The sequence below is a fragment of the Pseudomonas sp. WJP1 genome (genome assembly GCF_028471945.1).
Classification (GTDB): Bacteria; Pseudomonadota; Gammaproteobacteria; order Pseudomonadales; family Pseudomonadaceae; genus Aquipseudomonas.
The window spans coordinates 2,928,755-2,986,425 of the sequence record NZ_CP110128.1 but is presented as its reverse complement, the minus strand read 5'-3'; the positions used below and the strand labels follow the sequence as shown (position 1 = coordinate 2,986,425).

Below are 57,671 nucleotides of genomic sequence, written 5' to 3'. Positions count from 1 at the left end.
CCCCGCTCACTGCGCACCAGCGCCAACATGCCGGGGATGTCCGCCGGATCGTTCTGGCCGTCGCCGTCGAGGGTGGCCAGCCACTGCCCGCGCGCTTCCCGTGCCGCGTGGTAAAGCGAAGTGCTTTGCCCCAGCGAGCGTTGATGATGGAGGATGCGCAAGGTACCCAGGCCGCTGTTCCTGATCTGCCGCAGTTCGTGCAAGGTGGCATCGGTGCTGCCATCGTCGACCACGATGATTTCATACACTTCGTTTGCCAGCGCCTCGCGCACCTCTTCAAGCAACGGCTTGAGATTGTTCGCTTCGTTCCTGGCCGGAATCAGTACCGATACAAATATGTCTTGGCTCATGGAGTCCCCTCGCCCTTTGGTTTTACCGTTATCAGCGGCGAACGATTCAAATCTGATAAAACTGCCGATACCACTGCACAAAAGCCCCGACCCCGGCTTCCACCGACACCTGCGGGCGAAAGTCGACCCACGCCTGCAATGCCGAGACATCGGCCCAGGTCTTGACCACGTCCCCGTCCTGCATCGGCATGAAGTTACGCCGGGCCACGGTGTCCAATGCCGATTCCAGGCACTCGATGAAATCCAGCAGCGCCATGGGTTCACCGCGACCGATGTTGAACAGCTGATGGGTGCCCTCGCCCGGCGGTCGGGTGCGCAGGCGGGCGATGCTTTCAACGATGTCGTCGATGTAGGTGAAGTCCCGCGCCATCTCGCCCTGGTTGTAGACGTCGATGGGCAGGCCCTTGAGGATGGCCTGTGTGAATTTGAACGGTGCCATGTCGGGCCGGCCCCAAGGCCCGTAGACGGTGAAGAAGCGCAGGCCGCTAGCCTTGAGGCCATACAGGTGGCAGTAACTGTGGGCCAGCAGTTCATTGGCACGCTTGGTGGCCGCGTACAACGAAACCGGATGATCAGCCGCATCTTCAACGCGAAACGGCAGGCTGCGGTTGCTGCCGTAGACCGAACTGCTCGAGGCATAGATCAGGTGCCCGGGGCGATGGTGCCGACAGGCTTCCAGCACATTGAGGAAACCCACCAGGTTCGATTGGGCGTAGATATCCGGATGGTCCAGCGAGTAGCGCACGCCGGCCTGGGCGGCCAGATGCACCACCTCGCTGAACCGATACTCGCGGAACAAATCCAGCAATGCCGGTTTGTCGACGATGTCGATTTTCAGGAAGCGAAAACCCGGCAACGACTCTAGCGCCTTCAGCCGCGCCTGCTTGAGCGCTACGTCGTAATAGTCGTTGAGGTTGTCGATCCCGACCACTTCATGACCGTCCTGGCACAGGCGCCTGGCGGTATGAAAGCCGATAAAACCGGCGGCGCCGGTGACCAGAACCGTCACGAGGCGCTCACCGAAAAGGACGCACCTGGCGGTGCCGAATGACTGCTGAAAAACCACGCCTGCTTCATGTACTGTTTCCGCTCATGACATTTCTAACGCGTTGCTCCGTCATGAAGCTTGTAAAACAGAAATGTTGCAGTTTCGCTGGCCTGGATGAATTTCACGGGTTTTCCAGCTAAAAGCGACTACTTCGCATCCCCGCCAAGGGGTTTGTAAAACCTGAACAAGCCGATGTCGGCCGTATGGGTGTACTCCTTGGCCCAGACCGGCTTCACCGTGCGGTCATGGAAATACAGCGCGCCTTTGGTGCGATCCGGCAATTGTTTGTTCAGCGCCTTGCGCGCGATTTCCTTGGCCATCGCGTAAGGCACCTCCTCCTGCACGGAGTCGGAACGGCCGTCGCACCACCAGGAGAACTGGCAACTCTTGGTCTCCGAGCCTTCCTTGACCACCCCACATACGGTATCGGGGAAACCCTCGTGGCCGAGGCGGTTCATGACCACGTTGGCCACCGCTTCCATGTCGGCCGCGTCCTTGCCTTTGGCTTCCCAGTAGATCGAACGGGCGAGACAGGTAATGGCGTCATCCAGCGGCGCCTTGCCCACCGGGTCCACGGCCTGGACCTCAGGCTGGGTAATGGCTTGAGACTTGGACGCCGCCGCGGGGCCGCTGTTTTGTGCGGCCTTATGCTCCAGCACCTCGGCCTTGTCTTCGGCGACTTTCTGTTTTTGTTCCTGGTCGGTTGCGAATGCCGGGACAGCGAGCAGGGTCAGGGCGAGGCAGGTGGCTATCCAGTCGTGGCGCATGATCGGGGACTACTCTGTAGGCAGTATCGCTAGAGTGTAGTAGTGAAATGATTGCACACAGGATGCGACATCCCGGAAAAAGGCATTGCGCTCAAGGGGGGCATTTCGCGCATCATGGGCACAGTCCGCTCAAGGAGGATTTCCATGCATTTCCTGTCATCCACCCTGCGTCTTGCCGGGTTTTCACTGGGACTTCTGTTTGCCGCCACCGCGCTGGCGAGCGATGAGTCGCAACTGATCGAATCGATCAACGTCTACCGCGCCCAGTTGCAGCGTTGCGCCGGCCAGGTGTCATCGGAGCTGCCGCCGCTGTCGGCGGACCCGCGGCTGGTGCTGTCCGCCGCCAGCGTTGGCAACCTGCAGCAGGCCATGGCCACTGCCGGGTATCCGATGAAGAACGTGCAGGCGATCAGCCTGACCGGGCCGCGTGATGCGCCCTCAGCCATGAAGGCGATCCAGGAAAGCTTTTGCCAGATCGTGCTCGACCCGCAATTCGTCGACGTCGGCGTCAGCCGCCAGGACCACGAGTGGCGCATCGTACTGGCCCGACCACTGTTGAGCGCACGCCTGGGCGACTCGCAGGCCGAAGGGCAAAAACTGCTGGCCGAACTCAATGTCGCGCGCAGCCGCCCCCGCCAATGCGGCGCGCAAGCCTTCAACGCCACCACGCCGCTGACCTGGAACGCCACCCTGGCGAGCGCCGCCGAAACCCAGGCGCGCAGCATGGCCAACAACAACTACTTCGATCACAAGGACCGCGACGGCCGCACCCCGGGCGATCGCGCGGAACTGGCGGGCTACGACTTCCAGCAGATTGGCGAAAACATCGCCGCCGGGCAGGACAGCGTGCGCAAGGTGGTCGACGGCTGGCTGGCCAGCCCCGGCCATTGCGCCAACCTGATGAACCCGCAGTTCCGCGATTTGGGCGCGGCGTATGCGGTTGATCCCAAGAGCGATGCGGGGATTTACTGGACGGTGATGTTCGGGGCGCAGTGAGTGACGATAGCCGCAGCGATGCACCCTCGCTGCGCGCTTGAAAATCCGTCATAGACTCCATCGATCACCCGGTCACTCATAGTGATTGGACGTACTGATTCGTTGCTCCTAGCCTGCGCCGCGTCACGCCCATGACCGGCGGTTCAACGCCAGCTCCATCACTGCTCTTGCTCAGGCGCACAACCATGATCGTAAGACCCAAACCCAACTTGATCGGCATCCTGACTTCGCTCAAAGGCTCGATCGCCAAGCGAATCGCCTGGCGCGCCCTGATGGTGACGCTGCTCGCCTCGGCCATCGTGCTCGTGGAGATGGCGCACCCCAGCTATTTTTCCAAGGTCAGCGCGACGCCCTTCACCCTGCTGGGCCTGTCGCTGTCGATCTTCATGAGCTTTCGCAACAACGCCTGTTATGACCGCTGGTACGAAGCGCGCAAGGCCTGGGGCGATATGCTGGTGGAGATTCGCTCCATGGCGCGGGAAACCCAGGTGATCAAGGATGACATCGAGCGCAACAGCCTGCTGCGCAAACTCTGTGGCTTCGCCCACGCGCTCAACGCCAGGCTGCGCCAGGAAAACGAACTGGTGGCCAGTAGCGCCTGGCTCGACCCGCTACCCAAGGACAACGCAGGCGATCTCTGCGGGAGGATCCTGATGCAGGCCGGCCAACAGTGCTCGGCGCTGGCCGAGTCCGGCGTGATCAACGAGTGGCGCCATATGCTGATGGCCAACCACTTGACCCGCCTGACCCAGGTCCAGGCCATCTGCGAGCGGATCAAGAACACGCCGCTGCCCTTCCCCTACACCTTGTTGCTGCACCGCACCATCTACCTGTTCTGCATTTTGCTGCCATTCGCCATGGCCGAACCGTTGGGCTGGCTGACGCCGATCTTTACCGCCATTGTCAGCTATACGTTCTTCGGCCTGGATGCGATTGCCGATGAACTGGAAGACCCGTTCGGTCGCGATGAGAACCAGCTGCCCATCGACGCCCTGGTACGCACCATCGAGCGCGATGTCCTGGCAGCCATGGGTGAGACGTCATTGCCGCCGCCGCTTCTGCCGGTGGATTACGTATTGAGCTGATGGATGTCGGTGGCTGGCTGTTCAAATCACCTGCTCATGGCTAAAGTCGTGGCCCAGAGTGCCTCTGCAAAAGGAATCGCCGTTTGAGCCCTACCCCTGCCGAAGAACGGCAACCCGCAAAGCCTGCTGCAATCAGCCTGCGAGAAGCGTTCCGCTTCTGGCTCAAGCTCGGCTTCATCAGTTTCGGCGGGCCGGCCGGGCAGATTTCGATGATGCACCAGGAGCTGGTCGAGCGCCGGCGCTGGATCTCCGAGCGGCGCTTCCTGCATGCGCTCAACTATTGCATGTTGCTGCCCGGCCCCGAGGCCCAGCAACTGGCGACCTACATCGGCTGGCTGATGCACCGGACCTGGGGCGGCGTGATGGCCGGCGCGCTGTTCGTGCTGCCGTCGCTGTTCATCCTGATTGCCTTGTCCTGGGTGTACATCGCCTTCGGCGAGGTGCCGGTGGTGGCCGGGTTGTTCTACGGGATCAAGCCGGCGGTGACCGCCATCGTGCTGCAGGCGGCGCACCGGATCGGCTCCCGGGCATTGAAGAACGGCTGGATGTGGTGCATCGCCGCCGTGGCATTCGTGGCCATTTTCGCGCTCAACGTGCCCTTTCCCCTGATCGTTCTGGGGGCGGCAATCATCGGCTACTTTGGCGGGCGCCTGGCCCCCGAAAAATTCCGCACCGGTGGCCACGGCGCAGCGCAAAAATCCTTCGGCGCCGCCGTGATCGACGACGACACACCCACACCCGAACATGCCCGTTTCAGCAGCTGGAAACTGCTGCGCCTGGCTCTGATTGGCGCGGTGTTATGGTCGCTGCCGATGGCCACCCTCACCGCCCTGTTCGGCTGGGAAGGCACGCTGACGCAGATGGGCTGGTTCTTTACCAAGGCGGCGCTGCTGACCTTCGGCGGTGCCTACGCGGTGCTGCCGTATGTGTACCAGGGCGCTGTCGGCCACTATGGATGGCTGACGCCGACGCAGATGATCGATGGCCTGGCGCTCGGCGAAACCACACCCGGGCCACTGATCATGGTGGTCGCCTTCGTCGGTTTCATCGGCGGCTACGTGCATCAGGTGTTCGGTCCCGACCAGGCGTTCGTTGCCGGTGCCGTCGCCGCCATGCTGGTGACCTGGTTCACCTTCCTGCCTTCGTTCCTGTTCATTCTCGCCGGTGGTCCGCTGGTGGAATCGACGCACAACGAACTCAAGTTCACCGCGCCGCTGACAGCGATTACCGCCGCAGTCGTCGGCGTGATTGTCAATCTGGCGTGTTTCTTTGCCTATCACGTGCTGTGGCCTGACGGCTTCGCCGGTCGACTGGACTGGCCTTCACTGCTGATCGCCATCGCGGCGGCCATTGCCCTGCTGCGGTTCAAGCGCGGGGTGATCGAAGTGTTGTGCGGTTGTGGGCTGATCGGGTTGGCCGTGCACCTGCTGCGCTGAAAACAGTCGTTTACAGGCTGCACTTTCACCCCTAGTATCCAGTCACGGCGGATAACCTGTTATCCGCCACCGACGATTTCCCCTGCTGGAAACTTGAGTCATGAGCACCACACCGTCAGAGCACCACTTGCTGGATGTCTCATTCCTGACCCCCTCTGTAGGGGTCGTGGACGGCATTGCCTCATGAAGCGCATCGTCAACCTGCCCATGGCCCTGCGCCGCTCCAAACTGCGTCACTCCGCACGCCCGCCGGATAGCACCCCGCTCGCCTGATCGCGTCCACGACGCGTAGAGCCCCCCTCCCTTTTCGCTATCGCTGCCAGAGCGCCGCGGGTCTTTATCCGTCGTCGCGTTTTGGCCTGAATCCGTGCGTCCGCGGGACGCCAACGTGAGTGATGAACAATGAAATTCGCAGCCCTTGAAGACGCCCAACGCTTTTTGGCGAACAACCCCGATATCGACATGATCGAGCTGTTCATTCTCGATGCCAACGGCGTGCCGCGCGGCAAGCTGCTGCACCGCGAGGAACTGCTGGCGGTTTATGAAAGCGGCCGCCCGCTGCCCAGCACCATCCTCGGCCTGACCTTGCAGGGCGATGACGTCGAGAACTCCGGGTTGGTCTGGGATGTGGGCGACATTGACTGCCGCGCCTATCCGCTCGAAGGCAGCCTGGTGCGTTTGCCGTGGCGGCAGATTCCGACGGCGGCGGTGCAAGTCAGCATGCACCCGCAAGAAGGCCTGCCGGCGAGCATCGCTGACCCACGGCACCTGCTGATCAAGGTCATCGAACGCCTGCAGGCCGAGGGTTACCACCCGGTGATGGCGTGCGAGCTGGAGTTCTATTTGCTGGACGCCAGGCGCGACCACAACGGTCGCCCGCAACCGGCGCTGGACGCTGACGGCGGTCGACCGCGACACACCCAAGTCTATGGCCTGCGTGAGCTGGAGCAGATCGAACCCTTCCTCGCCGACCTCTATGCCGCGTGCAAACTCCATGGCATTCCGGCGCGCACGGCGATTTCCGAATACGCCCCGGGGCAAGTGGAAATCACCCTGGAACACGGCGATGCCTTGCAGGCGATGGATCAGGCCGTGCGTTACAAGCGCCTGGTCAAGGCCGTGGCCCACAAGCACGGAATGCAGGCGACGTTCATGGCCAAACCCTTCGATCATCTGGCCGGCACCGGCATGCACATGCACGTCAGCATCGCCGATGCCGAAGGGCGCAACCTGTTCGCGTCCGAGGATCCGGCCGGCACCCCGCTGCTGCGCACCGCCATCGGCGGCATGCTGGCCTCGCTGCTCGATTCGCTGTTGCTGTTCTGCCCCAATGCCAACTCCTACCGGCGTTTCCAGGCCAACAGCTACGCGCCGCTGGCCCCGACCTGGGGCGTCGACAACCGCACCGTCAGCCTGCGGGTTCCCGGTGGCCCGGCCAACAGTCGCCACATCGAACATCGCATCTGCGGCGCCGACGCCAACCCGTACCTGGCAGCGGCGGCAATCCTGGCCGGCATCCATCGCGGCATCAGCGAGCACCTCGACCCGGGCGAACCGGTGCAAGGCAACGGCTACGCGCAGGCCACGCAACTGCTGCCGACCGACTGGCTGACGTCACTGACGGCGCTGGAAAATTCGGCGTGGGCGCGGGATGCATTGGGACAGGAATTTCTGGGGGTGTACCTGGCGGTCAAACGTGCCGAGTACCGGCAGTTCATGGCTGAAGTGGGTGAGCAGGATTGGCGTTGGTATCTGACTGAGGCGTAACTCGCCCATTCATGCACCGCAAAAACCTGTGGGAGCGGGCTTGCCCGCGAAGAGGCCGTGTCAGTCAGCATCTCTGCTAAATGACACACCGCTTTCGCGGGCAAGCCCGCTCCCACAGGGATCTTCTCTGCCTTCCCTGCCAGGACTTACCCATGACCCAACGCACCAATTCCTACTACACCGCCACCCTCAACCACGAAACCGACTACCCAACCCTGCAAGGCCAGCACCGCGTCGACGTGGTGATCATCGGCGGCGGTTTCACCGGCGTCGCCACCGCGGTCGAACTGACGGAAAAAGGCCTGAAGGTCGCCATCGTCGAAAGCCACAAGATCGGCTGGGGCGCCACCGGGCGCAATGGCGGCCAGGTATTATCCGCCCGAAGAACCTTTTGTTGACTATTTATATATTCTTCAGTGTAAACGGGGAAAATTGGGTTGTCCGGTCAACAAAGTGAGGAAAACCGTGAAGTCAACATGGACTTTATACGTAACATACAACGTGTTGACTACTATATAAATTTAGCCGAAGCACGAATCACCCGTTGATTCATCTAAATTCCTGTGCATAATTGATCCTAATGGCAGCCCCGGCGTAGGTCTGCCTGGTCCATCAGCTAGTTCAACTTGAAACACTAAAGCCCTAAGAAATTTGGCAGTGTGCGAGTGATCAGCGTTGACTTTGATGTTTACTTTATCAAGGAATCGTTGATATGCGCCGGGCACCTGCTATTTGTGAAAACTATCAATCTAACATCCCACCAAATCAGATTGAAGCTACTGCGTCAGTAATCGCTGACGGGTATCTTTTCCTCAAGTTAAAAAATAATTCAAAGACACCAACCGCCCCTTCATTACTTCCTGTGAAGGAGTCGGCATGAAAGTATTTGAATTCAAAAGTTCAAGCGGTAATCCCACAGCACTGATTTTTAACAATGACAAGCCTGTGTTTTGGGCAAACTATTGGCTTATCAATCAACACCCCACAACTCGACCAAAGTCATTAATTACGTATAGTTACGATCTGTGCCTAGTCATACTGTTTTTTTATTATAAAAAAATTGACTATATAAGAAGATTTTCAAACGGAAGCTTTCTCACCAATGGAGAGCTTACAAAATTACGCACTCATCTTACGGAAACAAAATCAACCCTCGAAAACCGAATCGCGGGAATAGGCATTATAAATCCGAAAAAAGTATCCAACTCCACTTATGACAGGAGATGCGGTATAGCAAAAAAATTTCTAGAATATATCGCTGAAGAATTAATACTCGGCACAAACAAGGATAAAAGAAAATCCCTTAGCGACTTCAGAGACAGACTCAAAAATCAACTTAGAAGCTACAACTCCGACAATGAAAATATTGTTCAACCTTGGACAAATGAAGACTATATAAAAATGGATTTAACAATAAAGTCAAACTCAAAAAACAGAGAAAAATTCCTAGTACATAGGGATCTAGTTGTATTTCATCTTCTGCGTGAATCGGGCATCAGGAACAGTGAGTTACTCGGTATAAGAGTGGACGGATTTCAACGAACAAATCGAGGATATGTAACTACAAAAATTGAAGCGAGTACTGACATGAACCTGGACCCTAGAACGTCGCCCGCTACCGTGAAGACATTTAACAGAGAGCTGAAAATTTCGGACTCATTATGGGGACTTATCGAAAGATATATTATCGAAAGAAAAAAAATAAAAGCGAGTATCAAACACCCATTCTTAATCATCGGTATTTCTGGGCAACCGCTATCAAACGATGCTGTAGGTAAGATTTTCAAAACACTGAGCGAGCAAATCGAATTAAAAATCACTCCTCATAGCCTACGACACTCTTGGTCATGCAACTTTATTTTTAACGAATATGAAAAAGCATCTTTTGTGACTGGAAGAGAAAAAGAGAGAATCATCTCCAACGCATTAAGCGTTCTTCGAGTTCAGATGGGATGGAGTTTGAAGTCTTCAATGCCAGAATACTATGCAAAATATGCTTTTCAAAAAATCGGAAATGAACGATTGTTATCAGAAGACCGATCTCTCCACAACAAACTTAGCAAGGACGTTAGTTATGGCGCACAGTCAAACGACTAAAAAAAAATTAAACCAGCCATTTGAAGAAATAACTGTATACCATCAAAAGACAAAACTTGATGTTATTGTAGGATCAAAACTAACAATTAAACATGAGACCTTGAGTGGCCAGTGCGCGATAGATTTCAAGCAGATGCAGAACTATCTAGGCGACGACATCATAGAGTCATTTCGCCATGAACTTTGCTCACGCATAGCAGAATGCTACGCACTATCTTCCATTCAGACATTCTGCAGGAAACTCAAAGAGCTTTGTAAGCTGCTTAGTGAAGCCACCCTCAGCCAAGGACGCACAATACATAAGATAAGTGAAAGTAAAGAGTTATGGTCCTCTTTCATAAACTGGTTAAAGCGCAACCCTAATATGAAAGCCTTTATAGTTGCATGCAACGGAGACAAAGAAGTTCTATGGTGCGATGAGTATAATTTAGCAGTTGATATAATCCGTACATCGTCAAGAAAAAACGGGAGCGCCATAAGCTCGGCCGACCCTGTAAATGGAGCACTGACCGAAACCGAGGTAAGAGATGTAACCTTCGCTATCTGCAAAGGTTACGAAAATGGTCTGCTGGAAATTGAACACTTAGCCGTTTTCTTTTTGGCTCTGGTACTCGGATATAGGCAAAGCCAAATTCTCAATATAAAGCTAAATGACTTAACTTACAGTGAACCCCAGAAAAACTGGACACTAAAAATTGAAATAATCAAGCAGAAAAGAAAAAACAAACCTGTCTACATCAATGTCAGACTTCCACCGCTGGTGAACACCCTGCTCGATTATATGGTACCTATTTGCATTAGCAGGAATAGAACTTATTTAATCCATAATTCCTCTGGGGTAGCTGGGCTTACGATTACCGAAGAGGAAATAAAAAAACTGCCCAATACTCGTTGCAATGCTGTTCCCTAATGACAAGACTTAAGAATGTCATTTATGAAATGGGTGTTAGAAGTAGCAGAGTTACTGGAGGAAGAGTAAATATAAATTTCATTAGATTCAAACACACTTTGCTAACACGCGCAGCCGTAAATGGAGCAAGCGCACATGAACTTATGTACTTAGGTTTGCACAATAATCTTTCCTCGGCAAACTCTTATATCGATTCTATACCTGAAGCACAAGCCAGGATCAAAGAGGAATTAGGACCGGCACTTACCTCCATTGCGAAATTATTTCTAGGTACACCTTATGAAGGTGGATATGAAAAAGCCGTTTTGGAAATGCCCAACTCCATACAACGCCATTATGGAATTGCACAAGCAAAGCCAATTGGCGTTTGCGGGACCATGGCAAACTGTACAGATCATGCACCAATTGCATGCCTGCTTTGCTCGAAATTTGAACCATTTCGAGACGCACCGTTTGGCGAATATAAAGAGTATCTAATCAGCGAATACGAAAACCAACCTGACATTAAAATTAAAAATACGGTATTGGAATATGTAGAGGCATGCGACATGTGGATCTCAAAATTGAGTGTCAACCAAGAGCGCGCCTCATGAGCAAAAACACACCTCAGCTAAACTTCGACTCATTCAAGGAAGTATTTATACCGCTATTCCAAGACCAAATAATGAGCGGAAAAAATATAAATCTAGCATTGAAATACAAACTCCCGAACAACATGATGCTCAAAGGCGACCCATGTGATTTTGCCCATGCGCTACCTCCCACTTATAAAAAAGAAAGTGGCATATTCAAACTCGTCTGCGCAGACGAGGACTGGATTGTCACGCTTAAACTATTTCATCTTATCCGCTCACTGGAAGAAAAAAAGAAATCTCGAGATATTGCCACTGGATTCTATTTTCTTATTGATTCTCTACCTTCATTTAAAAAACCATGGGAAATTACCAACTCAGACTTTCTACGCGCCTCAAATAAAAACAACCTCTCACTGGGAGTAAAGTTTCGCACGGGAGCCGGACTTGCCAACATAGGTAAAACCTATAAGAAATATAATTTATCCCCAGAGAATATAAAATACACTGAGAATCCTCATATTAGGCCACCCCGCTCAACAAAAACACTCTTGCCAGATCTCGAGGCATGCAAAATGCTGACTGAATCATTTAGGCTTCCTCAGAATGGTTTTGAAACAATAGTCTCATCAGCGTTCGCACTATTGAACTATGCGCCGTCTAGATCCTCTGAAATAGTGACGTTGAATCTTGACTGTATTACGTCTCTGGACGGATTTGGTTTATGCTTTCCTATGCCAGCCAAAAACGGTAAGTCCGTCGTAAAGAGGCCACCTTGTGCCGAGTTTGAAGAGGTTATCGGGGAAGCAGTCCAGAAGCTTATCAAATTTGGCCAATCCGCAAGAGACGCAGCAGCCTGGTACAAAGAGAACAACGTCATTTACATCCCGAAAGGCCTCGAGCATTTAAGAGACCGGAAAACATATAATGTTCAAGAGGCATTAGCCTTAATCGGCTATGAGCGAAGCGATGGAGTGTATTCTCAAAAACTATATGCGAACAGAAACAATTCATTACCTGCCGCAATTTTACCTCCTGGACTAGGCAGGTTGTTTCAGTCAGATTCTTCCAACTATTACCGCCACAATGAAAAAATTTTACTGAAGGACGCGGCTTTCATCAGCGCGACTAACCTTTATGGGTGGGTTATCAAAAATCTGTCATCTACCTTCCCTTTCGTAGATGGCGTTTCCAATGTTGAATTCAAGGATTGCTTATTTGTATATCCATACTCCTCTAAAACTCCCAACTTCAAAATTTATTGGCAGTGCCATTACGTACCTTGTTTTTTTTCGACAAACAAGCTCCAATCGTGGTTTGGTAGATTGTTTTTCCGAGGCCGCGAGCGTGAAGACCTCTCCTTAGGCACACATGCTATGCGTCATTTTCTTAATACGTTGGCGCAGAGCAAGCACATAGACCAGCGATTGATTGCAATGTGGTCCGGTAGAAGCTCAGTGGAACAAAATGACGATTATGATCATCGTACTCCTTTGGAAAAAATTGATCTCATTGATGAAAATGCGATTGGGGCAGGATTTGAGTTCGGCGGTTTTTTAGATGATTTATACGAGCAGGAACACAAACAAACTGGGGTATCAACCGAGCAATTTTTCAAAATAATAATTGGTTCGCTTCACGTAACAGAACTTGGCCTATGCCGACACAACTACAATTCAGGTCCGTGTCCCAATGTCTTTCAATGCATTGACTGTTCTGAACATTGCTTTAAAAGAGGGGACGACAAATCATTATTAGCAGCACATAGAATGGTAGAGAAACTACAACCCGTAATAGCTGCCGCTCAAATTGCAGTAGACAAAGGAGAACCCGGCGCGGAAAAATTCCTTAATTCACATAAAAACAAAATATCAAGATACAAAAAGCAAATAGAAATTTGCTCGGACAGTTCGATTCCCGCCAACGCATTATGCGCGCTAGCACCAGACACTCCAACAGACAACATAGTTTCAAAGGCGATTATTTCTCGCACTCTAAACTCAGATCAAGTTAAAAAACAGGCTTACAAGCATGGTAGAATTCTAATTCGCAGCATTGACAACAACATTTTAGAAGAATTTGAATCACTAATGAATTCGTGGACTGTAGATAATGGACTTCCCACCTGGGAGAATGTTTGCAGTAGCTTCAAGGCTAAATATAACACTTTGATTCGACATGAAGCCATCTTGAATAACGATTCCATGCAGCGGGCTTATGAGGGGCTTGGCAATCGAATGCTAAGTACGAATCTAATTAAGAGAGACTCATCCTTGAGATGGTACTGGAACAATGAATACATAGCTTCACAAATATTGGAAACCTGGAACTTTAAACTTTACGGCTGCCCTACACTTCCAAAAGTAGTAACACAAATTAAAACAAATTTTTCATATGCAAAAATAACTCTCGCTGCGCTTGAGAAAAATTCTGAAATTCGCAACAAACTTTTAGAAAAACGGAAACATTTGCACGACATTGGTTTGATATTCATCTCTACTTATGGAGCCTTAGTTTGCGAGAGAAAATCAGCACTACCAGATGGTAACCATCAAAACATTTATGAATGCTTCTCTCAATTCGCTAGAGAATGGAGAACTGAAGATGGGCTTCCTACCGTGGAATCTGTTTTAACAAAATTTGCAAAAAAAACAGGGTTCACATTCAATAAAAGATACATTTTTTCAGACAATACGCTACTAGAAATTTTTAATCATATCAGAGAGAAGAGCGCAAATTCTGGACTAATAAAATTCAACGGTGCAAACAAACCACTTTGGAACATAGACCGACTGATACTATCTTGCTGCACAAATGAAGACGGGGTCGAAATCGATTGCGACACATCTAAAATATACGAGAGTATTTTAACACGGTACCCATTCATAAAAATTTGTTACAGCGCTGTTTTAAAAGCACAGAAAGCTCTCCAAAACAGGAATTGCAAATGAAGCGCAGAAGAATAACAGACGAGGACACTACGGCTTTTATTGAAATCCTCAGAAACTGGGATGTCGAAAAAGAAGGTGATCTGAGCTGGAATAGCTTCATAAAAAAAATTCAAAGCATTACAGGTTATTTATATGAAAGAACATCATTATATAAAACGAAGAACGGAACAATCCATAAGGAATTTGAGATTGCCAAAAATCACATAAAGTCAGGACCTAAAACAAAGGGTGAAACCATGTCAAGGCAAAGCTTACTAGTGGCATACACCAATCTGAGGCAGGAGGCAGATAAACTTCGCGCGCAGAATCTAGGCTTACTTCAGTTGCATACCGAATATCTGAAAATTCTATATGAAAATGATATAATCCCTCACTTCTCTTAAAGCGCAAAATAGACTTAAAGGATCATTTTTCAGACGTCTAATCGTGGATGTGGCACGGAGCTTTCTAGCTATTCTATAAAACACCTGTCACCGATGCTGTAGGGACTTCATTCACGGCAGATAACAATTCTAGTATCTGCCCTAGCCTCCTTGCCCTCTTCTGCCCCGTAACTGTGAACATGGTTTGCGCTTCTCCCGAGACTTTCCAGCGCAACCCGCGCTTAGGTTCTACAAGCTCTCTGGTATCGAAAGATCGCGAGAGAGTCACAATGGCAAACAACGACTTGGTGCGACCAAGCCGCGATGGGGATCAGTTTCACTATTACTAGGCCGCGAGGCAGTGTCTTGCCCTATTGCCTGGATCGGGCGACCCGGCGTCCGTGACCATTGAAGCCCCTCAGCCAGTGAAAGTGATGACGAGGTTGAGCAAGGGAGTCGATCTCATCGAAGTCGGCCTTTACTAAGGCGCAGAAAAGTTGAGGGGGGCTCGGTAGCTTCCCTATATTCAATCGAAGCACTCCACCCTGCAAGTCGTTGATCCGTGGACAGCGAGCGGCTTCCCTCACCGGTTTTTCACGAATCAATGGCTTTTAGGTCTTTCCGTACTTGAGCCAGAAAAGCTTTGAGATCCGTGATGTTTTCCTTTCGCATGTAACACGCCGTCACCAGGCTGACGGGATGAACGCCCAAAACACTGCACAACTCCTCGAGCTTCACCAGTGTCGGGCTGGTGCCCCCTCGCTCGAGCAAACTGACATTGGTGCGGCTGCTCACTAACGAAAAATGCTCCTGCGTCAGGCCTTTCTGAAGGCGTGCCTGTCGGAGCGTCGCCCCAAATGCTTCTTTCAGTTCCATTTTGCTTTCTCACAAAAGGAACGATAAGGCGACATTGCGCAATATATGACTACAACATATATTGTGCATTCGAAAAGTTGAGGTACCAGCGATGAGCAAGGATCATGAAGGGCCGACGATCATTTCCAGCCTTTTCAATGCCGATTTTCTGGGGCGTCCGTTCATGCGGCAGACGGTCATGATCCCTTGGTTTTACCTCGAAGCGCACGTTCGATACGGTAAGGAATTCGTTGGCGAAATGCTCATGGTGTCCTCATTTGAGGCGTTGAAAGACATTCTCAAGGTCCAACATGAGTCTTTTAGAGTGCGCTCCATTCAGTACGTAACTCCAGGTTTTGTAAACGAAACTGGCCAATGGAAAATGGAGCCGCTCCTCGAGGCAAGTGAGGCGATTAATCAACAGGGTGAGCGGGTGCCGCTTTTCAGGGTTCCTGACCGAACCTATTCGCATTTGGGCGTGAACACCGAGGTGGACCTAAAAAGCGTTAGGGTTCTGTTCCCTGCCGTCAAAAGAAAGCGCGACTGACATCGAGCATTTTTTCGGGTTGTGCTGGCGGAGGCGTAATTCGCTTCCCCTACCTAAGGAGTCAATGATGACGATGCCGCATGAACGTACGCGATCGATAATTCAGGCCCGAGACTTTCTGGTTGATCTATCCCAGGATCAAGCGTTGCCCGAGTCCATACGCAACGAGGCTCGGCGGCTCTTGCGTCACTACCCCACTTCAAATGAGGTTTTGCTAGCTGGAAAGGTGGAAGAACAAATGAAGGATGGGCTCACTCTCCCCTTCTTGAGCTCTACGACCGAAGGTAGATATGTCTAAATCCCTGCGACGCCGCCTCGAGAGCTAAGCCTTTGAAAAAAAGCAGGAGCTTGCTTTTTGCTCAAAACTGGTGAGTCGTATGTCTGTTACCGCCAATATCGTCAAACGCATCAAGCACACTCCCAAAGGGCAGCCATTCGGCATCGGTCGATTTGTTGACGCGGGTTCCCGCACAGCTGTGGCCAAAACCTTATCTCGATTGGCTGCATCAGGTAAGTTGGAGCGATTGAGTCGCGGTATTTATATGCGACCCAAGCTCAGTCATTTCGCAGGTTACGTGCGACCAAGTACCCAATCAGTTCTCCGAATAATCGCTAGACGTAATCGCGAGATTATTCAGGTGCATGGAGCAGAAGCGGTCAGGGCTTTCGGTTTGAGTACCCAGATGCAAATCAAACCCGTTTTTTACACAAGCGGTGCGAGTCGCCAAGTAAAAATTGGGGCGAGACATGTACGCTTGCTCCACGTCGCCCCTCGTAAACTGCAGCATGCCGGCACCCACGCTGGATTAGCGCTTTGCGCCCTCTTCTACTTAGGCAAAAAGGGGGTAAATGAGACTGTCATTGCCCGTATCAAAGCCAAGATGACCCCGTCTGAATTCAAGCAGCTCGTAGATAGTGAAATTCCCGCCTGGATGCAGGTCGCGTTCCGCCAAACTACTTAATGTCTATCACCTTATGAATTCCACTTAGCCTCTCTGTCTCTTGGCTGTGGATTCAACAGGTCGACACAACACATTCAGTACTGTGGAAACAGGCTTCGTGTGTAGATTAAGCAGAGACCTTGAACTCACAGCCAAGCGGTTGATGGGAGATGCGGCAGTGGCGATTGGAACTGTCTTAACTTCGAGGAGTGTTGTCCCCCGGCGTCAGACCTCCAGGCATTGAGCAACACTCCACCGATACAGCCAATTCAGTGCAGCATAAAACTCCGGTTGTGTACGCCTCGCCCAAAGCGAATTGCGCACAGTTCGCTCGACACCTTTGGCATGGTAGAGACGGCCCATTTCACGGGTCGACCACACGACTCGCGCAGTGCGTGGTATGCGTACCGACTCATACAGTCTGAAGGCAGCCTGAAGGTTTCCATCGCTGGCCTTAACGGCTTCACCCAGTGTCACGGCATCCTCCAAAGCCATGCACGCGCCTTGAGCCATGTACTGCGTCATTGGATGAGCCGCATCCCCAAGCAAGGTGGCCCTGGCGTTCCCCCCGTGCTCCACCGGTTCGCGATCTGCCGTCGCCCAGCGACGCCAGGATGTCGGTGTGTCCAAGAGTTGTCGCGGGACGGCATGAATGCCTTCGAAATAGGAAAGCACTTCCTCTTTGCTGCCATCGCGGACACCCCACTCCTCCTGCTCGCGACTGTGGAATGTCACCACCAGGTTGTACTGTTCGCCGGCGCGCAGCGGGTAATGGACCAAATGGCAATGAGGACCGGCCCAAAGCATCGGTGCGTTGACGCGCAACTCAGGCCACCACAGCCAAGCTGGTTGCGCTTGCGCGCAACGCGCCATGCCTGGCGCACGCGTAAAAAAGCCCGCGTTGAGCGGGCATCGGAAAACATCCGAGCTGATTCAGGCACCTGATTCAGGATCACTCGCAGGCAAACCGCGAGCGTCCTTATCGTTTTCGTCCTGATCGTCCATCTGTGGGGCGGCGTTTGGGTTATCGACTCGACCGCTCTGTCCAACTTCTGGATGCTCACTCGACACCGAGTTATTTGCATCGACGTCAGTCATGTCTTCGTCGACAGGAGCCTCGTCGTCTGGAGGCAGCGGAACTTCGGACTCGTCCCTCTTGGGGTCGTGGCCGGTTTCGTTGTCCGTTGTGCGCGTTTCGGGCTGCTGTGATTTGTTGCCAGGTGCGTTCTCGTTAATGTCCATGCTGAACCTCGTACTGATGCGCGGGATGTCCGTGCTTGAACATGAGAAACGGCACAGCGTTACAAGTGCATCGCAGTGGACGAACGGAGAAGAAAAACCCGGCTCGCTGGCCGGGCTTTCACTCCTATCTCCTATCGTCTGAAAGCGGCGTCTGCTCATCCGCCTCTGGGGTAGTCCTCTCACCAGGTTCCTTCCAGTCTTCTGGACGATCATCGCTTGGATTTTTCAACGGATCGTATTTGTTCGGATCGTCTGGATCTAACGTAGGCTCATCTGAACCTGGCTCAGGCTTGGATGGAAAAGAATCTTGTGTTTGGTTTTGAAAACTCAAATCGGTAGACATACCCACCTCACCAATGAGGTCCAGCTTTTCTGGGCCGTATTAGTTTGAAGTTGGCGGGTGAAAAGTGTGCGACTGAGCAGATGAGCGGGCAGTAAAACGCCCAAGGGCGGTTGAGATTTTGGAGTTGCACGGATTTGCCCTCCATCAGCATTACAACTGACCAGTCATTTGCAGCCGAATTGACCAGCGCACGTGGGAATAACGACCGGCAGAGAACGGCCAAAAGCGGTCGCTCGCTGTAGGACTTCCGCACCGTTTATGGAAGGATTGTGTAAACCACAATCTCACCTAGCGATTCAGCGTGATTAATGATGTAGAGAATCCTGAGGGGTGAGGAAAATCGCTCAGCCTCACCAAAGAACCCCGCGAATGCGGGGTTTTCTGTCGCTGGTTCCCCGATCAGAATTGTCCTGCACCCAGCAGGAACAACGATTCGCTACCCGCCTTCACAGACGTGCTCAACGAGTGAATGCGCGGCAATAGGCGGGCGAAATAGAAGCGTGCGGTGCCCAGTTTGCTGGCGTAGAAATCGTCTTGCGCTTCTTTGCCCAGAGCAGCCTTGGCCATCAGGGCCCACATGTAGGCGTAAGCGACGTATCCGAAAGTTTGCAGGTATTCGACCGACGCCGCACCGATTTCATTCGGGTTGTTTTTCGCCCGGTCCAGCAGCCATGCGGTCAGTTCGTCAAGGGTCGTCACCGCATCGTTGAGCGGCCTGGTGAACTCCGCCAGGTCAGCGCCGGCGGTGGCGGTGAAGTGACGAATCTCGTCGGCAAACAGGTTGTAGAACGCCCCGCCCGTGCCGACGATCTTGCGCCCGATCAGGTCCAGCGCCTGGATGCCGTTGGTGCCTTCGTAAATCTGGGTGATGCGCACGTCGCGCACCAGTTGCTCCTGGCCCCACTCACGGATGTAGCCGTGGCCGCCAAACACCTGCTGGCCGTGAACCGTGGTTTCCAGGCCCAGATCGGTCAGGAACGCCTTGGCCACCGGGGTCAGCAAGGCCACCAGGTCTTCTGCGCGCTTGCGCGTGGTGGCATCTTCGCTGAACTTGGCGGTGTCCAGTTGCATGGCCACGTAGGTCGAGAACGCGCGGCCGCCTTCGTTCGAGGCTTTCATGGTCAGCAACATGCGACGCACGTCCGGGTGGACGATGATCGGGTCAGCGACTTTGTCCTTGTTCTGCGCGCCGGTCGGTGAACGGCTCTGCAGGCGATCGCGGGCGTACTCGACGGCATTCTGGTAAGAGCGCTCGCCGGTGGCCAGGCCCTGGATGCCGACGCCCAGACGCTCGTAGTTCATCATGGTGAACATCGCCGCCAGGCCCTTGTTCGGCTCGCCGACCAGGTAACCGACAGCTTCGTCGAAGTTCATCACGCAGGTCGCAGAGGCCTGGATGCCCATCTTGTGCTCGATCGAGCCGCAGTTTGCCGGGTTGCGCGCGCCCAGGCTGCCGTCGGCGTTGACCATGAACTTGGGCACCAGGAACAGCGAAATCCCTTTGGGGCCAGCCGGTGCATCCGGCAACTTGGCCAGCACCAGGTGGATGATGTTTTCGGTCAGGTCGTGTTCGCCGCCGGTGATGAAGATCTTGGTGCCGCTGACCTTGTAGGAACCGTCGGCCTGAGGCTCGGCCTTGGTGCGAATGATCCCCAGGTCGGTACCGGCGTGCGGTTCGGTCAGGCACATGGAACCGGCCCAGATACCGGCGTACATGTTCGGCAGGTAGGCGGCCTTCAGTTCTTCACTGGCGTGGGCGTTGATCGACAGGCAGGCACCGGCGGTCAGCATCGGGTACAGGCCGAACGCCAGGCTGGCCGAGTTGACCATTTCTTCGACCTGGGCCGAAACGGCCTTGGGCATGCCCATGCCACCGTAGGCCGGGTCGCCACCAACACCGACCCAACCGCCTTCCGCGTAAGTCTGGTAAGCCTGTGGGAAACCTGCCGGCGTGGTGACGGCACCGTCCGCCCAGTGGCAACCTTCCTCGTCAGCCGCACGGCTCAGGGGCGCGACGCTTTTGCTGGTGACCTTGCCGGCCTCTTCGAGAATGGCTTCGACTGTTTCAGCATCGATGGAATCGGCCAGTGCTGGCAGCTCGGCCCAGAGTTTGGCGACCTCGAATACTTCATTGAGGACGAAGCGCATATCGCGCAGGGGCGCTTTGTAATCAGACATGATTGGAACTACTCACTTTCTGCAACAGGAAATGGGACAGCGCCGGGATCAGCACCAACGCACCAACCATGTTCCAGATGAACATGAAGGTCAGCAGGATGCCCATGTCGGCCTGGAACTTGATTGGCGACCAGGCCCAGGTGATCACGCCGGCAGCCAAAGTAATGCCGACCAGCGCCACCACCTTGCCGGTGAATGCCACGGCATTGCGATAAGCCTCGGTCAACGACAACCCGGCGCGTTGCTGGGCCAATTGCACGCTCAGCAGGTACAACGCGTAGTCCACGCCAATGCCGACACCGAGGGCGATCACCGGTAATGTCGCGACTTTCACGCCCATGCCCAACCAGACCATCAGCGCTTCGCAGAGGATCGACGTCAGCATCAGCGGCACTACCGCGACCACCACCGCCCGCCAGCTGCGGAAGGTGATGAAGCACAGCACGATCACCGCGCCATACACATAAAACAACATGGTGCGGTTGGCCTCGCGCACGACGATGTTGGTTGCCGCTTCAATCCCGGCACTGCCGGCCGCTAACATGAACTGACGCTCGCCATTGCTGTGTTCACGGGCGAAGCTTTCAGCCACTCGCACCACGCGATCCAGGGTTTCGGCCTTGTGGTCCGCCAGATACGCGATGATCGGCATCATCGAGCAATCGTTGTTGAACAGGTCCGGATTGCTGACAGATGCCTGCTGTGCGCCGTAATTGAGCACATCCTGATTACGCGCGATGGTCAGCATCTTCGGGTTGCCTTCATAGGAACCCGCGGTGATCTGCCGTACCGCGTTCACCAGCGACACCGTGGTCTGCACGCCCGGTTGTTGCTGCAACAACCAACCCAGGCGATCGGCTTCTACCAGGCTTTCATATTTCAGACAGCCTTCGCTGGGTGTCTTGAGCATCACCGCGAACTGATCGCTGGACAGCGAATAGTTGGCGGTGATGTAGGCGTTGTCGCGGTTGTAGCGCGAATCGGCACGCAGCTCGGGCGCACCGGGGTCCAGATCACCGACCTTCAACTGGGTGCTGACCATGAAGCCGCCCACCGCCAGCAGCCCCGCCACACTGACGGCGATAGTCGCCCAGCGGCGCTCGGTGAATTTGTCGAGAAAACACCACAGCGCGCCCATACCGCTGCCTCGCAGCTCCTTTTTTTCCGCGCGCAAGCTGCGCTCGGCAGCCTTTCGACTGACACCCCAATACGACAGCAGCACCGGCAGCAGCACCAGGTTGGTGAAAATCAACACGGCAACGCCAATGCTGGCGGTGACTGCCAGGTCCTGGATCACCGGAATGTCGATCAGCATCAATACCGCGAACCCCACGGCGTCGGCCAGCAATGCGGTGAGGCCGGCGAGAAACAGCCGGCGAAAGGTATAACGCGCGGCGATCAACTGATGGGTACCGCGTCCGACGTCCTGCATGATGCCGTTCATCTTTTGCGCGCCATGGGATACGCCAATGGCAAACACCAGGAACGGCACCAGAATCGAAAACGGGTCCAGCGCGAAGCCAAACAGCGCCACCAATCCCAGCTGCCAGATCACTGCGATCACCGAACACAGGATGACCAACGCCGTGCTGCGCACACACCGGGTGAAGTAGAAGATAATCGCCGTGGCTATCAGCGCGGCGGCACCGAAATACAGCATCACTTGCATCAACCCATCGATCAGGTCGCCCACCAGTTTGGCGAAGCCGATCACGCGAATCTTGATCGGGCCCTTGCCCTCCTCGCTCGCCACCCGTACGACCCCATCGAACTCGTACTTTTCACGCAGCTTCTCTTCGATGGTTCTGGAGAATTGGTGATAGTCGATGGCCTGGCCGGTGACCGGGTCTTTCTCCAGCAGCGGCACGAACACCATGCTCGACTTGAAGTTGTTGCCGATCAGGCTGCCGACAATGCCAGAGCGGGCAATGTTCTGGCGCAACTGTTGAACACTTTGCACGGAGCCGTCATAGGAATCAGGCATCACCGGGCCACCCTGGAAGCCCTGTTCGGTGACTTCGGTCCACCGCACTGCCGGCGTCCACAGCGATTTCATCCAGGCGCGGTCGACTCCCGGAGTGACGAAGAGTTCATCGTTGATCTCTTTCAGCGCGTTCAGATAATGCGGGTCGAAGATATCGCCATCAGTGCTCTCCACCACCACCCGCACCGCATTGCCCAACCCCCGTAAGGCCGCGCGATTTTCCAGATAATTCTTGATGAAGGGCTGGCTCTGCGGGAGCATTTTTTCGAAGCTGGCGTTGAGTGTCAGTCGCGTAGTTGCCAGGTAGCTCAGTGCTAACGTCACCATCAGGCAAGCCAGCACCACCCACAGGCGATTGTTGAAGATCAGCCGTTCGAGGCCATTACCAGAGCAGGCATCGAAACCCTTGAGTTCGCGGATGACCGGCATTGTTTCGAGTTCGTAGTGACCCATGATGTTGTTCTCTATGTAATGCCGGGCTCAGTCGAGGGCCAGTCGCCGCAGGCCCTGGGTACCCGCAAGTACCAACGCACCATCGGACGTCACTTGCGCAGCGGCTACCGGAGACGTCACGGTGTTCTGTCGGGGATGAAAACTGGCACCGTCGTCGGTGCTGACCAGCACATGACCGGCCTGGCTGACGAGTACGATCCGGCCGTCGGCGGCCACGGAACTGGCGGTGATACTGAGGGGAAGCGCGAGTTCGACCTTGCTCCAGCTCGCGCCGTCATCGGTGCTGCGAAAGACGTTACCGCGCAAGCCGAAAACCAGCGCCGCTCCCGGCTTGCCGGTAATGCCGAAAAAGCTGCCGTTATAAGGCGTCGGCATGGCATTGAATCGGCCGCTTGCACGGTCCAGCTTCAGCACCAGGCCCTGCTCCCCAGCGATATACAGATCATTGCCTACGGGGCGCAATGCATAGAGATTCAACGCCGAGGGGTTGTCGGTACGCTCCAGCAGTGGCGTCCAGTCAAGGCCCCCATTGTCTGTGCGAAAAATCAGATTGAACGCGCCGACGATGTAGCCAACCCGGGCATTCTCGAACCAGACATCCAGAAAGGCCTTGTCGGCGCCCTCGTCGAGCATTCGCCGCGCATCACTGACACGCTGTTGCAGATCAACATTGTCCGGCTGCTCGGCGAGTCGGGGTTGATAGTGGTCGAGCAGCAGTTGCCCGATCCGACGCCCGTCCAGTTGCCGGCTCCAGGTCTGCCCGGCGTCGCGGCTGTGCAGGACCACACCGTCGTGTCCGACGGCCCAGCCCGACTGCGGCGTGGGAAAGGTGACTGCAACCAGGTCGGAACTGACCGGAACCTGTGCCTGCTTCCAGTGTTCGCCTGCATCATCGGAGTAAAGGATATGACCGCGCTGGCCAACGGCGATCAACCGCTCACCGGCCTGGGTCAGCCCGGTGTAGGTCGAATGCATGGCGTATTCACTTTGCAGCGCGGGGGTGTCGAGCACATCGGCAAACCCGCCGGCAATTACCGGGCGGGTAAACGGCACTGCCAGCGCTGATGCGAGCGCGGCGAGCAGGGTCCATTTGATCATTGTCATTATTGTGATCTCGGGTGCACGTCACAGACCTCTGCAGGCGCGGGCAAGTCGTATCGCCGCCCGCTCCTGCACGATCGTGGGTTTAACGGATGCCGGTGCCGGCCAGGGACTCGGCCGACCACTGCGCCTTGGACAGCGGGTCGATGTATTTGAGGCCGCCGTAAGGCCCGTAGAAACCATTCATGTTGTAGGCACCGGAAACCAGGTCATAGAGCATGTGGTTGATGGTGTCCGGGGCCTGCACGTCGTAGCTGTAGGTCAGGTGCGAGAAGCCGCCACGGTAGAGCTGGCCACGAGCGTCATACGCGTCGGACGCCAGGGCAATCCAGCTGTCCTCGTCGAGGTAGAAGGTACGTTTGCTGTAGATGTGACGCTTGCCGGGCTTGAGCGTGGCTTCGACCACCCACACCCGATGCAGCTCCCAACGCAGCAGGTCCGGGTTGACGTGGTTGGCGGTCGTCACATCGCGCGCGTCCTTGTGATAGCTCAGCTTGTAGGTGTTGTACGGCACGTAGAGTTCTTTCTTGCCCACCAATTTGAAGTCGTAACGGTCCATCGCGCCGTTGAACAAGAACGCATCGTCGTAGGTTGCCGCACCAACTGTGCCCGGGTTTGGCGTGTCGTAGGCCAGGTCCGGCGCCAGTTTCACCCGACGTTGCCCCGGCAGGTACTGCCAGGCGCGACGGGGCTGTTTCAGCGGGTTCACCGAGTCCATGAGCAACAGTGCTTCACCGGCGCGCCGGGCCGGGCCTGTGTAAGTCAGCTTGATCTTGTAGAAGGACTCATCGGCAGCGACAGCCCCCACAGCCCGGGACGGCGCATAGAGCGGGTACTCGATATTGAACACGCCCGTGGAGCTCAAGGACGCGGTGCCAGACGAGTCGACGTTCCACGAATCGTACTTGTTGGTCATGGCCACGCCCTGATAGCGCAGCAAATGGTTCCACATCGCCTCGTTGCCATCCGCCGGAATCGGGAAAGGTACGCCCGGCAGTACGTTTTCCAGCGACAAGCCTCCATCGGTGGTCTTGGCGGTCACGGCATTTTTCGCGGTGTTCTCGAGAACCGTCCTGGGCAGCGCGACGCTACGGTGAGTCGGGTACACGTCGAGGCGATAGCTGGGGTAACGCGTGAGCAATGCCTGGGTTGTCGCGGTGAGTTTGTCTTTTTGTTCGGCGAGGTTCTTGGCAGTGATCACCAGACGCGGTTTTTCATCGCCAAACGGATCAGGACGGAACGAGTCGCCATTTTTGAAATTGGCCGGGACTGTGGTCAGGCCACCGGTGTAGGCCGGAATGCTGCCATCGGCGTTGGCGGCTTTGTCCGCGCCGACGGCGGTCAGCGTGGTGCCCAGTTTCGCGGCCTGGTCGGCGTTGACGGCCGCGTGCGCGGAGCCTGCAACGGCCAGGGTCAGGGCGGGAACCAAGAGTGATTTGAGAAGGTTCATAGAGTGTCTCCTGTTAACGCACAACTCGAATATCAGAGGGTGGTTTTGAAGGTGAAAGTGACCATGCCGCGATCCTTGAGCTGGGCCGGGGTACCCGCAAAGGCTGTGGTCTGGCCGGGAACGCAGTTGTACTGGCCGTTGGCGCCGGGTGCAGCGCCATCGCCCTGTGCCGCGGCGTTGCCGGCAGAGCCGCAGGTGTCGAAGTCGCCGAAGTTATCGACGTATTTGAGGTCGAAGCGGTACTGACTGTGCACGTCCATGCCAACGCCGACCGAATAGCTGCCAGTGCCTTTGTTACCGCCCATTTGCACAGCGGACTGGCCTGAGAGGCCGACGTTGTAACTGACCGGCAGCGATAGATCGACGCCGGGGAATACCTGGTACCAGGTCGGGTTGAAGTTCATGCCAAGGATGAAGTTGTCCTTGGTGACCTTGTCGACGCCGTGGTACCAATCCTCGCCCTTGAACAGTTGCTTGTTCTCGGTCACGTCCAGCCAGCGGCTATAACCGAGTTCAACCAGCAAGGTCGAGGAATCCCATAGCGGGGTGTCGCCAAAGGTGGTCAATCCGTTGAGCACCGCGTGTACGGTGTTGCCACGTGCCACGCCGTTCTGGCCATCGAAGCTTTCAATGAAACCGGGCGCGTTCGCTGCGCCCAAAGCCGGGTTGACGGTGGCCGGAACACTGGACAGCGCCATGTTGTGGCGATAGCTCAAATCGAAACCAACACTCACACCGGCGACGTTTTTAGCAAGGCTCAAGCCATAGACATCGATGTCATCGACGTAGAACTGGTTGTAGCTGCCGGCATTGCCCGAGGCCAACTGCGCCGGGCCGACCGCCACCGGTTGCAGCACCAGGTTGGGCAGGATGTCGGAGGTCTTGCGGTAGTAGAGACCCAGGGTGCCGTCCAGCCACGCCGGACTCCACTTGGCCATAAGACCGAAGTCACCGCGCTTGTCAGGGGTATGGGTGTGGCCATTGGTCAGGCGTAGAAACTCATTGGCCCCCAAGGGCCCTGGCGTGCCGAAACGGGGATTGCGTGCAGCGATCAGCGACAGGTTGTGGCCGCCGTTCTGGATACCGTCGTTGAAGCCCAGGTACGTGCCCGACTCCGGCAGTCGTGCAGCATCCCAATCAAGGAAGTATTGCGCCGCCAGGGTCAACTCCGAGTTGACTGTGAAGCTGGTGGACAATTGATTGCGCGGGATGAACAGCTCTTTGGCTTCAGTCCCTGGCACCGCAAGCGCCTTGGACAAGTCCAGTCCGGACTGGCCATAACTGTTGCCGTGGGCGAAGGCCAGCACGCTTTCACCCCAATACAAGGTGTGCTGGCCCGCCTTGCCGCTCAACAGCGATTCGTCACCGAACTCGGTGCTGCCGAAAACAAAGGCATCAAGGATTTCCGAGGACGGGCCATTGTAATAACGCTCGGCATAGCCACTCAGATGATGGGAGTCTGGCCTGCCATTGTTCAGCTGGTTGGTCGATGGGTTGAAGCTGCCGACGTCGTCATAGGCATGGTCGTACCAGCTGTTGGCACTGACCCGAAACCCCAGCTGTTTTTTGTAGACCACGTCCAGTTCCGACAACACATCGAGGCGCTGCGAAACCGGGCTGCCGGAGGAAAAATTACGGTTGCCGTCGTTGTTGTTCCACGCGTTGGCCAGCTTGCTGTTCGGCGCTTCCACCCGCTGGGCGTAGTTGAACTTGAAGGTGTTGTCGAAACGAACCGAAACGTCCTCATTGCCCGTATCGAACTCGAACGCCTGCACGGGCGTGATCCCCAACCCGGCGAGAACCGCCGATGCCAGCAGCCCGCGCCGCAGATTGGAGTGGCAGATCTTATTGTTATTTTTCATCTAGCGTGCTCGCCTTACTGTGGATTCGCGAAAAGTCATTCAGGAAAAACGCCCGTCAGCCAAACGCCCTGCTCTTATGGAGCGCAGGCCGGATCGGTCGAGAATGTTGTATCGCGAGCAGTGAGGGAGACGCCGGTCAATTGGGCCAAATCATCGGTCAGCACAGCGCGCAGGCGACCAAACCCACGCCGCGCTTTGTATTGACTGATGAATGGGCGCTATTGACCGGTCTGCACGAAACAGGGCCTGTAGAACAAATGTCGAGCGGTCCGCTTGCGCCGACCAGAACCCTTGACCTGAAAAACAGACCTCATGAAAAAGACCCTTTCTGTTCTGCTTTTACCTTCGTTGCTGGCCAGCCTGATCAGCCAATCCGCCGTGGCCGCCGTTGAACCGAAATCGGCCGAGCCCGCCACCGTGACGGCCAATGACGCGACACGCCAGATGCTGAAAAACATGAACAGCCGCAGCGAGGCCGACATTCATCGCGGTTTCATCGCCAGCATCCCGGATGCCGAAACGCTGACGGCGGACGGCAAGGTGATTTATAGCCTCAAGGGTTACGAATTCCTCAAACCGGCAGAAGGGCCGAACACCGTCAATCCCAGCCTGTGGCTACAGGCACGCAAGAACATGGCCAACGGTTTGTACAAGGTCACGGAAGGGTTCTATCAGGTGCGCGGCATCGACTTGACCAACATGACCATCATCGAAGGCAAGACCGGACTCATCATCATCGACCCCTTGATGACCGCCGAAACTGCGCGTACCGCACTCAATCTCTACTATGCGCATCGTCCGAAGAAACCGGTGCTGGCGGTGATCTACAACCACAGCCATGTCGATCATTACGGCGGCGTCAAAGGCATCGTCGATGAAGCCGACGTCAAGGCCGGCAAGGTACAAATCATCGCACCCGCGGGATTCATGGCGCACGCGATTGCCGAAAACGTCATGGCCGGCAACGCCATGAGTCGGCGCACCGAATACCAGTTTGGTACCACCCTGCCCCGTGGCGATCGGGGTCAACTGGATCTGGGCGGCGCAAAGGCGTTGCCCAATGGCACCATCACGCTGATCCCGCCCACCCGGGAAATCACCAAGCCGATCGAGACGCTGGAAATCGATGGCGTGGAAATCATCAACATGCTCACACCTGGCACAGAAGCGCCGGCGGAGATGGTTCACTACTTTCCACAACATAAAGTGCTCGACACCGGTGAGCTGGCCATTCAGGCGCAACACCAGTTGCTCACCCTGCGCGGTGCGGAAATCCGCGACAGCCAGGCTTGGACCAAATACCTCAACGATGCACTTGCGCGCTTTGGCGCCGATACCGACATCCTCGTGGGCCAACACACCTGGCCGGTTTTCGGCAAGGAACAGGTCAACACCTACCTGAGCAAGCAACGTGACCTTTATAAATGGATGCATGACCAGTCACTACGCCTGGTGAACAAGGGCTACAAACCCGTGGAGATCGGCGAGTTCATGCGCCAGAACGTGCCAGCAAGTCTGGCCAGCGAGTGGTTTGCCCGTGGTTATTACGGGTCGGTGCAGCGCAACGCCAAGGCGGTGTATCAGCAATACATGGGCTGGTACGACGCCAACCCGGCCAATCTGGATGCCTTGAGCAATATCGATTACGGGCGCAAGTTCGTCGATTACGCCGGCGGTGCCGACGCCTTGCTGGCCCGAGCCCGCACAGATTTCCAAGCGGGCGAATATCGCTGGGTGTCCCAGGCCATGAACCATCTGGTGAATGCCGAACCCACCAATCAACCCGCCCTGGAGCTGTTTGCCGATGCCCTGGAGCAGCTCGGCTACCAGGCCGAATCGGCGGTAGAGCGCAACAGCTACCTGACCGGCGCTCAGGAGTTGCGCAGCGGCGGGAAAAAAGTGCCGTCACCGTTGCGTACCGCCAGCCCGGACACCATTCGCGCGCTGTCCATCGAAAACATTTTCGACTTGCTCGGGGTTCGTCTCAACGGGCCGAAGGCCGAGGGCAAGCACATCGTCATGAACTGGAATTTCACGGAAAGCGGCAAGCAATACGCGCTCAACCTGGAGAACTCGGCGTTGACCTACTCCGTAGGTCAGGTGGCACCCAATCCGGACGCTACCTTGACGCTCGATCGCGACACCTTGAATGCGATCATGAGCCAGCAACTGACACCGCAGCAGGCCCTGCAAGATGGGCAATTGAAAATCGAAGGTAATGCCCAGGCCTTCGCCACCCTGCTGGGTCTCATGGACACGTTCTCGCCGAATTTCGAAGTTGTGCTGCCCAATCCACCGGCACAATAATCGCCGTCGATAAAACGAAAGCCTCGCCGAACAGCGTTTCGGCGAGGCTTTTTTTGCGATGGGCTCAGCCCTGCTGCCGGTAATCCGTCGGGGACAACCCGGTCCAGCGCTTGAAGGCGCGGGTAAAGTTGCTGGTATCACTGAAGCCCAGCAGGAAGGTGATCTCCGTGACGGGACGCGAGGCCTGGCTCAAGTAGCTGCAGGCCAGCTCCTTGCGTGTGTCATCGAGCAATTGCTGGAAACTCGTCCCGCGCTGGGACAGCTTGAGCTGAAGCTTGGTCGGGCTCATGCACAACGCGCTGGCCACCTTGTCCCGCGTGCAATCGCCATCCGGGAGAAATTCGATGATCTTCTGCGTGACGCCTGTGATGACATCGTTTTTGTCCAGCCGCGCCAGGTAGCTGATGATGATGTTGTCGTTGACTTGTGCCAGTTCCGGGCACGAACCGCTCAATTGGCGCACCATATCGGCTTTGTCGAAAACCAGCAGCCCGTAGTCCTGACTGAAGACCACCGGTGAGCGAAACAGCGTCTCGTAAGGCTCGGCACCTTCGTGCGGCATGGGCCGGCGCATTTCAACGCGCAAGGGGTTGAATACCTGCGTGTCAATCAGGCGCATCGTGCGCACCAGAAAGCCGAAAAATGCGTCTTCGGTCTCACTGCTCAGAGGCACCCGATGCTCGAAGCGCAATGACACCTCATCGGTGCTCTCGCTGACGCTGATAGTAGCTACCTGAGAGGCCAAGCGGAAATAACGCTCCAGACGTCGGCAAAAATCCATCAAGGTGCCACTGGCCGCCAAGGCATAGCCCAATGCATGGAGGTGGGTCAGATGCAGATGCCTGGAGACGATCAGCCCAAAATACGGGTTATTGGTCACATCCACGCAGGCCTGGAACAAGCGGGTCATGGTCGTGGCAGGCAGGCGAATCATCGGGTCGGCGGACAGTCCCTGGGGAATGCCTACAGACGCAAGGATACGTTTGCTGTCCACCCCACTGGCCTCCAGCGCCCGAGCGATGGCGACGGTGTAGCTGCCAATGGTGGTGGGCTGCTGCGCTTCGTCGCCTGTGGCCGGTGCATCGCCGGGCCTTTGTGTCGTCGAACCTGACATGGGATTGCCTGCTGAAAATGCGATTGTCGATACTCGCTCCGGCCTGCTTGCCGGTCAATCTCCGGTCTGTGCCTTGTGCCGGATGTGCCGATGCTTGGCGCGATCGTCACCTGCGCCGTTGACCGTCGAATTCGTTCTATTGACCGGTGGCGAAGCGGTCTTCTCCTGACAATGCAGTGAAGTTGTGCATCGGATAAAGAGAAGAACGCATGAACGAGAACACGGTATTCGATTACATCGTAGTTGGCGCAGGCGCTGCCGGCTGCGTCGTCGCCAGTCGCTTGTCGGAAGATCCGGACATTTGCGTCTGCTTGCTCGAAGCGGGCGGCCCTGATACCCACCCGTTGGTGCACATGCCGGCGGGGATCGCCGCCATGGTGCCGACGTCGATCAATAACTGGCAGTACCAGACCGTGCCCCAGGCCGGCTTGAACGGCCGGGTCGGCTATCAGCCCAGGGGCAAGACGCTGGGGGGAAGTTCATCGATCAATGCCATGGCCTATCACCGTGGCCATCCTGAGGATTTCGATCGTTGGGCGGCATTGGGCAATCCTGGCTGGAGTTATCAAGACGTACTGCCGCTGTTCAAGCGCGCCGAGCACAACGAGCATTTCACCGACCCCTTGCATGGCCAGAATGGACCGCTCAACGTGCGCTTCCATACCTCCCCCAATCCGTTCGGCGAAGTGTTTGTCGAGGCTGGCCTGCAGGCAGGCTATCGCGCCTGCCCTGATCAGAACGGCGCGACCATGGAAGGATTCGGGCGCGTACAGGTGATGCAGAAGGATGGCCAACGTTGCAGCGCAGCAAGGGCCTACCTGACACCCCATAAGGGTCGGCAAAACCTGCGCATCGAAACTCACGCCCACGCAACCCGGATCCTTTTCGAGGGCAAGCGTGCGACGGGCATTGAGTTCCTGCAGAACGGCGTAAAACGTTCGCTGCGTGCCCGCCATGAGGTGATTGTGAGTTCCGGTGCGTTCAACTCTGCGCAGCTGTTGCTGTTGTCTGGAATCGGTCCCAAGGACGATCTGTTGAAACTGGATATCCCGGTGCTCCACGACTTGCCGGGTGTCGGGCAAAACCTCGTAGACCATATCGATTACGTGCATTCCTTCCGTGTCAAATCCCGTCGCCTGATGGGCCTTTCGTTTGCCGGATTGTGGGACATGGCCAAAGCCGCCATCCGCTACTGGCGGCGGCGCAGCGGCCCGCTGACCAGCAACTTTGCCGAGGCGTGCGCCTTCATCAAGACCTCACCGGAACTGCCTCAAGCCGACATCGAGCTGGCGCTAACCATCGCCATGTTCGCCAATCACGGTCGCACCTTGTATAGCGGCCATGGTTTGAGCGTCCATGCGTGCCTGCTGCACCCCAAAAGCATCGGGCGCCTGACGCTCGCCAGCGCCGACCCGTTGGAGCCGCCCCTGATCGACCCGGCATTCCTGACGCATCCCGACGACATCAAGACGCTGGTCAAAGGTTTCCGTGTCATCCAGCAGGTCATGGCCACCCCGGCCTTCCGGGCCTTCAATCCCAGGAGTGTCATTGCAATGCCCATGGACACCGATGAGCAGATCGAACAGGTTCTGCGCATTCGCTCCGACACGCTCTATCACCCGGTGGGCACGTGCAAAATGGGTACAGATGACATGGCCGTGGTGGACCCGCGCTTGAAAGTCTACGGTGTCCAAGGATTGCGTGTAGTGGACGCCTCCATCATGCCGACCATCATCGGCTGCAGCACCACCGCGGCCACGGTGATGATCGGTGAAAAAGCCTCGGACCTGATCGCTGAAGATCGTCGCGGTGGCGCCGCCCTGCGAGCACCGAAAGATCAGGACGCCAATCTGTCTCGTCACCTTGCATAAAAAACGGCAGGCTCGTGCGCGAGCCTGCCTTTCAACTCTTCAGAATCAAGGCCACAGGGCCATCTTCACGCAAGGCGTGGCAGCTGTTGATCAAACCATTGGCGGCTTTATCAAAAGCCTCGGCATCCGCCGTCGTACGTGGCGCCACTGTTGCCCGCGCCATCGGGATGGTTTGAAACGCGGTGGTAGCGATTGGCAACAACAACTCCGTCAAATGCACGCAACCACCGACACCGCCAAACAGGTCCTTGATACGGCGCGAAAATCCCGGACCAATCCGCTCGCCGATCAATGACTGATAAGCCTCCACAGCACCGCGACATTCGCTGGTAGGTACATGGGGCATGGACACCTGCACTTCATGCACGATGAAGTCATCGTCCAGGGTCAGACGGATCAACATGCCATGGTAAGTCTCACCCGCCGACACTACTCGCCCCTGAACCAGCGTCATCGGATGAGACTTGCTGTCATCAAGCCGGCCTTCGATATCCCACAACCCGTCGGCTCGCAAGAATCCTTTGCAGATCACCGTGCGCCGATGGATCAACCGTCGGCCCCACACATCGATATCACCGTTCACAGGCCTGCCTCCGGTTTGCGGACCACTCGATTCAAGGTTTCAACACAGCCTGCATCACCCGTCGAAACAGCCTGCCATAAGGCGGTCGCAGCAAGCCCATGACGTCCACGCAGGGGGGGGTGTAGACGGCGCGCTGCAAGCTGAACGCCTTGAAACCATCACCGCCGCGATAGCGCCCGAACCCTGAGTTTCCGCAGCCACCGAAGGGCAGATCGCTCTGAAAAATGTGCTGCATGACCTCATTGATACAGGCCCCGCCCGAGGACGTGCGTTCAAGTACCTTTTTCGACTCGGCACGGTCATTGCCGAAGTAGTACAACGCCAATGGCCTCGGCCGCTCGTTGACGTAGGCGATGGCTTCATCGATGGATCGGTAGACACGGATCGGCAAAAGCGGTCCGAACAACTCCTCCTGCATCACCAGGGTGTCCTCGGACGGTTCCACCAGTATTGTCGGCGCAATCTTGCGTACGTCGGCGAGCGGCTCCTGACCAGGATTGACTTCGATGCAACGCACACACTTGGCCCTGGCATCCGCCAGACAGGCTTGCAGGCGCTGGTACTGGCCGGGTGTGGCGATGGCGGTGTAGTCGGGGTTGTCACGCAGGGTCGGGAACATCTTGCCCAGTTCCACTTGCATGCTGGTCAGCAGCCGCTCGAGGTCCGTTTCATGCACCAGCACGTAATCCGGGGCGATACAGGCCTGTCCGGCATTGATGCCCTTGCCGCCCCAGATACGCCGTGCCGCATCAATTAGGTCCGCGCCACGACCGATGATGGTCGGTGACTTGCCGCCCAGCTCCAGGGTAAGCGGCGTCAGGTTCTGCGCTGCGGCCGCCATTACCAGGCGCCCTACTCTGGGACTGCCAGTGAAAATGATGTGGTCCAGCGGCAAAGCACTGAAGGCTGCGCCAACGTCGGCGCCCCCGACGAATGCCGCCACCTCGGTATCATCGAAGTGTCGAGCCAGCAGGTCAATCAGCAAGGTTGCGGTGGCGGGCGTGAACTCCGACAGCGTGATCATCGCCCGATTGCCCGCCGCAAAGGCTTCGGCCAAAGGCGCGAGCGAAATGGCCAGCGGAAAATTCCATGGCGTCATGATGCCGATGCTGCCCAATGGCTGAAAATGGATTTCGGCCTTGGCGCCCAACCACCCGGCGCCCATTTCCGGGCTGCGCCGCTCAGGCTTCATCCAGCGCCGCACATGCTTGCGCGCATATTTGAGCCCGGCGACCGGCAACAACACGTCACTCATCAATGACTGATCGTGGGATCGCCATGAAAAGTCCGTAGCCAGCGTTGCACAAAATGCCTGTCGGTTGTCCAGTAACAGAGCAATGAGGCGATCGATTCGATCAATGCGCAACGCTGCCGATGGCGGCGCTTCGGCGATGAACGCGGCTTGCTGGCGCGCCAGCACATCCTGCATTCGGGCGATGGTCACATGGGTGTCGAGGTGTTCACTGCTGGCCATGGGATTCCTTGAGTCTGATGGTAATGCGCACCGATGGTGCGCAACGCCTCCGCGCCCTGCCAGTCATCTGAACCCTTTCTCCGGTCTTTGGCGAACGCTGCGCCTTGGCTGCTGTGCTTCAGCGCATTCAACGGACAAGCGCTTTCGTTGCAAGGACCTGCGTCAGTGTCGACGGTATTCCTAGTATCAGCTCATCCGCTACGCCCTCAGCGCGATCAACAATAACGGGGAGCTGTCATGAGTGAAGAAATTTTGCAGTATGAAATCGTCGGCCCGGTGGCGCGCCTGACGCTCAATCGGCCACGGGCCATGAACGCCTTGAACGTGGCGACGCTAAACGAGCTGGAACACTGCCTCGACGACATTGCCCGCAATGACGAGTTGCGGGTAGTGATTCTCACCGGCAACGGCCCTGCCTTCTGCGCCGGAGCCGATTTGAAGGAAGTGCTGGCCGGCGCGAGCCTGGCCGCCGGTGAAGCTGATTTTCTCGACCGTGCCAACCAGGTCTTCAGTCAACTGCGCAATTTCCCCAAGCCAGTGATTGCGGCCCTCAATGGCGTGACCATGGCCGGTGGCCTCGAACTGGCGATGTGCGCTGACATCGTGGTGGCAGCGCAATCGGCCACCCTGGCCGACGCCCATGCCAACTTCGGCGTCTATCCCGGTGCGGGCGGCGCGGCGATCCTGCCACGCCTGATCCCGCTGAACATGGCGATGTACCTGCTGCTGACTGGCAAATCCCTGTCGGCCACTGAAATGAAAGTCTATGGCTTGGTGTGCGAAGTCCACAGCGATACGGAATTAGCCAGCGCCGCACTGACATTGGCCCAGCACATTGCCAAGAAGAGCCCGATCGCACTGCGGCGCATGAAAGAGGTGGCCCGCGCCTCTGCCGACAAGTCTCGCGACGATGCCCTGCAGCACGAACAGGTGATGTTGCGCCAACACTTGCGCACCGCCGATTTCCAGGAAGGTTTGCAAGCCTTTGGCGAAAAACGCGCACCGAACTTCAAGGGCCGCTAGGCCGCCTATTTTCCGACTTCGCAGGAACAGACATGAACGATATTTATGTAGTGGGCGTTGGCATGACCCCCTTCGGTCGCTTGCTCGAACGCAGCGTCCACGACCTGGTTGGCGAAGCTGTCAGCCTGGCCCTGAAGGATGCCGGCGCCGTCACCGCCGACATTGGCTCGGTGTACTACAGCACCATGACCAACGGCATTTTGCAGGGGCAGACCGCGATTCCCGGACCGATTGCCATGCGCCGTCTCGGCATCGAGGGTGTTCCGGTGTTCACGGTGGAAAACGCCTGCGCGTCCGGCTCGTCTGCCTTCAACCTCGCCATCCTGGCGTTGCGCGCCGGTCAGTGCGACATCGCCCTGGCGGTGGGTGCCGAGAAGATGAACATTGCCGATAAAGCGCGGATGTTCGCGGTGTTCGATGGCGGCTGGGACGTCTCCACCGTCGAGCAGAACAAACGTACCTTGCTGGCCATGGGCGAAGGCATCGTGCCGCCGCCGGGCACAGTGTCCGAGCGCCCTTACAGCGTATTCATGGACGTGTACGCGGCGATCTGCCGCAATCACATGATGCGCTACGGCACGACTCAGCGGCAGATTGCCGCGGTGGCGGCAAAGAATCACCAGCACTCGGTGCACAACCCGCTCGCGCAGTTCCAGCAGGCTTTCAGCATTGACGAGGTGCTGGCGTCGCCGCCGATCTGCTACCCGCTCACCACCTTGATGTGTTCGCCGATCAGCGACGGTGCCGCCGCTGTCGTGCTGTGCAATGCCGACGGACTCCAGCGCTTGAAAAATGCCGGCGAGCGCGCCGTGCGTGTTTTGGCCAGTGTGGTGCAAACCGGCACCAGTCGGGGCCTCGACGAGCCGGAAAAAATCGTTGCGCACCTCGCGGCGAAAAAAGCCTACGCCCAGGCCGGCATCGCTCCGACCGATGTCGACGTCGCCGAAGTACACGACGCCTCGGCCATTGGCGAAATCATCAATGCCGAATCGTTGATGCTGGTGCCTTTCGGCGAAGGCGGTCCGGCGGCCGAGCGCGGTGATTTCACTGTCGGGGGTCGCATGCCTATCAATCCCTCCGGCGGCCTCGAATCCAAAGGGCACCCGATTGGCGCCACCGGCCTGGCGCAACTTCATGAGCTGGTCACGCAACTGCGTGGCGAAGCCGGCAAGCGTCAGGTCGAAGGCGCGCGCATTGCCATACAGGAAAACGGCGGCGGTCTGTTCGGCATCGAAGAAGCCGTCGTCGCCATCAACATTCTCGCCAACAAGAACATTTAAGGAGCCCCCATGGGACATGTCATGCGCACCCCGGAGCAATTGGAAGCGGTCGAGAGCTTCCGTCGTTTCCTGGCCGACAAAATGGACCCGGTATTCAACAAGGAGTACCGCGACAAGTTCATCCCCCGGGAGAAAATGGCCGAGATCATGCGCCAGCTCACCGAGTTCGGCATGATTAGCGGCGCGGTCAGCGAGGCCCGCGGCGGTCTGGGCCTGGACTGGCCGACCCTGATCATGCTGTTCGAAGAAGTGGCGGCGTGCTCGGTCGACCTGTCGTCGCCAGTGGTGATCAACTCCTTTGGCGCGCAGATACTGGAAAAATTGGCGCCGGACCATCTGCGTGACCGCTACCTGCCCGGCCTGATCAGCGGTGACCTGTTTGCCAGCATTGCCATTTCGGAGCCTGACGTCGGCTCCAACGTACTGGAAATCAAAACCCGGGCCCGACGTGACGGCGACGCTTTCATCATCAATGGTGAAAAGACCTGGATCAGCAATGGCTCCTACTCCGACTTCCTGATCTGCACCTGCCGTACGAGCGACGATCCACGCAAGGGGCTCACCCACTTCCTGCTGGACCGCAAAGAGCACCCGTATGAAGTGCGCAACATTCACAAGATTGCCTGGAACAGCCAGTCCACTGCACAAATTTTCCTCAACGATGTACGGGTGCCGGCCAGCAACATCATCGGCAACGAAGGCGAAGCGCTGAAAAACACCCTGTCGCTGTTCGAACGCTCCCGGGTGTTCGTCGCGGCGCAAGGCCTGGGTATCGGCCGTCGTGCCCTGGAAGAAGCGGTGCGTTATGCCAAGGAACGCAAGCAGCACGGCAAGCTGATCGCCGGGCATCAATTGATCTCGGCGATGCTCGCAGAAATGGCCACCCGGGTTGATGCAGCCCGACTGTTGACTTACCGCGCCGCCGAGATGATCGGGGCCGGGATTCCAGCCGAAATGGAAGCTGCGATGGCCAAATACTTCGCGTGTGAGGCGGCGGTCACCATTGCCCGACAAGCTGTGCAAATCCATGGCGGTGCCGGTGTCACCACCGATTTCCTCGTCGAAAAACTGGCTCGTGAGGCGATCGTCGTCCCCATCCCCGAAGGCACCACGCAAATCCAGCAACTGATCATCGGCCGCGCCCTGACCGGGATCAACGCGTTCTGATCGGCTCAAGGTTCGACACCCAACAATAACAACCCGGCCTCTTGATGGCCGGGCAACGAACAGGACACTTTCATGCGTATTCAAGACAAAGTCGTGGTCATCACCGGTGGCGCTTCGGGCCTGGGCCTGGCAACCGCTCATTATCTGGTCGAGGAGAAAGCTGCGTTCGTCGCGATTTTCGACCTCAACGTCGAAGCCGGTGAGGCTGCTGTCGCCAGAATTGGCGCGGACCGGGCAATATTCGTCCAGACCGACGTCAGCGACGAAGCCTCGGTTCAACATGCCGTGGATAGGGTCATGGCCCGGTTCGGTGCCATTCACGTGTGCATCAACGGCGCTGCCGTGCCAACCGGTTTCAAAGTACTGGGCAAGGAAGGCAAGGCCGCACCGCTGGCGCGGTTTGCCCAAGCCACCGCGATCAATCTCAATGGCGTGTTCAATGTCATGTCCAAGTGTGTTGAACACATGACCCGCAATGACGCCGAAGCCGGCGAAGAACGCGGCGTGGTGATCAACGTATCGTCAGGCGCCGCGTATGAAGGCCAGGTTGGCCAATGCGCCTACTCCGCGACCAAAGCTGGCGTGATCGGCATGAACATGCCGGCCGCGCGCGAATTGGGTGCCGTCGGGGTGCGTGTCAACGCCATCGCTCCGGGGCTGTTCCTGACCACCATGGTCGCCGGGCTCGAGGAAAAGATCCTCGACTCGCTCAAGGAACAAATGGAAGCACCCAAGCGCCTGGGTGACACCCGCGAGTTTGCTCATTGCTGCGCTTTCCTGATCGAGAACGCCTACATCAATGGCGAAACCATTCGCCTTGATGGCGCAACGCGAATGCGCGCTCGCTAAACCACGCTGCGACCTTCTTGAGCCATCAGAGCAATCACACATGAAAATGAATTTTTGCCGGATCATGCGTTTGCTGGCGTTGCGTTACGGCGATCACGAGGCAATCGTCAACATCGAGCGCAATCGACGCTATAGCTATGCGCAATATCACCTGCTGAGCAATCGCATCGCCGATGTGCTGCGCACCACATTGAAGGTACGCGTGGGTGAGCGTTTCATGCTGATCCTGGAAAACGACAACCTCAGCCTGATGATGTTTCCCAGCACCTTCAAGCAGGAAGGTACGGTGGTCATGACCAACCTGCGCGATGCGCTCGACGAGCATGCGCGCCAGATCGACCTGGTCAAGCCGCGGATCGTGTTTCTCGAGACCCGCCTTCTGGACAGCTATTACGAAATGCTGCGCCATCGCGGATGCGAGGTGGTCGTGATGGACCCGCCCACCGCCGAGCAAGCCGCCCTCCCCGGCGTGCACAGTTTCTGGCCGCTGGTGGAGGCCGCTTGCGATCGCGACAAAGAGGTGAATCTCGATACCGATGAGCATATCTGCATGTTGCGCTTCACCGGCGGCACCACCGGCAAGGGCAAATGCGCCATGTACTCCATCGACAACTGGATGGCGTGTCGCGATGCAGCGTTCATCAATACCGACTTGGGGTTCTCCAGTACGACGCGATTGCTGCACGTCTCGCCTTTATCCCACGGGACGCTGATGAAATTCATCCCGACGGTTTACGCCGGGGGTACCAACATCACCCTCAATCACCTGGACATGGAAAGCTGGCGGCGGACGGTGGAGCATGAGCGTGTCACTCATTCGTTCCTGGTGCCCACCGTGCTCTACCGACTGCTGGAGTTGCAGCGAAGCGATCCAAAGGACTTCTCTTCGCTTACCACACTGATCTACGGCGCAGCACCGATGAGCCCTGACAAACTCGGGGAACTGGTGGCGTGCTTCGGTCAAATCTTTACTCAAGGTTATGCCGCCACCGAATCCCCGATGCTGATAACCACGCTCAACAAGGCCGCCCACCAACCGGATAGCGCTTCTACATTGCAACACTTGTCATCCGCCGGGCGTCCAACGCCCGGGGTCGAGGTTTTTATTACAGACGCGCAGGGAAACCCGTTGCCCAATGGCGAAACCGGTGAAATTCGCATTCGCTGCAAAGCCATTATCAAAGGTTACTATGAGAATCCTGAAGCGACAGTGGCAGAGTTCGAAGAGGGCGCATGGAAGTCCGGGGACTTGGGCTACATTGATGCAGATGGCTACCTGTACATCGTCGACCGCCTCAAGGACATGATCATCAGCGGCGGTTTCAATGTGTACGCGGTAGAGGTCGAAGCGGCACTAGCGGCGCATCCTTCTGTAATGATGGCTGCCGTAGTCGGTATTCCTCACGCAGAATGGGGTGAAGCCGTTCATGCAGAAGTGGTTTTGCGCAAAGGTGAGACCGTCAGCGCCGAGGCATTGATTGCCCATACACGGGCGCGATTGGGTGGCTACAAAGCGCCCAAGTCGTTGGTATTTGTCGATGAACTACCTACTTCAGTAGTAGGCAAAGTACTACGCCGGCAAGTACGCGAAAAATACTGGCAAGGTGCATTGCGCAAAATCGGTTGAAGTTCGGACAGCAGTTATTTGCCCCGATATCAGGTGATTTATACCGAGTATGCTCATGAACCAATTCGACTTGGGCCGTTTCCATGCGCTTACGCGGACCGACGTTGCACCAGGGGCATGCGCTCACGATGCTCAGTGGGCGCAATAGTGTCGCATCAGAGCCAATCTAACTGCGGTGGGCAAGTTTTGGCCGATCGCAGTCTTACGCGAAGGGCAGCTATGGGTCGGTAACTGCCCTTCACGACAGGCAAAAAACGGCCAAAAGCGGCCTGTCACGAAGTTGCTTGAACGGTCAAAAACAACCGTCCCCCTTTTTGCTCTTCAGGGGTATACCTTAGCGCCCTCAAAGTAGGTCGAAACAATCCGGGTTTCGCTGATGTCATCGACGGGAACTTCAAAAAGATTCTGGTTGAGCACAATGATGTCCGCCGACTTACCCACCTCTATTGAACCCGTTATCCCACCAGCACCCAGCGCCTGAGCGCCATTTTTAGTGAAAATACGCAAGGCCTCCTCCAGCTTGATCGCCTGCTTGGGCCACAGCGTGCCCTTATGCTGCCCGCTCGGATCGCGCCGGGTGACCAGTGCTTCAATGGCATTCCAGGGTGTCAGGTCGGGCACTACGGAAGGCCAGTCGGAGCCGGCGACGATAGTCGCCCCGCTGTCGAGCAAATCCCGCGTCGGCCAGGCCTGCTGTGCTCGCGCGCCCACGACTGATTGGATGGAATCACTGATCGGCGACGGGTACCAGATATAGGGTGAAAAATCAGCGGTGGCGTTGAGCTGCGCAAAGCGCGGTAAATCGATCGGGTCGATGAATTCGGCATGGGCCAGTTCAGGCTTCATACCGCTGTTGCCGTTGATCTTGCGCATGGCTTCGATCGCGTCGAGGGCGCTGCGAATAGCCTGGTCACCTGCCGCATGAATTTTCACGGTGAAACCTTGTTTATCCAGTTTCACCAGGGCCGATTTGAGTTCATCGGCGTTGAGCAGCAAGTGACCGCGTTGATTGTCCCCGGGGCTGTGTTCATCCGATTTGTACGGCGAAATCATCGCCGCCGTGCGCGCGGAGGTGGGCACACCGTCCAGGTAGATCTTGGCAAAGTGCGTGTTCACGTGTCGGGAACTGTATTGGTCACGGATACGCATGATCTGCGGCATGTCGAAGATGTTCTTCTTGTGCTCGTCAGAGATCCGGATCGACACACCGACGTGAGCGCTCAGGCCTGCTTTCTGGTCGAGGGTGTAAAAAGCCCTGGCTACACTTTCGTTGGCGTCGGCGTCCTTGATCCCGGTAATGCCGAAGCTGTTGGCCAGGTCAACGGCATACTTCGCGGCTTGAAGGTATTGGGTGTCACTCCAGTCGGGCAGTTTGCTTTTTATGTAGCCGTTGGCTTCAAGCAAAATCCCGGTGAACTCGCCGGTAGCCGGGTTCTTTTCAAAGCTGCTGCCCTTCGGGGCCTGGGTGTCGGCGCTGATGCTCAGCAGCGCCATGGCTTTGCTGTTGGCCCAGACATTGTGGCCCGTGTCATCGGTCAGCAAGATGGCTTTATCACCGGAGATTGCATCCAGCCATTGGCGGGGTGAATCGATGGCATTGCGCTGGAAGAACTCAGCGGTCCACTGTCCACCGCGAATCCACTGTGATTGCGACTGGTCCTTGATGCAGGCGGAAATTCGCTCCTTGATCTGCGGCGGCGAACTGGACGCCGGGAAATTGCATTGAAACAGCTGCTTCAGGCCACCCCAAGTCGGATGCGCGTGGGCATCGTTGATGCCAGGCATCGCCATTTTCCTGTCCAGGTCAACGACGGTGGTATCGCCATTGCGAAAGCCCATCACCTTGTCGGCGGAACCGACAGCAACGATTTTTCCGGCCTTGATCGCGATGGCATCAGCCCACGGCTGCTGGCTGTTGCCGGTGTAGATCCGGCCATTTTTCAGGATCAAGTCTGCGGTGTGACTGTTTTGCTCTACGGTTGTGGCATAGGCATGGAACGAGGTCGCGACGGACAATAACAACACACTAACTTTATTGAGTGACATGAAAACCCCTATTTTAACGATGCGAGAGATGACTGCCCTGTCGGCAAACTAAAAGTTGTAGACGTAGTTCATATAAAACCGATTGGCATGATGAGTGATGATCCCGGCCGGTCCGTAAGAAGTAGAAAAACGGGTGATATGATCGGGTGTGCCCTCAGTGTTGAACTCATTATGTAGCCACGCCAGCCCCAGCCCTTTGAGCACGCCGGTAAAGTTGTATTGAATGACCGTTTGAAATTCCCGCCTGGAAAAACCGTTATAACCCGCTGCATGATCGGAAAACGCATAATGGCTATCGAGGCGCAATTGAGGAACGCCGACAAAATCAAAATCCGTCCCGGCAAATATCCGGTACATTTCCTCGTTCTTTAAACCGAAGTAATAGAAAAGCTTGGCACTGCTGTTCCAGGTGCCATGATCGGCGCTGAAGAACAACCGATCAAAGTCATCGCCGCTGACTTTATTGTAATTGAGACCGGCGTATACATGACCGATGCGATATTTTGCCGACAGGTCGATATAGCGGGCGTCGTGTGAAGTTTCAGCCTCGTAGAACCCGGGCACGCCCTTGTAGTCGAATAATTTGCCGGCATCCTGCTGCATGCCATGGGTGGCATAGAGGTCCAGGAATTGATGGGCCGCCAGTTGAAAACTGCGCTCGACCTTGATCGAGTTCTCCTTCAAGTCATCCTCTGATTCAGCATATTCCGTCAGGATTCGCGTGCCGTCGCCAAAGGCATAACTCAACCCGTAAAGTCGCAGGGCGTTGATTTTTAGCCCCGAGAAGTTGGTCATGTCGTCGGCCCAGCCAGACTCGTTTCGTGCACTGAAACCGTTGACGTAGCTGTACCTGGCATTTAAGCCACCAACGCGGTAGTCGATATCGGCGCCCAGTGTGGAGGGCGGCAGAATGCGCGAAACCGGATCATCGAAGTACAGCCCATAGCGGCGACTTTTCTTGCCAACGCCGACATTGACCTCTCCCGCGTCCCCCACCAAATGCCCTCGCAGATAGGCTTCGACGGGCTTGGCGATCCCATGGGGCGATTGCACGGTGTGCCCGGCCTCAAGGTTACTGATACTGGTGGCTCTATCGCCCACATCCAGTGCATCGGCCAGGCCATAGCTGTAATCCAGTCCCAGCAGATTTTCGTACCACCCGGAGTTGAAACTGAACAATGCCGCTTGAACCCACTCATCACGCGTAGGTCCGACCCCATGACCATGATCCTCGTCCCAGTAGAACTGGCTATAACGGATGGACGTGCGACTGTCAGATATAAACGAGTCGAGTTCTTGAGCCTGGGCAGAGGCCATCATGGCAAGTGACAAGGCATATAACGTGGACGGATGGATTATCTTCACACTTGACCTTTTTATTATTGAAGATTATCAGAGTGACGCCATCCTACCCATCAATGGATATTCAATCATTGGAATACGTGCCAGAGTTATTTGTTTTCCCTGCCAACTTAATTTCAACTAAACAAATGAAGAGAGGCGCAAATGCGCCTCGATTTACATCGATATTATTTAATAAACAACCAACTAATTCGACGCTGAAAACAGCGCCTTCAGGTTCGATTGAAATTCAACACATGGTCGTTTCCCGGATGGACTCAAGATGTCGACACCGAACTGACTGCCCACTCTCACCCAAGTCCCAATACAGCCCAGCCATGATTTGCAATCCCTCTTTCACGATGGACGCCAGTAAATGTTCGTCGGGGGCATGTTGCGAGCAAGAGGGATAAGAATGGGGTATCCACAGGGTCGGCAACCCCAAGACATCGGCAAAAATATCGTTGGGCAATGAGCCGCCAAGATTGGGCAACAATGCACAGGGTTTTCCCGTGGTCCGCTCCACTGAGTCGAGCGCCCAATGTACCCAGGCATTATCGGGGTCAAGGCGCGAGGCATGCAGGACTTCGCCCGGGCTTTGCTTAACCTGCACGTGAGTGAACCCCTCTCCGGCCAGATGGATTTCGATTGCCTTAATGAAGGTGCGCCAATCGCAACCGGCGACAAAGCGAACCTGGCAGTGCGCAACTGCACTGGCGGGGATGGCACTAATCGGCGCCTCGGCGTTGCCGGTCTTGAAGGCAAGTAGTTCCAGGGTATTCCAGCCGAAGACACGCTCGACGGGCGTCAACCCCGGTTCACCCCATTGAGGGTCGATCACCGGATCGCTGTCGCTGCTTGGGGTCAGTTCGATGGTGCTCAGGGCGCGACGCACCGATTCGGGGATAGCGCCAGGTTTCAAGCCGGCTACCTGCACCTGACCATCGCTGCCCACCAGGCTTGCGATGGCATTGGCCAATACGATGCCCGGGTTACGCAGTAGACCACCCCAGTTACCGGAATGATGGGCGCCATCACGCAGATCGACCCGCAGTTCGAAGTTGAAAGCGCCCCGGGAGCCTAGGAAAACCGTGGGTCGGGCCGCACTCAGGCGCGGGCCGTCCGATGCGATGAACACGTCGGCCGACAGCGTTTCACGGTACTCCGTACAAAATTGCCGCAACCCCGGAGACCCGGCCTCCTCACCCATTTCCAGCAGTAGCTTGACGTTAAACCCCAGGTGCCCGCCCCGCGTTTCCATGACCTGCTGCAAAGCCGCCAGGTTGATCAAGTGTTGTCCTTTGTTATCCGCGGTGCCACGACCGTACCAACGCTCGCCTTCGACCACGACCTGCCAAGGACTGAGGCCGCTGCGCCATTGCGATTCGTAGCCACGCACAACATCGCCATGGCCATACATCAGCACGGTCGGCAGGTGCTCAGCCTCGATCCGGCTGGCCACCAGCAACGGGCCATGGCCCGCGACGGGGTTGGGATACACGCGACTGACGAAGCCCATCGGCGCGATCAACGGCACGATAAAGTCTTCCAGATAGCTTTGCAGTTGCGGCAAGCGTGCCGGTTCCTGGCTTTCGGTGGGCACGGCAACGCTGCGTTGCAGCAGTGCAAGGAAATCACCACGGTCGAAGTGACGGGTGATGTGATCGATGGCAAGCGAGCGGCTCAAGACTGGTTTCCTTTGCTGTCGGCGCTCGGCGGCGCCCTCTAGGCGTGACACCCAAAGGAATCTAGACTTGGCCGCAAAATGCGACAATCACAATGATTAGCACGATGCATTGCCATAAAGGCAAAGGTAAACCTCAATGCAGTTCAACAGCATGCAATCCATAGCCCTGCGGTACTTTCTCGAGGTGGTACGGAGCGGATCGGTCAACGAAGCTTCCACCAGGCTGAACGTGGCCGCATCCGCGGTCAGCAGGCAAATCGCCAAGCTCGAATACGAACTGGGCACGCCCCTGTTCGAGCGCCGCTCACGGGGCATGCTGCCGACCACGGCCGGCGAGCAGGTCGCCGCCTATGCCCGCAAGGCGCAGATGGAGGCGGTGCAGTTGGTCGAAGAGTTGCGCGAACTGCACGGATTGCGTCGCGGCAATGTTCACGTGGCTTGCTCGCAAGGATTCGCCATCGACTTTCTTCCGGACGCCATCGCCCGTTTTCGCCAGGTCTACGAAGGTATTTTATTTACCTTGGAAGTGGTCTCCCCCGATGACGTGACCAAATGGGTTCGCGAGGGAACGGCCGACCTGGGGCTGACCTACAGCCTCTCGCCCGAGCGGGAAATCAACGTCGAATGTTCGCTGCCGGGCAGCATCATGGCCATGGTGCCCGCACAACATCCCTTGGCGGATCAAGCGATGATCCAGTTGGCGGATATGCAGCCCTATCCCATCGCTTTGCCGGCCAGCGATACCACCGCCCGGCGTTTGTTCGATATCTGCTGCGGCGTACAGGGCCTGACCTTCAATGTGGCGCTGGAGAGCAACTACATGGCGGCCCTCTATCGTTTTGTCGCCAGACAAGGGGGCGTGAGCCTGTCCAATACCATCAGCAACATGGTTTATCTGCACGGCCAGCAAATCGTCGCTATCCCCATCGCCGACGAATCCTTGCAGGCGCGCCGGATCGAATTGCAAAGCATGGCCGGGCGGACTCTGCCCCAAGCCGTCAGTGCCTTTCGTGACTATCTGGTCGCCGCGCTACAGGGGCCGGCCAATGAAATGCCCACACTTGAGTGACCGTCGCTCGTTCTAAAAATGAGCACGCTTTGTTGCCAATAAAATGATTTTAAGCATGCTCATCCCATGCTTAAACTCCGCTTGCCAGTGCACAGCACACGGCACTTGCTTCATTCGTCAGATGCCATAACAACCCATAAAAAGGCGGATACTTATGTACAGCAGAATTGAGCCTGCAGCTCCCGCGTGTGCCATTTCCAGCGAACCCGTGCCCCTATGGAAAGCCGCTAGCGCCGCCTTGGTGGGTAATACGCTTGAATGGTACGACATGGCGTTGTACGCCTACTTCGCCTTCATCATCTCCAAGTTGTTTTTCCCCACCGACAGCGAAAGCCTGTCGTTGCTCATTACCTTCGGCACCTTCGGCGTATCCTTCCTGGTGCGGCCCCTTGGCGCGCTCGTTCTGGGTGCCTATGCCGACCGTGCGGGCCGCAAGAAGTCATTGACCCTGTCCATCAGTCTGATGCTCATCGGCACCCTGATCATCGCGCTCATCCCCACCTACGACGCCATCGGTATTCTGGCGCCCATCGGTATCTTCGTTGCGCGCTTGCTGCAGGGCTTTTCCGCCGGTGGCGAATTCGGCAGTTCCACCGCTTACCTGATCGAGCATGCTGCCCCGCAGCGACGCGGCTTCGTCGCCAGCCTGCAGTTTGCCAGCCAAGGCCTGGGAACCGTGCTGGCGTCGTTATTCGGCTACATACTGACGGCCAACCTGAGCCCTGAAGAAATGCTCAATTGGGGCTGGCGCCTGCCGTTCCTGTTCGGCCTGCTGATCGGCCCGGTGGGCATCTACATCCGCCGAAACTGTGAAGAATCCCCTGCATTCATTAACAGCGAAAACAGCAGCGCACCCGTGCGCAAATTGTTTCAGACCCAAAAGCTGCTGGTGACTATCGCAATGGGTGCCCTAGTGGTCTCGACGGCGTCAAACTTCCTGATCCAGTACATGCCTTCCTACGCCACAAAAGACTTGGGCCTCCCCCAATCCTCCGGCTTCATGGCGACCTTGATCGGCGGCCTGATCCTAACGTTTGTCACCCCGTTGGTGGGCTTGCTGTCAGACCGCATCGGGCGCATCCGCATCATGGTAGTCTCCGCGGCCTTCTACCTGTGCGTAGCCTATCCGGCCTTCGCCTGGCTCAACGCTACGCCCACGCTGCTATCGCTGATGCTGGTGGTCAGCCTGATGGCCCTGATCAAAGCGGTTTACTTCGCGCCACTGCCGGCGTTGATGTCAGAAATTTTTCCGGTGCAAACCCGCGCGACCGGCATGTCGTTGAGCTACAACATCGGTGTAACGTTCTTCGGCGGATTTGCGCCCTTCATCGCCGCTTCGCTCATCAGCCTGACCGGCAGCAACGCCGCACCGAGCTACTATCTGATGTTCGCTGCGGTGGTCAGCCTTTGCGCACTGCTGGGGGCCCGACTGAAGCTGAAACTAGTCTGAGCATTACACGTCGGCAGCTTGGTGGTGTCGACCACAATTCACCGGGGTCAAGGACAAGCTGTTCAAGGGGTGGGTACCGACTTCAGAGGGCTCAGCCTCAAAGTGCACTTGGACGGCTACAACCAGCTGCCTTACCTGACTGGTCAAGCGCCTAAGGGTGTACGCAAAGAATTCTACTACTTCAACGATGACGGCGTGCACTCGTAGGCGACTGGAAGCTTTCGGCCGATTCTGTTGAAAAAGTCGGCTTCAGTTTCCACGGCAGAAAAGTACGCGCCTGAGATTGAAATCTGTGTTTTGCGCAGAAGGTTCAGGACTCGGATTTCACGTAGCGGCGTGCAAAAGAGGTGTTTTCGCCCATCAATATTCGAGCGTTTTGAGTAGACCGACTTTTTCAACAGAATCGGCCAAAAGCTGCCTCTCATATGGCATCTACGATATCGGGACCGATTCATCCTGATCTGCCAGGCCATCGACTCCAATCTGGTGGTTCGTAAAGCTAGACTATGCTCGTGGAATCGTTCAATTAGGAGATATTCGTGGGATATCTTTTGAGAGGCCAGAGAATGTCTTCTATTGGCCGATTCTGCAATTAAGAAAGGCGCTCCGAAGAGCGCCTCGTTTGCTGCTATCAGTTGATTTGTTTCAGATCAGACTTCCCCGAGCCATCAATGTTGATGCGCCGAGGCTTGGCTTCCTCTGGTACAACTCGCAGCAGATCAATGCTCAACAGCCCATTGGACAACGATGCATTTTGAACCTCAATATGGTCCGCTAAACGGAAAGACAGTCGAAATGCACGTTGAGCGATTCCCTGATGAAGGTAAATCGCCTCCTTATCGCTTTCTCGCTTGCCACCGGCGATGGTCAAAACCTCCTTCTCGACTTGAATGTCCAAATCCTCCTCACTCAGACCTGCCGCCGCTATGACGATTCGATAATGATCGTCACCGTGCTTCTCGACGTTATGAGGTGGGTAGGTAGTCGAGGCCGCCTCGCTGCGTAGCGCGGATTCAAAAAGGTCGTTGAAACGATCAAAGCCTACCGACTGACGGAACAGTGGGGCCAACGAAACGGTAGTAGCCATAGCTAAATCTCCTGAGATTTCTCCAAGTGATTTATGGCGCGACCCGGTTTCGGCATCGCGTACAAAAATATATAGCGATGTGAGAAAAACCATTCAAGAGGATCAAAAATAATTTTTTATTCTCAAAAGACGAAGGCATCAACGAGGTCATTTATATTGGCCAAAGGCATCGGCTTGGCACGCCCTTTATAGTTTCGAAAGCTGACTGGTTTGAATCGCCCCTGATTTTGTAGACGCAAATGACTGGCAGCAATGGGTCGGATAGCGACGGACTAGCGTAGGCCGTCGCAGTGGATGGTCAAACTTCTGTCTGCTCTGCCATTTCCAGGGCGTCATCGACCTCGATGCCCAGGTACCTGACGGTGCTTTCAAGCTTCGTATGTCCCAGCAAGATTTGAACTGCTCTCAGATTCTTTGTCCTGCGATAGATCAACGATGCCTTGGTGCGCCGTAGCGTGTGAGTACCGTACATGGTTGGATCAAGACCAATGGCGGTCACCCACGCTTTGACTATTCGAGCGTACTGTCTGGTGGAGAGATGGTCTGAATCGTGCAAACGGCTCGGGAACAAGAAATCCTCGCTGTGGAGGCGAGCTTGATGCATCCAGGCCTCCAGAACCGTTCGGGTTTGCTCAGTGATTTCAAATTGCACTGGGTGATGGGTTTTCTGCTGCATCACGATAGCCCGTGACGACACATGCTCCCCATGTGCTATGTCTCGGACTCGTAACTTGGTTAAGTCACAGGCACGCAATTTGCTGTCGATAGCTAAGTTGAAGAGCGCCAGATCCCTTGTCCTCTCAGCAAGCTGAAGTCTTACACGAATAGCCCAAATATCTCTGACTCGGAGCGGCGCCTTTTGCCCGACGAGCTTTCCCTTGTTCCAAGGCTGATGGCGATGTGTAGCAAATGAGTTCATGGCTTGTCCTCCAGGTTGAGGAAGGACAAGGGTGGTTCAGTCACAGTAGGTTGTGGTCGTTTTTTGCCCCATAACTGCCAGTCATTTGTGTCTACAGAATCAGGGCGATTCATATCTATGACTGGCGTAACCTCATAATGGAATCTGTGATGGCTTGAGCGTTTGTGTCCAAAGTTTCCATGGCCGACATTGCGTTAGCAGCGACACTTCCCACTCCATTTTCTGTGAGCCACTTGGTTACTTCTTCTATCGCTGCGCCTAAGGCATGCTGATTGTGCAGGAGCAATGTCAGAGCGTCCGCCGTGGCGATCTTGCAGTCTGAGTTATCTGACATGGCGCTCGTCCTTGAGGAATGATGTAGGAAGTCTAGGCCATCTCCACCGTAAGCTGAGCTGAAACAGGGCGGGTAATAGAACAGATTGCCCACAAGCGGACGGTCGCTTACGGGCGGTTTCCGTCCAAAACCAGACACTTACCTGGTCCGTTTAAAATTGGCACTCACTTGGGAAACAACAGTGTAAACGCCACCCGGAATCCCCAGCCCTCAGCACCATCTTTCGGACTATCTGCCCAATAACGTGGTCCTGCTTGCAGGGTCATGGGTTGATGGCCGACTTTGAACAACTGGGTAACGAAAAGGTTGATTGGCACTGACCATTCGCGTGTCTGCCAGTCATAGGTGGATTCGGTGTTAATTCCGAAGGTGGTGTAGGTGTGGGTGGTGTAGCTGAAGAAAGGCTGCAGGAAAGTCGCGTTGACCTTGTCCTTGTCATCGGGCGGGCTGTTCTCCACCGACCAGATGTGATTGGCGAGAATGCCACGGGTCCAACCGTCATGTTGCTTGAGCAAGACCACCGTGGGGCCCAACCCCCATTGCTCACTGCTCAAAAGCTCATCGCTACCGGTCGGCACCAGAATGGCCGGTCCTGCGCCCCAAATCCAACCGCTGGAAGTCGGCTGCTTGGGTGAAAAAAAGAAACTCTGGGTCACATCCCCCGTACCGGATTTGTCCGCCTGGCCGCCAGCTACCAGACCATGCTGATCAATGATTGGCAGGATGGTGCGGGAGATCAGGTTCCACTCGTCATTGATGCTGAAGGGCAGCACTGGCTGGATGTTGGTGACACTTTGGTAGCCATCACCGCTGGGTCCGAGTTTCTGGTTCCAGTTGTATTGAATCGGCAAACTGTAAAGCGCGGCGACGGGATTTAGCGTTTGCTTGGCCAGCTCGGCCTGACTATCGGCGGCGAGGCTGACTTCGGGCCATACCACCGCAAAGATAATGAAAGGAACAAGTCGAATGCCATTGTTCATTTCCAACTCCTTTCTCGAAATTGAGAGCTTGGGTTGTCGTGTCGCGGTGACAAAGCAGAGGATGCCCCTGCCGCCAAAGAGTTTAGATCAGGTATCTGAACGATGTTCGACGGTGAAAATATCCATCGATCATCGCCCCCTCTTCATCGGGGCGAAATATTTTCCATAGAAAGGAGTATCACAAAACTTTGTTAGACCAAAACAGAAGATGCTTTCTTCAGAAAACGTCTATTGATACAGCGAGAGCACTCACCACGTACACCTGAAAAACCGCACTAGACTCTATGCTGCGCCTTAACTTGTGTATGGTCATGTAGGAAGTGGGAAATAATTCTGTACGCAGTACTTGGGGCTAATTACTCGGTGGTCAACGCACCAAGTGTCAATGTAGTTGTGCATTCATCATCAGGTTGCTAACACAATGAAACAACGAGGATTGCTGGTATGGACAAGCTATCGGATCGTTTCAAGCTGTCTGTCGTGTTTGCTGCACTATTGTCATTGAACGGACTTGCCCACGCGGCTCAAACGGAAAAGCCCAACATCCTGTTTATCGTATCTGACGATACCGGCTACGGTGACCTGGGTCCCTATGGCGGCGGTGTGGGTCGTGGCATGCCGACGCCGAGAATCGACGAACTGGCGGCGGAAGGCACAACTTTCTTCTCGTTCTATGCCCAACCCAGTTGCACTCCGGGCCGGGCGGCCATGCAAACCGGGCGCATCCCCAACCGCAGCGGCATGACCACGGTGGCGTTCCAGGGCCAGGGCGGTGGCTTGCCGGCGGCTGAGTGGACGCTGGCCTCCGTTCTGAAGACCGGGGGTTACGACACCTACTTCACGGGCAAATGGCACCTGGGCGAAGCTGATTACGCCCTGCCCAACGCCCAGGGCTACGACGTGATGAAGTACGTCGGCCTGTATCACCTCAATGCCTACACCTACGCCGATCCGACCTGGTTCCCGGATATGGATGACGAAACCCGCGCCATGTTCGCCAAGGTGACCCAGGGCGCGCTGTCGGCCAAGGCGGGAGAGAAAGCCGTCGAAGAGTTCAAGATCAACGGCCAGTACGTCGACACCCCGGTGGTGGATGGCAAGCCCGGTGTCGTGGGCATACCGTTCTTCGACAACTACGTGGAAAAGGCGGCATTGGAGTTTCTCGACACCGCCGCTAAATCGAACAAGCCGTTCTTTATCAACGTCAACTTCATGAAGGTGCACCAACCCAACCTGCCGGCGCCGGAGTTCGTCCACAAGTCGATGTCCAAGACCAAGTACGCCGACTCCATCGTGGAACTCGATACCCACATCGGGCGCATCATGGACAAGCTGAAAGCGCTGGGTCTGGATAAGAACACCCTGGTGGTCTACACCACCGACAACGGCGCCTGGCAGGATGTTTATCCCGACGCGGGCTACACGCCGTTCCGTGGCACCAAGGGCACCGTGCGTGAAGGTGGTAACCGGGTACCGGCGATCATGGTTTGGCCCGGCAAGATCAAGGCCGATCAAAAAAACCACGACATCCTCGGCGGCCTGGACCTGATGGCGACGTTCGCTTCCGTGGCCGGGATCAAGCTTCCGGACAAGGATCGCGAAGGCAAGCCCATCATCTTCGACAGCTACGACATGACGCCTGTGCTGCTGGGGACCGGTCCTGACCCTCGCAAGGAATGGTTCTACTTCACCGAGAACGAACTGACCCCCGGTGCCGCTCGCGTGGGCAACTACAAGGCCGTGTTCAACCTTAGGGGCGACAATGGTGCCGTGACCGGTGGTCTGGCCGTGGACACCAACCTGGGCTGGAAAGGTGCTGCAAAATACGTGGCGACGGTACCGCAGGTCTTCGACCTGTATCAGGACCCGCAGGAGCGCTATGACATTTTCATGAGCAACGTCACCGAGCGCACCTGGACCATGGTTCCCATCAGCGCGGCGATTACCAAGTTGATGAAAACCTACGTTCAGTACCCTCCGCGTAAACTGCAAAGCATGGGCTACGACGGCCCGATCGAAATTTCCAAGTACCAGAAATTCCAGTCGGTTCGTGAAGACCTGGAGAAAGAAGGCGTCACCATTCCGATGCCTAATTAGCACTGCGGCGGCAGCCACGTTTGCGGCTGCCGCTTCCCCCACGCCTTATAGACAGAAAATTCAGTCGAACAATTGGCACTTTGCGAGCGTCCGTTAAGGGTCGGATGCAGCCCTTCACGACGGGCAGCATCCGGCCAAAAGCGGACAGTCACGCAGGGTTAGCAGCTCTTTCTTGAAGCTTGAAGGCGTCTACAGAAGCAGGGGCGATTCAGGCTCAACGTTTTGTAGCAGGTGATCGGTCTGCCTCCAGAGGCCGGCATTGCGGGCATTGCGCCTATCTGAGCACTTGTGACAGCATCGCCCGATTAACCTCAAGAGCTTCCTGCTATCGCCATGGGACAATCAATCGCCCATAGGCGCGGGCGAAGGCTTGCCAGTGGCCAGGGGCTGAGATGAGGCGGTAGCCAGGCCACCATTACACAAGGATAGTTTTGGTTATGTCGTACATTAACTTGCCCAGTGATCAGCAAGCTGCAATCAGCGACGTCGACGAGACGGTGCTTCGGGCAGCAGTACACAAGTGCTTAGATGAAGAGCGCGTAGGGCCGATTCATGGCCTTGGTCTCAGTAATTGTGGGCCCTACGTGGCTACCAAACTCCAAAGGTTCCAACAAGCGATCGCTGAGTACAGCAAGGCCAAGGCCCATGCGAAGCTCGAACGCACTCGGCAGGATGCGCTGCATGCCGGCAGAGACCTCATTCACGCCGTGCAGCAAATGAAAGGGCGGCTAGAAACTGAGCGCCAAGAGGGGGAGCTGTTCTTCATTGATGATCAGATCAGGGCGCCTTTCCATCTCAGCAAGCGGCTATCGGTGCGAGTGCCGTTCCGCTGGCGTGCGTCCCAGGCTGCAGATTGGAAGCACGGGGAGCTGACTTTCGTTTACGATTTTTCCCCTCAGCCCAGCTATACCCTCCCGCTGCCCAAGCGTAAACCCAGCGGGGCCCAGGTAGCGAGGGATCTCGAAGATAGTCTGTACCGAGAATGGGAGCGCTTGAAGGCTCAGGCGCTCTTCTCTATGAAGGAGTTCTTCCGCAAGGGTGGCGACGGTGATGCTGTGCCCGAGGTTTTTGCGGTTAGGCCTAGCGCTCATGGCGGAGGCCTGAATAACTTCAGCTGCAATTTTTGGCAGCCCGAATAGCAGACCCCCTAAATTCGAGCAAGTCATCAGCCTCAGGGCCGATGGCTGGTGTAAATGATCGCCCGCTCACCATGTCTGCGCGGACGTTCCCCGGCATCGTGAACTGCACACCATCACGATGACGTCGAGCCCTGCGTTGACCCAGGGCCAAGGCGTTGATCGTAGCCGGGCGATGCCATTGGTCATTTCAGGAGTGGATGATGGACAAGGAACAATCGGCTACCAAGATCACTGGCCCTAAGCCGCAAGACTTCCTGCGAGCGAGACGTCCGGAGCAGTTCTCGGATTCTTTAAAGCTACAAGAATCGACCATAGACCGCTCCATGCTGGAGTATCACTTCGAGACTCTGAACAATCGCAGCCAAGAGCTTGAGTTCGAGATATTCGTACGGAAGCTTTGCGAGCGAGAAATCTGCCCCAATCTGGTTCCCCAGACTGGGCCAACAGCAGGTGGCGACGGTAAAACTGATACCGAGACGTATCCTGTCTCCAGCCAAATCGCTTTTTTCTGGGGGCTAAACGAGGCTCCGGAGTCCGAGCGATGGGCATTCGGTGTCAGCACCCAGAAAGATTGGAAGACAAAATGCACGAAGGATGTCGAGAGCATCATGTCCACCGGGCGTGGGTACGTCCGTATCTTCTGTGTCTCCAGCCGGTTCATCAAGAACAGCCAGAGGGCGCAGCTTCAGGACGATCTTTCGAAAAAGCATGGCGTCAAGGTAACCATCTACGATCGAACGTGGCTGCTTGATAAAACGCTACAGCCCAAGAACCAGCACCTTGCCATCGATCACCTTGGTCTTACAGGCAGTATTGAGAGCAAAATTCAGATCGGCCCATTCGACGCTGACAAGCAGATCCAGTTAGCAGAGATCGAACGCCAGATCGACCAGATTGAAGATCCCGGCCGTTTGACCATCTCCCAGGTCGACCTCTACACCAAGCGTGCCATCATCTACAAAGAGCTTGAGCGGGATGCCGCTGGTGTAAAGCACCAATTCGATATCGCCTTACGGGCAGCGAAAAAATTTGGCACCCCGAGACAGCATTTTGATGCCCTTTATCAGCTGACATGGGCCGCGTACTGGTGGCTGGAAAATGCTGAACTCTTTGAGGAAACCTATGAGAAAGCACTCGGCGAGGCCCAAAAGACCGATAACGTTGAGGTATGGGAGAAAGTCGTAACGTTGTTCAATCTCGTGGTCACCACTCATCGAGACGGCAAGTGCACCCTCGATGTGGATTCACTAGAGGCCACCATTCGAGAGAAGTTGAACTCGATAGCCGACGACGCGGACATGATCAGCGGCGCATTACAAGCCAAGACTTCTTTGGCACTTTTGGACTTGTTGACGGCTGAAAGTGAGGGTCAAGTCAACACTACCTTCAAAACCCTGAGCACTATAGTCGACAGCGCCCATAAGCTGATTGGTTACCCTATGGCTCGCCTCGTCAATTTGCTGGAAGCTCTCGATGTGGCCTTTGGAGATCTCAAGGCCTACGAGGATCTGATGGATAAGCTCATTGATGATGCCGGTGCACGGGAAAACAGCCGGATAAAGGCAGATAAGTACCTGAGGCGCGGAGCACTGAGCAGCGACAAAAAGGATTACTACAGGGCGATCAAGTGCTTCGGGTTGTCCCTCTATGGGCTGTATAGCAGTGAAAGCAAGGGGGAAATGTTTGCTGCCCTTTATATGCTGTCCCATGCGTACGAGAAACAGGGACTGCTCTGGGCAGCGCGAGGAGCCGCGATGATGGCGGCTTACCTGGTCACCGCTGATGCGCTGAAGGAACAAAGAAGCAGTGACAAGCAAGCCGCTATTTACCAACGACTTATGTGGATTGAAGGTCAGCTAGGTCGCTTGGGCCAGTCGCTGACTTGGTATCACCTGGCTCACCTCATCTCTCCAATGCTGGATGAAAACCCTTGGACAGATAGTCAAAAGATCAATTATGAATGTTTGGTTGGTAAGCTATGTCTCAATGCCAATTTTTCAGTTATTGAGAGAATGGCATGGCTGCCGGATAAACTGAATCAAATGGATCTAGGGCTCAGTGCCGACGCGCTATTGGTTTGCCTGGGCCATGAAGATAAAGCGGGGCCTGAGGGTGAGCCCATTGACCTTCAATTTATGAACATGTGGCGCAGCATTGATATGGGAGCCCCGGTGGCTCCGCTCGACCTTTATCTAGACCGCTGGACGACCATAAGCTCCTACATTCTGGGTTGTAAGATATCTGTTTCCTTCCCAGTGAAGTCCCCCTGCATTGAGCTGGCGCAGCAATTGCTGGCTGTACTGGAAAGCTTTTGCGCACCGATGATGTCAGACCATGCAGCGGCTACAGTGCCTGCCGTGAATATTGATATCTCATTGGAAGATGAGGATGACTTCATACTCCAGAACAGATTCGATACCGCTGCGCAGGTGACTTCTGCTGAGATCCGCTGCTCGCCATTCAGTGTCGCGGATTTAACCGATGAGCAAAGGAGTTTGATCCAGCAATTTTATAGTGAATTCTGCCTTCACTTTGTCTCCATTATTTGCCCGCAAATTGGCTGGTCGAAACTGGAGGGAATGCTTCGAGACGATAAAGCCCTAGAGCGCGCAGTTATCTTTAATTGCAACATAGGCTTAGACGGCTATTTCATGGGACATGGTGTTATCCCAGGAATTGCGTCTCATCAGGATGCGTCCCTCGAATTACACAAACCAACTCGGCGCGTGACTTGGTTTGAATATCACAACATTAAACCTATGGATTGGCACCCTAAATCGAATGTGCACGAGGAGCGTCCAAAACATCCGTTTCAGTTTTCAACAATGACACATAGAGAGCTTAAAGTCGTTTCTCTCATTCAAGCGGGTCTGTGGGATCAAGCCGGCTGGAAGGGCTTAGGCTTTCAAACATGCGAAGGGGAAATTCCT

At 55.9% G+C, this 57,671-nt stretch carries 45 protein-coding genes and 3 pseudogenes (2 of these 48 running past the window's edge); 26 read left to right on the top strand and 22 right to left on the bottom strand.

Features of this window, described 5'->3' with window-relative positions; translation table 11 throughout:
- From OH720_RS13620 to OH720_RS13610, 3 genes are all read right to left on the bottom strand, one after another.
- Nucleotides 1–350, bottom strand: the start of a protein-coding gene (locus OH720_RS13620; RefSeq protein ID WP_272606034.1) for a glycosyltransferase family 2 protein. It extends 391 nt beyond the left edge of the window; the window shows 350 of its 741 coding nt (coding positions 1–350); it begins with the start codon at nt 348–350; the stop codon falls past the left edge of the window.
- A gap of 46 nt (nt 351–396) precedes the next feature.
- On the bottom strand, nt 397–1,359 hold the full coding sequence (locus tag OH720_RS13615) for an SDR family NAD(P)-dependent oxidoreductase (RefSeq protein ID WP_272606033.1): 963 nt from the start codon (nt 1,357–1,359) through the stop codon (nt 397–399).
- 185 nt (nt 1,360–1,544) lie between these two features.
- On the bottom strand, nt 1,545–2,165 hold the full coding sequence (locus OH720_RS13610; protein WP_272606032.1) for a cell wall hydrolase: 621 nt from the start codon (nt 2,163–2,165) through the stop codon (nt 1,545–1,547).
- Between the two features lie 144 nt (nt 2,166–2,309).
- Here OH720_RS13610 and OH720_RS13605 point away from each other — a divergent pair, with 144 nt between their 5' ends.
- The 10 genes and pseudogenes from OH720_RS13605 (at nt 2,310) to OH720_RS13555 (ending at nt 14,362) form a co-directional block, all read left to right on the top strand.
- Nucleotides 2,310–3,161, top strand: coding sequence for a CAP domain-containing protein (locus tag OH720_RS13605; RefSeq protein WP_272606031.1), 852 nt, complete (start codon nt 2,310–2,312; stop codon nt 3,159–3,161).
- A 185-nt stretch (nt 3,162–3,346) separates the two neighbouring features.
- Nucleotides 3,347–4,246 carry a bestrophin family protein gene (locus OH720_RS13600; protein WP_272606030.1) on the top strand — a complete coding sequence of 300 codons (900 nt, stop codon included), beginning with the start codon at nt 3,347–3,349 and terminating at the stop codon, nt 4,244–4,246.
- 83 nt (nt 4,247–4,329) lie between these two features.
- On the top strand, nt 4,330–5,682 hold the full coding sequence (chrA, locus tag OH720_RS13595) for a chromate efflux transporter (protein WP_272606029.1): 1,353 nt from the start codon (nt 4,330–4,332) through the stop codon (nt 5,680–5,682).
- A 402-nt stretch (nt 5,683–6,084) separates the two neighbouring features.
- Nucleotides 6,085–7,449, top strand: coding sequence for a glutamine synthetase family protein (locus OH720_RS13590; RefSeq protein WP_272606028.1), 1,365 nt, complete (start codon nt 6,085–6,087; stop codon nt 7,447–7,449).
- 152 nt (nt 7,450–7,601) lie between these two features.
- Nucleotides 7,602–7,820, top strand: a pseudogene (locus tag OH720_RS13580) (NAD(P)/FAD-dependent oxidoreductase); the annotation flags it as partial.
- A 505-nt stretch (nt 7,821–8,325) separates the two neighbouring features.
- Nucleotides 8,326–9,546: a site-specific integrase gene (locus OH720_RS13575; protein ID WP_272606027.1), complete on the top strand. Its 1,221-nt coding sequence runs from the start codon at nt 8,326–8,328 to the stop codon at nt 9,544–9,546.
- The gene (locus OH720_RS13570) at nt 9,524–10,456 is read left to right on the top strand and encodes a hypothetical protein (protein WP_272606026.1); all 933 of its coding nucleotides are present in this window, start codon (nt 9,524–9,526) and stop codon (nt 10,454–10,456) included. The genes OH720_RS13575 and OH720_RS13570 overlap by 23 nt, the downstream gene beginning before the upstream one ends.
- Entirely contained in the window at nt 10,456–11,049 is a 594-nt protein-coding gene (locus OH720_RS13565) for a hypothetical protein (RefSeq protein WP_272606025.1), read from the top strand. The genes OH720_RS13570 and OH720_RS13565 overlap by 1 nt, the downstream gene beginning before the upstream one ends.
- Nucleotides 11,046–13,979 carry a hypothetical protein gene (locus OH720_RS13560; RefSeq protein WP_272606024.1) on the top strand — a complete coding sequence of 978 codons (2,934 nt, stop codon included), beginning with the start codon at nt 11,046–11,048 and terminating at the stop codon, nt 13,977–13,979. The genes OH720_RS13565 and OH720_RS13560 overlap by 4 nt, the downstream gene beginning before the upstream one ends.
- The gene (locus OH720_RS13555; RefSeq protein WP_272606023.1) at nt 13,976–14,362 is read left to right on the top strand and encodes a hypothetical protein; all 387 of its coding nucleotides are present in this window, start codon (nt 13,976–13,978) and stop codon (nt 14,360–14,362) included. The genes OH720_RS13560 and OH720_RS13555 overlap by 4 nt, the downstream gene beginning before the upstream one ends.
- A gap of 573 nt (nt 14,363–14,935) precedes the next feature.
- On the opposite strand, the gene OH720_RS13550 is transcribed toward OH720_RS13555, so the two are convergent.
- Nucleotides 14,936–15,217, bottom strand: coding sequence for a helix-turn-helix domain-containing protein (locus OH720_RS13550; protein ID WP_272606022.1), 282 nt, complete (start codon nt 15,215–15,217; stop codon nt 14,936–14,938).
- 91 nt (nt 15,218–15,308) lie between these two features.
- On the opposite strand from OH720_RS13550, the gene OH720_RS13545 reads away from it, so the two are divergent.
- From OH720_RS13545 to OH720_RS13535, 3 genes are all read left to right on the top strand, one after another.
- Nucleotides 15,309–15,743: a hypothetical protein gene (locus OH720_RS13545; RefSeq protein WP_095967292.1), complete on the top strand. Its 435-nt coding sequence runs from the start codon at nt 15,309–15,311 to the stop codon at nt 15,741–15,743.
- A 64-nt stretch (nt 15,744–15,807) separates the two neighbouring features.
- Nucleotides 15,808–16,041 carry a BPSL0761 family protein gene (locus tag OH720_RS13540; RefSeq protein WP_336299067.1) on the top strand — a complete coding sequence of 78 codons (234 nt, stop codon included), beginning with the start codon at nt 15,808–15,810 and terminating at the stop codon, nt 16,039–16,041.
- Nucleotides 16,042–16,120: 79 nt separating this feature from the next.
- Entirely contained in the window at nt 16,121–16,705 is a 585-nt protein-coding gene (locus OH720_RS13535) for a DUF6088 family protein (protein ID WP_272606021.1), read from the top strand.
- Nucleotides 16,706–16,909: 204 nt separating this feature from the next.
- On the opposite strand, the gene OH720_RS13530 is transcribed toward OH720_RS13535, so the two are convergent.
- The 8 genes and pseudogenes from OH720_RS13530 to OH720_RS13495 all read right to left on the bottom strand — a co-directional run bounded on the left by OH720_RS13530 (nt 16,910) and on the right by OH720_RS13495 (nt 27,297).
- Complete coding sequence (locus OH720_RS13530; RefSeq protein ID WP_272606020.1) at nt 16,910–17,509, bottom strand: FAD-dependent monooxygenase; 600 nt, start codon at nt 17,507–17,509, stop codon at nt 16,910–16,912.
- A gap of 225 nt (nt 17,510–17,734) precedes the next feature.
- Nucleotides 17,735–17,926 (bottom strand): annotated as a pseudogene (locus OH720_RS31695) (hypothetical protein); the annotation flags it as partial.
- Between the two features lie 124 nt (nt 17,927–18,050).
- The gene (locus OH720_RS13520; RefSeq protein WP_272606018.1) at nt 18,051–18,269 is read right to left on the bottom strand and encodes a hypothetical protein; all 219 of its coding nucleotides are present in this window, start codon (nt 18,267–18,269) and stop codon (nt 18,051–18,053) included.
- Between the two features lie 399 nt (nt 18,270–18,668).
- Nucleotides 18,669–20,447 (bottom strand): acyl-CoA dehydrogenase C-terminal domain-containing protein, encoded by a 1,779-nt coding sequence (locus tag OH720_RS13515; protein ID WP_272606017.1) that lies wholly within the window; start codon nt 20,445–20,447, stop codon nt 18,669–18,671.
- Nucleotides 20,440–22,884: an efflux RND transporter permease subunit gene (locus OH720_RS13510; RefSeq protein ID WP_272606016.1), complete on the bottom strand. Its 2,445-nt coding sequence runs from the start codon at nt 22,882–22,884 to the stop codon at nt 20,440–20,442. The genes OH720_RS13515 and OH720_RS13510 overlap by 8 nt, the downstream gene beginning before the upstream one ends.
- Before the next feature lie 27 nt (nt 22,885–22,911).
- On the bottom strand, nt 22,912–23,988 hold the full coding sequence (locus OH720_RS13505) for a WD40/YVTN/BNR-like repeat-containing protein (RefSeq protein WP_272606015.1): 1,077 nt from the start codon (nt 23,986–23,988) through the stop codon (nt 22,912–22,914).
- A gap of 82 nt (nt 23,989–24,070) precedes the next feature.
- A complete protein-coding gene (locus OH720_RS13500) occupies nt 24,071–25,435 on the bottom strand; it encodes a DUF1329 domain-containing protein (RefSeq protein WP_272606014.1) in 1,365 nt (454 codons plus the stop codon).
- A 32-nt stretch (nt 25,436–25,467) separates the two neighbouring features.
- Nucleotides 25,468–27,297: a DUF1302 domain-containing protein gene (locus OH720_RS13495; RefSeq protein WP_272606013.1), complete on the bottom strand. Its 1,830-nt coding sequence runs from the start codon at nt 27,295–27,297 to the stop codon at nt 25,468–25,470.
- Between the two features lie 312 nt (nt 27,298–27,609).
- On the opposite strand from OH720_RS13495, the gene OH720_RS13490 reads away from it, so the two are divergent.
- Nucleotides 27,610–29,604, top strand: coding sequence for an alkyl/aryl-sulfatase (locus OH720_RS13490; protein WP_272606012.1), 1,995 nt, complete (start codon nt 27,610–27,612; stop codon nt 29,602–29,604).
- 64 nt (nt 29,605–29,668) lie between these two features.
- On the opposite strand, the gene OH720_RS13485 is transcribed toward OH720_RS13490, so the two are convergent.
- Nucleotides 29,669–30,718 (bottom strand): AraC family transcriptional regulator, encoded by a 1,050-nt coding sequence (locus OH720_RS13485; RefSeq protein WP_272606011.1) that lies wholly within the window; start codon nt 30,716–30,718, stop codon nt 29,669–29,671.
- A gap of 209 nt (nt 30,719–30,927) precedes the next feature.
- Here OH720_RS13485 and OH720_RS13480 point away from each other — a divergent pair, with 209 nt between their 5' ends.
- Nucleotides 30,928–32,589, top strand: a complete 1,662-nt coding sequence (locus OH720_RS13480) for a GMC family oxidoreductase (RefSeq protein WP_272606010.1) — start codon at nt 30,928–30,930, stop codon at nt 32,587–32,589.
- A 31-nt stretch (nt 32,590–32,620) separates the two neighbouring features.
- Here the strand turns inward: OH720_RS13480 and OH720_RS13475 are convergent, their stop codons facing one another.
- Together OH720_RS13475 and OH720_RS13470 are read right to left on the bottom strand one after the other, a co-directional pair.
- Nucleotides 32,621–33,172, bottom strand: a complete 552-nt coding sequence (locus tag OH720_RS13475) for a DUF2889 domain-containing protein (RefSeq protein ID WP_272606009.1) — start codon at nt 33,170–33,172, stop codon at nt 32,621–32,623.
- Between the two features lie 31 nt (nt 33,173–33,203).
- A complete protein-coding gene (locus OH720_RS13470; RefSeq protein ID WP_272606008.1) occupies nt 33,204–34,646 on the bottom strand; it encodes a coniferyl aldehyde dehydrogenase in 1,443 nt (480 codons plus the stop codon).
- 237 nt (nt 34,647–34,883) lie between these two features.
- Here OH720_RS13470 and OH720_RS13465 point away from each other — a divergent pair, with 237 nt between their 5' ends.
- The 5 genes from OH720_RS13465 to OH720_RS13445 all read left to right on the top strand — a co-directional run bounded on the left by OH720_RS13465 (nt 34,884) and on the right by OH720_RS13445 (nt 40,592).
- A complete protein-coding gene (locus OH720_RS13465) occupies nt 34,884–35,669 on the top strand; it encodes an enoyl-CoA hydratase/isomerase family protein (RefSeq protein WP_272606007.1) in 786 nt (261 codons plus the stop codon).
- A gap of 32 nt (nt 35,670–35,701) precedes the next feature.
- Nucleotides 35,702–36,949, top strand: coding sequence for a thiolase family protein (locus tag OH720_RS13460; RefSeq protein WP_272606006.1), 1,248 nt, complete (start codon nt 35,702–35,704; stop codon nt 36,947–36,949).
- Between the two features lie 9 nt (nt 36,950–36,958).
- Entirely contained in the window at nt 36,959–38,116 is a 1,158-nt protein-coding gene (locus tag OH720_RS13455) for an acyl-CoA dehydrogenase family protein (protein ID WP_272606005.1), read from the top strand.
- Between the two features lie 72 nt (nt 38,117–38,188).
- The gene (locus tag OH720_RS13450; protein WP_272606004.1) at nt 38,189–38,965 is read left to right on the top strand and encodes an SDR family NAD(P)-dependent oxidoreductase; all 777 of its coding nucleotides are present in this window, start codon (nt 38,189–38,191) and stop codon (nt 38,963–38,965) included.
- Nucleotides 38,937–40,592, top strand: coding sequence for a class I adenylate-forming enzyme family protein (locus OH720_RS13445; RefSeq protein ID WP_272606003.1), 1,656 nt, complete (start codon nt 38,937–38,939; stop codon nt 40,590–40,592). Before OH720_RS13450 ends, OH720_RS13445 begins: the two co-directional genes overlap by 29 nt.
- Nucleotides 40,593–40,913: 321 nt before the next feature.
- On the opposite strand, the gene OH720_RS13440 is transcribed toward OH720_RS13445, so the two are convergent.
- The 3 genes from OH720_RS13440 to OH720_RS13430 all read right to left on the bottom strand — a co-directional run bounded on the left by OH720_RS13440 (nt 40,914) and on the right by OH720_RS13430 (nt 45,666).
- Nucleotides 40,914–42,638, bottom strand: coding sequence for an amidohydrolase (locus OH720_RS13440; RefSeq protein ID WP_272606002.1), 1,725 nt, complete (start codon nt 42,636–42,638; stop codon nt 40,914–40,916).
- 48 nt (nt 42,639–42,686) lie between these two features.
- Nucleotides 42,687–44,003 carry an OprD family outer membrane porin gene (locus tag OH720_RS13435; RefSeq protein ID WP_272606001.1) on the bottom strand — a complete coding sequence of 439 codons (1,317 nt, stop codon included), beginning with the start codon at nt 44,001–44,003 and terminating at the stop codon, nt 42,687–42,689.
- A 226-nt stretch (nt 44,004–44,229) separates the two neighbouring features.
- Nucleotides 44,230–45,666 carry a M20 family metallopeptidase gene (locus OH720_RS13430; protein ID WP_272606000.1) on the bottom strand — a complete coding sequence of 479 codons (1,437 nt, stop codon included), beginning with the start codon at nt 45,664–45,666 and terminating at the stop codon, nt 44,230–44,232.
- A gap of 136 nt (nt 45,667–45,802) precedes the next feature.
- On the opposite strand from OH720_RS13430, the gene OH720_RS13425 reads away from it, so the two are divergent.
- The 3 genes and pseudogenes from OH720_RS13425 to OH720_RS31690 all read left to right on the top strand — a co-directional run.
- Nucleotides 45,803–46,735, top strand: a complete 933-nt coding sequence (locus tag OH720_RS13425) for a LysR family transcriptional regulator (protein WP_272605999.1) — start codon at nt 45,803–45,805, stop codon at nt 46,733–46,735.
- Between the two features lie 154 nt (nt 46,736–46,889).
- Nucleotides 46,890–48,185 (top strand): MFS transporter, encoded by a 1,296-nt coding sequence (locus OH720_RS13420; RefSeq protein WP_272605998.1) that lies wholly within the window; start codon nt 46,890–46,892, stop codon nt 48,183–48,185.
- Between the two features lie 40 nt (nt 48,186–48,225).
- Nucleotides 48,226–48,383, top strand: a pseudogene (locus OH720_RS31690) (arylsulfatase); the annotation flags it as partial.
- Between the two features lie 433 nt (nt 48,384–48,816).
- On the opposite strand, the gene OH720_RS13415 reads toward OH720_RS31690, so the two are convergent.
- The 4 genes from OH720_RS13415 to OH720_RS13400 all read right to left on the bottom strand — a co-directional run bounded on the left by OH720_RS13415 (nt 48,817) and on the right by OH720_RS13400 (nt 51,505).
- The gene (locus OH720_RS13415) at nt 48,817–49,272 is read right to left on the bottom strand and encodes an Hsp20 family protein (RefSeq protein ID WP_272605997.1); all 456 of its coding nucleotides are present in this window, start codon (nt 49,270–49,272) and stop codon (nt 48,817–48,819) included.
- 298 nt (nt 49,273–49,570) lie between these two features.
- Nucleotides 49,571–50,191, bottom strand: coding sequence for a tyrosine-type recombinase/integrase (locus OH720_RS13410; RefSeq protein WP_272605996.1), 621 nt, complete (start codon nt 50,189–50,191; stop codon nt 49,571–49,573).
- A gap of 115 nt (nt 50,192–50,306) precedes the next feature.
- On the bottom strand, nt 50,307–50,525 hold the full coding sequence (locus OH720_RS13405; protein ID WP_272605995.1) for a hypothetical protein: 219 nt from the start codon (nt 50,523–50,525) through the stop codon (nt 50,307–50,309).
- Between the two features lie 164 nt (nt 50,526–50,689).
- On the bottom strand, nt 50,690–51,505 hold the full coding sequence (locus tag OH720_RS13400; protein ID WP_272605994.1) for a transporter: 816 nt from the start codon (nt 51,503–51,505) through the stop codon (nt 50,690–50,692).
- A 444-nt stretch (nt 51,506–51,949) separates the two neighbouring features.
- On the opposite strand from OH720_RS13400, the gene OH720_RS13395 reads away from it, so the two are divergent.
- The 3 genes from OH720_RS13395 to OH720_RS13385 all read left to right on the top strand — a co-directional run.
- Complete coding sequence (locus OH720_RS13395; protein WP_272605993.1) at nt 51,950–53,602, top strand: arylsulfatase; 1,653 nt, start codon at nt 51,950–51,952, stop codon at nt 53,600–53,602.
- A gap of 437 nt (nt 53,603–54,039) precedes the next feature.
- Complete coding sequence (locus OH720_RS13390; protein ID WP_272605992.1) at nt 54,040–54,741, top strand: hypothetical protein; 702 nt, start codon at nt 54,040–54,042, stop codon at nt 54,739–54,741.
- A 197-nt stretch (nt 54,742–54,938) separates the two neighbouring features.
- On the top strand, nt 54,939–57,671 hold the 5' portion of the coding sequence (locus tag OH720_RS13385; RefSeq protein ID WP_272605991.1) for a hypothetical protein. The gene runs 498 nt beyond the window's last position; the window shows 2,733 of its 3,231 coding nt (coding positions 1–2,733); its start codon is at nt 54,939–54,941; its stop codon lies off the right edge, out of view.

What these genes read in the sequence shown, in the direction of transcription:
- OH720_RS13515 (WP_272606017.1), bottom strand. Translation starts at nt 20,447, where the DNA reads ATGTCTGATTACAAAGCGCCCCTGCGCGATATGCGCTTCGTCCTCAAT.
- OH720_RS13465 (WP_272606007.1), top strand. Translation starts at nt 34,884, where the DNA reads ATGAGTGAAGAAATTTTGCAGTATGAAATCGTCGGCCCGGTGGCGCGC.
- OH720_RS13495 (WP_272606013.1), bottom strand. Translation starts at nt 27,297, where the DNA reads ATGAAAAATAACAATAAGATCTGCCACTCCAATCTGCGGCGCGGGCTG.
- OH720_RS13550 (WP_272606022.1), bottom strand. Translation starts at nt 15,217, where the DNA reads ATGGAACTGAAAGAAGCATTTGGGGCGACGCTCCGACAGGCACGCCTT.
- OH720_RS13480 (WP_272606010.1), top strand. Translation starts at nt 30,928, where the DNA reads ATGAACGAGAACACGGTATTCGATTACATCGTAGTTGGCGCAGGCGCT.
- OH720_RS13610 (WP_272606032.1), bottom strand. Translation starts at nt 2,165, where the DNA reads ATGCGCCACGACTGGATAGCCACCTGCCTCGCCCTGACCCTGCTCGCT.
- OH720_RS13500 (WP_272606014.1), bottom strand. Translation starts at nt 25,435, where the DNA reads ATGAACCTTCTCAAATCACTCTTGGTTCCCGCCCTGACCCTGGCCGTT.
- OH720_RS13420 (WP_272605998.1), top strand. Translation starts at nt 46,890, where the DNA reads ATGTACAGCAGAATTGAGCCTGCAGCTCCCGCGTGTGCCATTTCCAGC.
- OH720_RS13425 (WP_272605999.1), top strand. Translation starts at nt 45,803, where the DNA reads ATGCAGTTCAACAGCATGCAATCCATAGCCCTGCGGTACTTTCTCGAG.
- OH720_RS13390 (WP_272605992.1), top strand. Translation starts at nt 54,040, where the DNA reads ATGTCGTACATTAACTTGCCCAGTGATCAGCAAGCTGCAATCAGCGAC.
- OH720_RS13555 (WP_272606023.1), top strand. Translation starts at nt 13,976, where the DNA reads ATGAAGCGCAGAAGAATAACAGACGAGGACACTACGGCTTTTATTGAA.
- OH720_RS13460 (WP_272606006.1), top strand. Translation starts at nt 35,702, where the DNA reads ATGAACGATATTTATGTAGTGGGCGTTGGCATGACCCCCTTCGGTCGC.
- OH720_RS13505 (WP_272606015.1), bottom strand. Translation starts at nt 23,988, where the DNA reads ATGACAATGATCAAATGGACCCTGCTCGCCGCGCTCGCATCAGCGCTG.
- OH720_RS13455 (WP_272606005.1), top strand. Translation starts at nt 36,959, where the DNA reads ATGGGACATGTCATGCGCACCCCGGAGCAATTGGAAGCGGTCGAGAGC.
- OH720_RS13450 (WP_272606004.1), top strand. Translation starts at nt 38,189, where the DNA reads ATGCGTATTCAAGACAAAGTCGTGGTCATCACCGGTGGCGCTTCGGGC.
- OH720_RS13560 (WP_272606024.1), top strand. Translation starts at nt 11,046, where the DNA reads ATGAGCAAAAACACACCTCAGCTAAACTTCGACTCATTCAAGGAAGTA.
- OH720_RS13490 (WP_272606012.1), top strand. Translation starts at nt 27,610, where the DNA reads ATGAAAAAGACCCTTTCTGTTCTGCTTTTACCTTCGTTGCTGGCCAGC.
- OH720_RS13410 (WP_272605996.1), bottom strand. Translation starts at nt 50,191, where the DNA reads ATGAACTCATTTGCTACACATCGCCATCAGCCTTGGAACAAGGGAAAG.
- OH720_RS13570 (WP_272606026.1), top strand. Translation starts at nt 9,524, where the DNA reads ATGGCGCACAGTCAAACGACTAAAAAAAAATTAAACCAGCCATTTGAA.
- OH720_RS13590 (WP_272606028.1), top strand. Translation starts at nt 6,085, where the DNA reads ATGAAATTCGCAGCCCTTGAAGACGCCCAACGCTTTTTGGCGAACAAC.
- OH720_RS13445 (WP_272606003.1), top strand. Translation starts at nt 38,937, where the DNA reads ATGGCGCAACGCGAATGCGCGCTCGCTAAACCACGCTGCGACCTTCTT.
- OH720_RS13405 (WP_272605995.1), bottom strand. Translation starts at nt 50,525, where the DNA reads ATGTCAGATAACTCAGACTGCAAGATCGCCACGGCGGACGCTCTGACA.
- OH720_RS13395 (WP_272605993.1), top strand. Translation starts at nt 51,950, where the DNA reads ATGGACAAGCTATCGGATCGTTTCAAGCTGTCTGTCGTGTTTGCTGCA.
- OH720_RS13545 (WP_095967292.1), top strand. Translation starts at nt 15,309, where the DNA reads ATGAGCAAGGATCATGAAGGGCCGACGATCATTTCCAGCCTTTTCAAT.
- OH720_RS13575 (WP_272606027.1), top strand. Translation starts at nt 8,326, where the DNA reads ATGAAAGTATTTGAATTCAAAAGTTCAAGCGGTAATCCCACAGCACTG.
- OH720_RS13540 (WP_336299067.1), top strand. Translation starts at nt 15,808, where the DNA reads ATGATGACGATGCCGCATGAACGTACGCGATCGATAATTCAGGCCCGA.
- OH720_RS13535 (WP_272606021.1), top strand. Translation starts at nt 16,121, where the DNA reads ATGTCTGTTACCGCCAATATCGTCAAACGCATCAAGCACACTCCCAAA.
- OH720_RS13400 (WP_272605994.1), bottom strand. Translation starts at nt 51,505, where the DNA reads ATGAACAATGGCATTCGACTTGTTCCTTTCATTATCTTTGCGGTGGTA.
- OH720_RS13605 (WP_272606031.1), top strand. Translation starts at nt 2,310, where the DNA reads ATGCATTTCCTGTCATCCACCCTGCGTCTTGCCGGGTTTTCACTGGGA.
- OH720_RS13520 (WP_272606018.1), bottom strand. Translation starts at nt 18,269, where the DNA reads ATGTCTACCGATTTGAGTTTTCAAAACCAAACACAAGATTCTTTTCCA.
- OH720_RS13565 (WP_272606025.1), top strand. Translation starts at nt 10,456, where the DNA reads ATGACAAGACTTAAGAATGTCATTTATGAAATGGGTGTTAGAAGTAGC.
- OH720_RS13415 (WP_272605997.1), bottom strand. Translation starts at nt 49,272, where the DNA reads ATGGCTACTACCGTTTCGTTGGCCCCACTGTTCCGTCAGTCGGTAGGC.
- OH720_RS13470 (WP_272606008.1), bottom strand. Translation starts at nt 34,646, where the DNA reads ATGGCCAGCAGTGAACACCTCGACACCCATGTGACCATCGCCCGAATG.
- OH720_RS13485 (WP_272606011.1), bottom strand. Translation starts at nt 30,718, where the DNA reads ATGTCAGGTTCGACGACACAAAGGCCCGGCGATGCACCGGCCACAGGC.
- OH720_RS13510 (WP_272606016.1), bottom strand. Translation starts at nt 22,884, where the DNA reads ATGGGTCACTACGAACTCGAAACAATGCCGGTCATCCGCGAACTCAAG.
- OH720_RS13600 (WP_272606030.1), top strand. Translation starts at nt 3,347, where the DNA reads ATGATCGTAAGACCCAAACCCAACTTGATCGGCATCCTGACTTCGCTC.
- OH720_RS13440 (WP_272606002.1), bottom strand. Translation starts at nt 42,638, where the DNA reads ATGTCACTCAATAAAGTTAGTGTGTTGTTATTGTCCGTCGCGACCTCG.